Source organism: Kribbella antiqua (assembly GCF_004345665.1).
In the GTDB taxonomy this organism is placed as follows: Bacteria; Actinomycetota; Actinomycetes; order Propionibacteriales; family Kribbellaceae; genus Kribbella; species Kribbella antiqua.
This window is the reverse complement of sequence record NZ_SLWR01000016.1, coordinates 1-56,858: the sequence shown is the minus strand read 5'-3', so window position 1 is coordinate 56,858 and position 56,858 is coordinate 1. Positions and strand designations below refer to the sequence as shown.

Below are 56,858 nucleotides of genomic sequence, written 5' to 3'. Positions count from 1 at the left end.
GGAACTCACCAGCGCCGACCCCGTCTCTGCGGCGCAGGTAGACCAGGGCACGGGCACCGACTGTCTCTCCTGGGCCCGCGATGTCGTACCAGCGGGACGAATTCGGCGGGCCGGTGTAGAGCAGAGTACGGCGGAACACGTTGATCTCGTCCTTGTAGGCCAGCTGCGTCTGCTTTCGCCCTAGCAGGGGGGAGAGCGCCGAGTGGAAGGTGACTTCCGCGACCCCGTCGATCTTCCGGTCGACGGGGATCGACGTCTCCACCCCGTCGGTCACCGGCCACCGGCCCGGGTTGTCCTCGGCAAGGTGGATCTGCCGGTACTCCTCCAAGCCCGGAGTGGCGGAGATGATCTTCGAGTGCGGGCCCTTCCAGTAGTCCATGCCGGTCTGGCGGGGTTGATCGGTGCGCACCCAGAGCGGAATCGAGGAGGTGAGGTGCTTCTGCACGCCCAGCTGCGCGGCGGACGGTGACGTACTCATGGTGTTGCCTTTCGTCTCGTGATCGGGAACGGCGGTTGCGGTGCTCGGGTGGTCATCGGGCGAGGAACTCGACGGCGACCGGGGCGAACTTGTCGTGGAACTGGAAGATGCCGCCGTGGCCGGAGTCGGGGTAGATGATCAGTTCCGAGCCCTTGATGCGTCGGTGCAGGTCTTCGGAGAGCACCGAGGGCACCATCCGGTCGTTGTCGCCGTTGGCGATCAGGGTGGGCTGGGTGATCTTCGACAGGTCGGCGGGGGCCGAGCGTCCCCACTTCTTGATCGCCTTGAGCTGCGTCTGGAACGCCTTCACCGCGACCGGCGCGTCGCGGTCCAGGGTGCGCTCCTTGAGCCGCTCCACGAACGCGCGGGCGGCGGGCTTGCCCGTGGCGTTGCGGTTGAAGAACAGGAACTCCTTCGGGTCCGACCGGGTCAGGGCCGCCCGCAGGATGTCGTAGTAGGTGGTGCCGGCGACCTTGTCGATGTCCTTGCCGCCCGCAGGGCCGGTGCCGGTCAGGATGAGCTTGCGGACCAGTCCGGGGTGCTTCATCACGAGGGCCTGGGCGACCATGCCGCCGAGGGAGAAGGAGAAGATGTCGATCTTCTCGAAGCCGAGCGCCTTGATGAACGCGTAGGCGTCGTCGGCCATCGCTTCGACGCTGTCGGGAACGCTGCCGCTGGAAGCTCCGACGCCGCGGTTGTCGAAGGTGATGACGTGGTGCTCCGCGGCGATGGGGTCGACGATCCGGGGGTCCCAGTTGTCGAGGTTGGCGGCGAGGTGGACGAAGAAGACGACGGGGATCCCGCCCTTCGGCCCCAGCTCGCGGTAGGCGTAGGTGACGCCGCCGGCCTCGACGGTGCGGGCGGGCGCATCCTTGTAGGCGGTGATGACGTCGTTGTCTGCGTGATTGTTCGTGCTCATGGTGTTCTCCTGTTTGCTGGTTCGTGCCTGCTGAAATGGGTTTGTCAGGTCCTGCTGATGACGGCCTTGCCGCGGATGCCGCCCCCTTCCGTCGACGGCACTGCCAGCGACTGCACTGCCTGCACGGTCTGGTCGAAGTCGAAGATCCGTCCGACGACGGGGCGCAGCGCGCCGCTGTCGACGAGGGCAGTGATCTGGCGAAGCTGGTCACCGCTGGCGCGCATGAAGAGGAACTCGTACGTCACGCCGAGGCGCCGGGCCTGGCGGCGGATGCCGCTGCTGAGGGCGGTCATCACCAGCCGGAGCACCGGGTTCGCGCCGAGCTCTCGGGCGAACGCCGAGTCGGGCGGCCCGGCGATCCCGATCGCCTTCCCGCCGGGGCGCAGCACGCGCAGCGACTTCTCGAGGTTCTTCCCGCCGAGGCTGTCCAGCACCAGGTCGTACCCGTCGAGGAGCTCTTCGAAGTCCTGGCTGCGGTAGTCGATGACGACGTCCGCGCCGAGCTCGCGCACGAAGTCGACGTTGCCGGCGCTGACCGTGGTGGCGACCGTGGCGCCGAGATGCTTGGCAAGCTGGATCGCGATCGTCCCGACTCCCCCGGCGCCGGCATGGATGAGGACCCGCTGCCCCGGCTGCAGGTTGCCCCGCTCGACGAGTGCCTGCCACGCGGTCAAAGCCACCAGCGGCAGCGAGGCCGCCTCCTCGAGGCTGACCGATGCCGGCTTGAGCGCCAGGTCGGCCTCGGCGACCGCGATGCGCTCCGCGAACGTTCCGATGCGGTCCTTGTCAGGCCGGGCGTACACCTCGTCGCCGAGCGCGAATCCCCGCACCTTCGCGCCGACGCCGACCACCGTTCCGGCGACGTCGTTTCCCAGGATCTGCGGCAGCTTGTACGGGAGGATCAGCTTGAACTCGCCCGCCCGGATCTTCTCGTCGAGCTGGTTGAGCCCAGCAGCCTGGACCTGGACGAGCACGTCGCGCTCTCCGACCACGGGCTCAGGGACATCCACTTGCTGCAACGGCCCCTTGTACCGATTGACGACAAACGCTCGCATGGCAACTTTCCTTCTCTGCACCAGTTGATCTGAGTTAACTCAATAATGAGCGTACTCAGTTAACTTGTCAAGCGAGCCCTCAGGAGAGGCGGTTGATCCCGGTCGCTGCCCGGAGTACGCGTCCCCGCGGCCAGGTGTCGTGGCAGTACGGGCGCTCGACGACGGCTCGCAAGCGCCTGGGCGGACTTCGAGCTGACCGATCGGAGGAGACACCGCCCAGGCGAAGGTGCTGGGCCGGCAAGCGTCGTCGTCGAACGGTGGCCGCCCGCTCATCGAATGAGTTGAGGAGTGATTCAGCACGTTGCCGAATGGGCCCACGCCGGAGGCGTGTGCTGTCCCAGCGCCCGTGCACCAAGATGCCCTTGGGTTGGCTGAGTGTCCGGAAGCCCTCGATCCCGTTTCGACTCGCGCCGACGCCGCCGAGTGGTAGATCGTCCTGCCCAACATCCATGATCGCGCCGCCGATCGCGATGCTGCCGGACGTCGTACAGGTCGATCCCAGTCGCCGGACCGTGTCGTGGTCGCCGAAGTACTCACGCACGCGAGGGGCACGCCCGGCCGCAGAACCCGCCCGGCCCGGGCCAATGGTTCAACGGCGAGCAGCCCCAGGCAACGCGCTCAACTGGTGGGTGGGGTGAGGGGGCCCGTCCTGGCTGTGTGCCTCGGGCCGGTCCGGGGTGACGGCTCGGCGGGGAGCCGTTGACGCGGTTAGTTGGTGGGCGGGGTGAGGGTTTCTGGGGTGAAGAGGGCGTGGAGGGTCAGGCCGGCTGCGGTGAGAGGGGGCGGGGTGGTGGGGTTGCGGTTGATGACGCAGAGGGCGTTGGTGATGTGGGCGCCTTGGGTGCGGAGTTCTTCGGTGGAGAGGACGATCTGACCGCCGGTCGTGACGACGTCCTCGACGATGGTGACGCGGCGGCCGGCGGTGTCAGCACCTTCGGCGAGGCGGCGGGTTCCGTACGCCTTCGCCTCCTTGCGCACAAACGCACACGGCAGCCCGGTATGACGCCCCAAGGCGGTCACCACCGGAATCCCACCCATCTCCAACCCGGCAAGTACTTCGGTGTCCGCCGGCACCAGCGCGACCATCGCCTCCGCGATCGCATCCAGCAACACCGGATCCGCCTCGAACCGGTACTTGTCGAGGTACTCCCCCGCCGTCTGCCCCGACCGCAGTACGAACGAACCAGTCAGATGAGCGCTCGCATAAACCCGCCGCCCCAACTCCACAAGCTCCACCCGCGCACCCTATCCCGCCCACCCTCCACCAACCGCGCACCACCGATCCGCGAGGGCACGCCACGGCCTTCCGCCACCCGCGCATCACCGGGACTGGTCACTAACATCCGGCTCTATGAACGCCTCCCGCATCGAGCAGCCCGCCGACCTTGACGTGGTTCGGACCTCCTATGACCGTGTCGCCGACAACTACGTCGAGATGAACCTCGGCGACATCACGACCTATCCCTGGTTGCGTACGGCGATCGACGGCTTCGCAGCTGCGGTACACGATCTCGGCCCGGTGCTCGACGTCGGCTGCGGTCCTGGAGATATGACCGCCTACTTGGCCGAGCGCGGCCTCGACATCTCCGGAGTTGACCTCTCGGCCCGCATGATCGACCACGCCCGCCGGCTACACCCCAACCAGCGGTTCGCCGTTGCCTCGGCAACCGACCTCGATCTGGCGGACTCGTCGCTCGGAGGGATTCTCGGGTGGTTTTCCCTGTTCAACCTGCCCCGGCGCATCCTTCCCCAGGTCCTGATGTCCTTCGGCCAAGCCTTGGTTCCGGGCGGGCATCTCATCATCGGAACCCACATGGGTGATGGCGACCTCGAACGAACCGAGGCGTACGGCGCGGTCCCGGTTACATGGACCACGTACCTCTGGCAGCCTGACGATCTCTGGGTCCTCTTGGCCGCGGCAGGCCTCGACCCGGTGGCTGAACTCCGGCTTTCCCAGAGCGTCGCCGGCGTCCCCTCATTGGTCCTCGTCGCCCAACGCGCCAACCACTGAACACGCGGCGGCTGCGGTGGGAGGGCCGGCTCTAGCCTGTCCGACCTTCCCCCACCGACGCAGCATCGGGCGTGCGAGGTGGATCCGGTGGAAGGAGGCGGCGGAAGTCTTCGGTGGAGATTATGGGGATGTTGTAGTCGCGGGCAGCGCGGGCCTTGACTGAGAGGCTGTCGACGTCTGCGGCGACGACGAAGGTGGTGTCGGGGCGGACGGCTTCCTGGGGTGCGAAGCCGGCGGCGACGGCGCGGTCCCACCAGACTTCGCGCGGCTCGACCATATCGCCGGTGAACACCATCGTGCTCCCCGGTGGAAACCCGCGCGCCCCAGGACGAGCCGGTACGACGTACCGGCCGCCACTAGCTCGCAGTAACGCGTCGTCCACATCCGACGCACGGTGGCCGAGCATCACCGCGACCCGATCCAGGTCGCTGCGCTGGTCCGCCGTGATCGCACCATCGCTCCACGACGCCTCGGCCAGCGCCGAAACGTAGTATCGATGCAGCTCATGGACCTGTGGTCGGGTCAGCCCGAGGTCGGTCGCGGCCTGCACGAGCTGATCGGCATCGGCCGCAGTGATCTCTCGGTTGGAGACGATCATGTCGAGCAGAGCGAGGTACGAGTCGGCCTGAGGTGGTTCAGGAACGCGCGGCAACTGGTCAACCAGCCGACTCATCCACCCATGGCGGCCACCCGCATGCACCGGTCGAACGGTCGGCGTGAAATCACTCCCAGGCAACGCCGGCCACCGCAGCCGGCTGACTTCCTCATAGGCCCACTGCCACGGCGGTGGTGACGGAAACGCCTGTAAATACTGACCAAACAGCTGCGCCGTCGCACGCGTATCCGCCAACGCCGAATGCCAGCCCTCGATCGAAATCCCCGCGGCCGCACAACATGCACCCAGCGTCCGTTTCGCACCTGGATACAGATAACCGGCCAACGCCATCGTGCACATCGACCGCTCGGTGATCAGCGGTACGGCGAACCCCAGCCGCCCGAACTCCGCCCGCAGAAACCCGAGGTCGAACTCAACGTTGTGCCCGACAACCATCCGCCCCGCGAGCAACCCACCGAGATGGCGCGCGACGTCACCGAACTCCGGCGCCGCGAGCACGTCGGCGGTGAGAATCCCGTGAATATGCTGAGGTCCGAGGTCGCGTTGTGGGTTGAGCAGCGTCACCCACTCGTGCTCCACCCGGCCGCGCGCGTCCAGCAGCACGACCGCGATCTCGATCACCCGATGCCGATGACTTGGCAGCAGACCGGTCGTCTCGGTGTCGATGACGGCATACATCCGCAGGCCTCCTCCGGCTCGGTTACCGACCCGGAACAACCCAATCACACGCCGCCGACAGTTTCGGCGACAGCCGAGAAACCGACGCAGCCGGCGACAGCCGAGAAACCGACGCAGCTGGCGACAGCCGGGAAACCGACGCAGTCAGACCGCGGGAATATCGACCGCGATCTCCGCCCCGAGCTTCGCCCCATGGGCCAGCGCGAGATCGTCCCCACTCCAGAACCGCCCCGGGTCGTACCAGTTCGGCTGCCGCCCGCGCAGCAACCCCATCTCCTCGTACGTCACCGCCACCACCTCAGCGCAGTACGCCGACTCGAGCTCCAGCTCACGCGACCCGCGCCGGAACGCCGGGATCCGCCCCCGCACCCATCGCGACGCCAGCCGGGCCGTCGACGGGAACGGCGTACCGTCCAAGCGGGCAACAGTCCGCAGTACGGCGTCCTCCATCTCGCGCGTGACCGGATGGTCCAGCTGCCGCAGCCATGCGCGTTGACCGTACTTCCGCGCCCACACCAGCACCGATTCGCGCAGGTCGTGCAATTGCACACCGCGCTGATGGTTGCCGCTCCACATGTCCGGCAGCGAGCGACCCAGCTCGGCGTGCCACATCAACGGCGGCAGATCCTCGACCACGATCGCCATGCCGACGTGGTTGATCGGGCTGTTGGTGGTCAGCTGGATGGCCCGGTCCGCGGCTTTCGCACCGCGGAACAGCCAAATGTCACCTGTTCGTGTCAGTTCCGTAGCATCATCCAGCGAAATCCGGCTCTCCACGTCGCTAGGTTAGTCGCCATGAAGGTATGGAAGGTGGTAGGACTTGCGGGGCTCGTCGGCGTGGCCGCGACGGGCGTGGTGATCGCGCGGGGCGAACGAAAGCGCCGCGCCTACACGCCGGAAGAGGTGCGCGACCGGCTCAAGACCCGGGTCAAGGAAGCAGCCAACGCCTAGGCCTGGGAAATCAACGCTGCCTGGTACGACGATCGGCCGGGCGTGGGTGATACGCCGTAACTCGGTGGTACGGCGTATCCCACCACGCCCGGCCGTGGTCGTTCAGTTGCCGGCTTCAACTATTCAAAGGTTGTGCAAAGCAACTTCTTCGAGACGCCCAGCGGTGATCGTCGCGGTCTGGTAGGTGCAGTACGGCTGCCGCCGCCGATCCGTCGGGGATCCGGGATTCAGCAGCCGCAGCCCACCCCGGCTCGTGGTGTCCCAGGGAATGTGGCTGTGACCGAACACCAGCACATCGACCCCCGGATACGCCTTCTCGCACCGCTCCTCGCGCCCCTTGGCGGGGCCGGTCTCGTGCACGACCGCGACCGATACCCCGTCGAGCGTCACCCGGGCAACCTCCGGCAACCGCGCCCGTAGCTCCGGGCCGTCATTGTTGCCCCAGCACCCGATCAACCGCGCCGCACGCGTCTCCAACTCGTCCAGCAGCGCCACACTGACCCAGTCGCCGGCGTGGATCACCACATCGGCGCTATCGATCGCTTCCCACACCGGCGCCGGTAGCTTCTTCGCCCGCACCGGCAGATGAGTGTCCGAGATCAGCACCAACCGCATGCGATCACTCTCTACGCCTCCAAAGCCTCGATCAACTCCTTCTCCTTGGCCGGGCTCAGACCCGCGCGACGCTCACGGTCCAGACCGAGTTCCCGCTCCCACCCCAACGCGTCCTCCAAGAACTCCCGCCGCGACCGATGCTTCAACCCGGCCGCACGAGCCGCCGCCCCACTCCGGCTCGACCAGCCCTCGTAACCGGCCGCGGTCAGCCACATCGCGAGCGAATCCGGCCCCATGTACTGCTCGACCTTCTGCTCCTCCAGCCAGTCCCGCGGCGCGAGCACCACCGGCCCCATGTGACCGCCAACGGAGCGCGCGAGCTCGATCCACTCCCCGAACGGCACCACCGGCCCAAGCGTGTCGAACGTCCCGGTCCGACCCTCGGTGGCGCAGTCCAGCAGCCACGACGCGAGATCCCGTACATCGATCACCGCGGTCGTCAGCTCTGGCGTGTCCGGCACCAGCATCGGCTCCTCCGGCGCCCGCGCCGCCCGCGCAACCCACGCCCCCGAACGATCGCTCTTGTCGCCGGGCCCACCGATCAGCCCGGCGCGCGCGATCACCAGCCGATCCCCCACCGCCTCGACCGAAGCCAGCTCACACGCGACCTTCGCCTCGCCGTACTGCTCCCGCTCGGCGAGGTCCAGGTCGGTCGGATCCCGCAGTACGGCGGCCTCGTCGGCGCCCGGCGTGTCGAACTTCTCGTACACGTTGACCGACGACACATACGTCCAGTGCTTCGCCTTCGCCCCGAACGCGGCCAGCGCCCCACGCACAAAACCCGGCTGCCACGACACCTCGAATACCGCGTCCCACGCCTGATCGGGTACGGCGTCGTACGCGTCCGGGCTGCTTCGATCGGCGGTGATCAGCGTCGCTCCGTCCGCCACGGCACCGCTCTCGCCTCGGGCCACGCAGGTCACGGAATGCCCGCGCGCCAACGCCTGTGTCGCGATCTCCCGCCCGAGCCAGGCGGTCCCGCCAAGTATCAGAATCTCCACGCCCGCAAGCCAATCAGGCCGCACCGACAAAACCCACACCCGTCTGCCGAAGGCAGAAAGTGATCCTGTGCGGGCAGGCCGTCATCAAACGACGCGAACCCTTGCGGTGGTGGGGGATCGAGGCGCACTGTCGGCAGAGGAGGCACTCACACGGGATGGGTGCCCTGGGCAAGGGGGACACATGGGTGCTTTCGTTCAGATCATCGAGTACCGGACGTCGAAGCCGGATGAGGTTGCCGCGCTCAACGAGGACTTCCGCAAGCGCCGGATGGACGACGGCGACGGGCCCGCCCCGACGCGCGCGATGGCCTGCGCCGACCGGGACGAGCCGGGCCGCTACTTCGCCATCATCGAGTTCGCGTCGTACGAAGAGGCGATGGAGAACTCCAACCGCCCCGACACCAGCGAGTACGCGGCAAAGATGATGGAGCTGTGTGACGGCCCGGCCACCTACTACAACCTCGACGTGGCCGAGACCCAGGACTTCAGCTGACGAGAGACCCTCAGGCCCAGCCGTATCGCGAGTCCGGCTGGGTCTGAGTCAGCTCTGGTGCCGCCCGGGCTTCGGGCGGCCGGCGCCGTGCGGAGGGGCCGCGCCGACTGCCCGGACCGGGTCCGCGGCGCCGGACCCGCTCCTGCTCAGCAACACGACCACCTCAGCGGTACGGCGACCTCGGGCGTACGGGCGGCTCCGTCGTACGGGCGGCTCTGTCGTACGGGCGGCTCTTGGGGTTCGGGGACCTCAGCGGAAGACCCGGTACGACGACCAGCCGGCCGGCGGCGCACCGCCGTACGTACCGGGATCGCGGTCGCTGTGCAACGGGTCGGGATCTTGGGGTTCGGGAGCCGAGTGCAGGTCCGGCCAGGGTCTGGGCCGGAGCGCCTCGGGCGGTGGGAGCTTGAGCTCGGGATCGGGGCCTTGCTCCGGGTCGATCCACTCGACCTCGGTGGCGCCGCCGTGGCCGTGGATGGCGATGACCGACTCGATGCCGTCCCAGACCGTGGTGGTCGGATAGTCGCCGTACCAGCGGAGCGCGACCGCGCCGTCGGTGAACTGCACACCCTCGGCGACGGGTCCGGTACCGCTGACACCGGAGACGTCGTGATGGCGAATCAGCCGGAAGCGGCGGGACGTCATTTCGGGGCTACCTCCCAGAGCCGTTCGCCCGGCAGCGCGCGGCCCGGGCCTGGGTCGGTGTCGGGGATCGGTTCACTGGTCACGCGCAGACCGGCGAACCGGCGCGACATGGCAGCTGCGTAGCGTTCGGCCAGCTCGGCCTCCGCCCGATAGTCCGCGACGACGTGGTCCCCGAACCACACTCGTACGCGGCGACGTTGCGGTACCGGATCACCGGACATCTCAATGCACCCGCCTGCTCGGCCGGAGCGTTCCCATCAGCGACATCGAAGATCTGCGCTTCACATCAATCACTTCCACTTCCCTGTGGGGATGGGTCCACCGATGTGACGCACCCCCACCCCACTTCATGACGCGAATCTCACAAACTTTTCCGAGAGCGTCACCAGGCCCTCAGCCGAGGCCCCCGGCCGACGAGGTCGTCACCGGATGACCCAGGGGCGCCAGGTTTCGAGGGCGTCTGCGTCGAGGGACGTGCGGGGTGGGAAGTTGTGGACGCCAGCACCAGGGAGGTACGCCGCTACGATCCAGGACAACGCATGGCTCAGGACCAACGCCACGTCGGGCTGAGTCGCGGCCAGCTCGTCGAAAATCGCAAGGGCTTCCCGGGCCTGTGCTTCCTCGTCCTTGATCCCCGCAACGCGAATGTCGACCACGCCGATGTAATCGTCGATCGCCGAGACATCCTCAGGCTCCGGATCGACCTCGCCGTAAGTGTTCGGCTCGGCCAAGAGCAGGATTGTCCCCTCGACGGTCCGCGCACGCCCCCGGAAGAAGTGCTCGTTCTCCCTCAACTCCGGATCATCGAGCCGTTCCAAACCCAGCACATCCGCCAACCAGCCCGCCACGATGCCGAGCGGTTCGCTCGTACCCAGGAAGATCGTGTCGCTGGTGGACATCAGGTACCCCGGATCAGCCCACGACCCACGGGCCCCAGGTGTCGATGTCGGGAGCATCAGGGGTGATCGGTTGGTCGAAGGTGTGGGTGCCGACGCCTGGCAGGTGAGCGGCCACGAGGGTGCTTAGGTTGTGGACCAGGAGCATGGGCAGGTCGGGCCGGCCCGCGACGAGCTTGTCGAAGATCAGTCTCGCTTCCGTGTGCAGGAGGTCCTCGGTCTGTCCACCTCTCACCTGGATCTCGATCGCGTAGGGATCCAGCGCCTGGACGTCTTCAGGCTCGGGAGCTTCCTCAACATAACCGTTCGGCTGAACCACCACACCGAGCCATTCGTCAACCGACGCCGCCCGGGCCCGCATCCGAACAGCCTCACCCTCTACTGTCATGACCTCAGCGCCGGCTACCTCTCCCAGCCACTCACCCACCTGCCCCGGCGACTCGGCGGCCGCAACAAAGACACTGTCGACGACGGACATCACTGCTCCTTCCGGTAGGTGACGAGTCGTCCGTCACCGAGGATGACATGGACGACATCGGCGATAGTCTTGCCGGGCTGTCCGACCGCCCTACGGTAGGCACGCCAGGCGTCGGCCTCGGTCACGCCGAGCTTCCGGCAGTCGATGACGACCTCTTTCGCTTGCTCGCCCGCATCGCCGATATTGCGCTTGATCGTGTTGTTCGAACGGCTGGTCGGCGTCTTGAACTCGACGATCACGCCGCGCTCGGCCGCACTCTTACGCACCATCGCATCCGGGTTCTTGTCGCCGGACGTGTGGTCGGGCACGCGAGCGTCGATGCGCCAGCCCGCTTCGGCGAGGCGGTCGGCGATGGCGTGTTCCCTTGGGTCGAAGCTGCTGTGGGGGTCGTGGACGCCGGGGGTGAAGTCGGACCCGAGGGGACGGAGGTCGAAGGCTGGGTCGAAATCGGGCTGCCCGAGATCTGGGAGGTTGATGTCGACGATGATGGGTTGGGGGTCGTCGGGGTAGTCGAAGGTGGCTTCGACGTTGGTGGGGGTGATGGTGAGGTTGGCGCGTTCCCAGGTTTGTTCGGTGGATTCGGACATGGCGGCGAGGAGTTGCTTTGCGGCTTCGGTCAGGTCTACTTCTATCTCGTAGTCCTGGGTCAGTCGGTCCTCGCGGGCCTCGCGCTCTTTGCGTTCTTTGTCGTCTTCTTCCTGTACGACGATCTCGCCGGTCTCGGTGACCACGATCTCCACCTCGAGGGGTTCTTGGTCGCGGTCGTGCTCGTCGTCTTTTTCGTGGGCCTTGCGGAACTTTTCGAAGGCTTTGCGGGCGACCGTGATCAGAGGTGGTTCGTTGTCTTCGGCAACTTCGAGGTCTTCGAAGGTCGTGGTGAGGCGTTTGGTGCGGCCCTTGGAGTCTCGTTCGGCGAGGTCGCCGGTGCCGCCGGTGGCTTTGTTGCGGTCGGCGGAGTCGGCTGATGGGCGGTCGGTACGGCGGCTGTCGCCGACCAGGCGTTCGGCCCAGGCTCGGGCCTTCGGCGGCGCCATCGACAGGTAGTGGGCGGCGGCTTCGCAGGCGCGGGCGGCGGCGTCCAGTTGCTGGGCGGCGACGGTGGCGTGGCCGTGCGAGGCGGCGATGGCCAGGGCCGCGTTCTCGCGGCAGCGGTCGGCGGTGCGCTGCAGGTGGCTGATCACCTGCGGCACCTCGTCAAGGCACTCGACGAGTCCCCGCGCGACCCGCTGCAGATCCGAAACCATTTAGATCTGGTCGGCGTAGCTCTTGCATCCGGCCGAGGCGATCTCCAGCGCCTCGGCGGCCTGTTCGACGGCTTTGCCGGCCGCTTCCAGGATCTCGGTGATGTCCCGGTCGACGCCGGTCGCCGTACCGGCGATCAGGCTCTCCACCTGCTGACTGTGCTGGGTGAAGCGGAGCTTGAACCCGGCCAGGCCACCCGCTGCCTGCTTGGCCTCCATCGAGACCTGGTGCAGCTGTTCCTTGAGCCGCTGTACATCAGACACCCTGACCCACTCCCTAACGAGACCTCAACCACGCTTCTTCGGCAGCACGATCGCCGTACTGGCGACAATGACCGGCACCAGGATCGCAAACCACCAGGGCAGCCCGGACGCCATCACCACGACGACCGCGACCGCACCGCCCCAACCCCACCACCGAGCACCCGGCAGCCGTGGCAGCCCGAGCAGCCGCGACGCCGCCAGCATCGTGACCGCACCGATCACCGCAGCCTCGATGCCGGCCAGGAACGACCCCGTGACGACCCACACCACCACGAACCCGACCAGCATCAAAGCAGCGCTGATCGTACGACGCTTGCGCCGCTCCTGCTCAGCACGAGCATCCGCACGGACCTGCTCCAGCTGATCGACGGCCTCACCCAGCTGCTTGGTGATGCGGGCCGCCGCTGACTCCAGATCGCTCAGCGCACGGATCTCGGGGAAGGTGATGTTCACCCGCTTGCCCTCGGCCGGCAGGCCGGCGCGCTGCAGACTGGCGGCGGCCTGCTCAGCCAGCGCGTTCAGCCGGAGCTCTACCTGCTTGCCACGGTCCTCCATCGCTCTGGCCTCAGCCAGCGCCGTGGCCTCCGCCTTGGACTTGTTCGCCGTCAGCCGGTCCTGCGCCTGCTGTGCGTCCGCCCGCGCACCTGCGACCTGCCGCAGCGCCCGTGCGTACTCCGACCACTCCTGCTCTTCGGTCTTCATCGCCGTACCAATTCCACCGCGCGGTCCACCTCGTCGGACCGGAGTGCGGCGAACGGTACGACGACCTGCGCCTCCGGGTGCAGGCCGTCCCACAGCAGCGCGCGGTGCGGCTCGGAGGCCCAGCGCACCAGCGGTCCACAGACAGCCCGTACGCCGTCCTGCGGGTGCCGGAGGAAGACGTGGGTCGCCACGTTCGCCCGCCCGTACCCGAGCTGCTCGGTGCACACGTGCAGCCGGTTCCACCAACCGAAGGTGATGAGCCCCTGCGCCGGCCCGTCCCGGACGATGTCCTGCAACGCGTTCGCCGGACTCTCGAAGAAACCCTCCGCGTGGGTCTGCATCTTCGGTACGCCGTGGAAGCCGAAGCCGAGCAGATAGGTCTCGCCGAGGTGCCCGTTCCGGACCGAATCCCGCAGCGAAAACAGCCGCGGTGCGATGTCGTCGTGCTTGTCGACCGTCTCGACCTCACAGCCCAGCTGCCGCAGTGCCTGGATCAACGCACCCTTGCCCTCGGCAACAGCAGGCGACGAGTTGGTCCCGTCCATGAAGATGAACCGCGGCGGATCCACAGCAGCGGCCGCTGTCGACAGCGCCAGCCCACTCAGTACGCCGAGTGCGTCCACCGGACCATCACCCAGCACCAGTACACCGGCACCCGGCTCCGGCCGCACCTCCACCGGTACGGGCGCCTCCGTCACGGCGATCGGCAACCCCGTCCACGGCCGGCCAAACTCCGGCGTCACCGCGGCAGCCGTGTCCGCCAACCGCGCCGGCTCCGCAAGATGGAAGACCCGCGGCGGACGCGTCGTCCCCGATCGCTGCCACAACTCCCGGCGCAGCTCGTCCAGTACCGCCTTGTCCGCGAAGCTCACCAGCACATGCTGGTTGTCGTCCGGCGAGCCGAAGTTCGCGTTGAGCACCGCCTCGCCGCGGAACTGCAACTCGGCCGCGGCCGTGTTCCCGTTCCGCAGGATCGCCTGCGCATCCGCCGGCGTCGTCTTCAGCGCGATCCGATAAGGCACCTGCCCGAAGATCGAGTCCCGCCGCGTCGACAGCCGTTTGACCCCTTCGATCGTCTGCGTCGCGAGCACCACATGAACGCCGTACGCGCGTCCCAGCCGCACCAACCGCTCGAGCAGCTTGGCCGCCTCGTCGGCCAGGTCGTCGTCGTCCTCCAGCAACACCTGGAACTCATCGAGTACGACGAGAATCCGCGGCGGCCGATCGGGGCCGGGCGCAAGCTCCGCGATGTCGGCAACGTTGCCATGTGACTTGAAGATCTCACTGCGCTGGGCGAGTTCGTCCGACAGATGCCGCAGTACGGCGAGACCGAACGCGCGGTCGCTGTGGATGCCGAGCACCCGCACCTGCGGCAGCCAGTGCTCCCGCTCCGCCGCCGGGCCGAGCGCGGAGAACTCGACACCGTGTTTGAAGTCGAGCAGGTACATCTCCAGGTCGTCCGGCGAATAGCGCGCGGCGAGCCCGTGGATCATCACCAGCAGAAGGTTCGATTTGCCCTGGCCGACCGCGCCGCCGACGAGGACGTGCGGCAGCGCCGGGTTGCCGCTACGCAACCGGACCAGCGCCGGCGTGCGATCGTCGTACCCGATCACCGTGCTGAGCTCGTCCTTGACCGGCTGCCACCAGGTCGATCGATCCGGCAGCGTCCGGTCGAAGTCGATCGTCGGCAGTACGGCGATCTCGGCCATCTCGGCGATGACGTCACAGATGCCTGCGGCAACATTCGCGTCGAACGGCGGATCGAGTTTCGCCGGTACGCCGGGCAATTGTGCTATGTCGACTCGTTCGTTGGCGATGGCAACGGGTGTGAGCAGGTCAAGCAATTGCTTGCTGTCGACATCCATCTCCGCCGGCATCGACGGGTCGTGGTGGACCAGGAAGCAGATGCCGCGCTCACCACCGGTCGCGGCCAACCGGAGCAGATCGCGCTGCGCGAGCGTGTCGATCCCGGCCGGGTAGTCGAACAGGATGACCAGCCGATAGGGATCGGTGACGCGACCGGTCTCCCGGATCAGGTCCTCGAACCGCTTGTGTCCCAGCTGCGCCTGCCGGCTGGCTCGCAACGATGACACGTCAACGAGCCCAGATAGCACGGCATGCAACTGTTCCGCGGTGTGTGTTGCCCTAGGCACCAATTGTGGGTACTTCGTGGTCAGGTGACCCAGCAACCCCATCGTGCCGGTCAGCCGCGGGTCGAACGCGTCAATCCTGAGCCTGAAGGGTTCGGCCGCCGCAACCAGCCTCAACGCCACGCTCTGCAGCAGCCGGCGTGCCGACTCGTTGCGATCCGCTGTCACCTTCCAGCCGTTTGTGCGCAGCAGCGGCGCGGCGACCGGCGTACCGGCCTCCAACTCCCCCACTCGCACGTACGACGGGATGCCCGCGCCGATTAATTGCCGCGAACGCCAGCGCGCGTCGTTCGGCGGGATGGACGCGAGGCCGGGCGCGAGCCGATCCGCGAGCAGGCGGGCAGTCGGCTCGGCGGTCTTGAGCGCCTCCGCGGTGGCCGCCTCGACCAAGCCCCGCGACTCCCGCCGCGCGGCCGCCGTCTGCTCCTGCAGCTGACGATGCAACTGCACGGCCCGTTGATGTTCGCCGTACGTCAGTCGGCGAGCGTTCTCCAGCAACTGCCCGAGCGCATGTTGGAGGCCGCGAATCCGCGCCTCCAGGAGCTCCGGGGAAACCGATCCGGGCGTACTTCCCCCGTCAGGCTCCTCCGTCACGAGCACCGTCCTTCCACCTCTGCCCCGCGACACCACCACTTGCCTGGAGTAACCATGTCACACCACCAGTCCCTGACGTCACTCCAGCCATCACCAGTCTCACCAGTTAATCGGGGGCGACGATCTCGAGCTCGTAGCCGTCGTCGTTGTGCAGGAAGGCGGCGTAATGCTGCGGGCCGCCGGCGTACGGGTGGCGGTCGGCGAACATCATTGTCCAGCCGTGGTTCGCTGCCTCCGCAACGATCGCATCCACCTCGGGTCGCCCGGCCGCGTTGAGCGCCAGATGGTTCATCCCCGGCCGCATCCGGTCGTGCTCCTCGGCCGACATCGCCGGGCTCTGCTCCAGTACGACGTACGAGCCGTCGGGAGCGGTCCAGGTCATGCCACCCGGCCAGCCGTCACCGTCCTTCCAGCCCAGCCTGGTGAGGATCCAGCCCCAACTCGTCAGCGCCCGGGACAGGTCCGGGACCCAGATTTCGATGTGATGCACAGCAGCAACCATCGGAGCATTATCTGTGCTCGTCGAAACGATTGGTCACCGCCACCGAGACCAGCCCCGACACCACCAGCCAGGCCAGTGCGGCGAGCAGCCACGGCCACCAGTGATGGCCCTGCGATGCTTCGGCGACGGCCTTGCCGAACAACCCGCCGGCGGGCGCGAAGACGAGCACGAGCAGCACCCGCGCGATCGACGTCTCCCTGGTCATTCCTTCATTGTCCGAGCCAACTCGCCGCCTCGCAGAAGCTCTGGCGTTTCGCCCCCTGAAAACATGGGGCCGCCGGATGTTCCGGTTTCTGTCCGTGGCAGGGTTTAGCGTCTTCCCTGACAGACCCGCAGGATCGGGGGAATGTGGTGAGTACGACCCGGATCGAGAGCACCGCGTACGGCGCAGCCGCGCTGGAGCGGCTGCATGCCGTCGTGGCGCGGCTGAAGGCCGACGATCCGATGAAGCCTGTCACCTTGCTCCTGCCCAACAACCTTTCCGGCGTCATCGCGCGCCGCTATCTCGCGGGTCGAGGAGGCATCGCCGGCCTGTACCTGGCGACCTTGCCGCGATTGGCCGAGCAGCTTGCCGCCGGTCTGCTCGCTCCCCGCCGCCCCGCGACCCGCCCGATCGTCGCGGCGACATGGCGTACGGCGCTCTCCAAAGCGCCTGGCATCTTCCAGGACGTCGCCGAGCATCCGGCAACCATCCAAGCGCTTGCCTCAGCCCACCGTGAGCTCCGCGACCTCACCGATCCCGCCCTCGAGAGGGTCGCCGGTGCCTCCGCCCTCGGCCCCGACCTCGTCCGGCTGCATCGCTACGTCACAAGCGACCTCGCCCCGGACTGGTACGACGAAACCGACCTCCTCCGGGCCGCTGCGACCCGAGCGTCGGCCGACCCTTCGATCGTCGCCGAGCTCGGCGCTTTGGTGCTCTATCTTCCTCAAGAACTGACGCAGACCGAGGCAGCCTTCGTCGAAGCGCTCGGTTCCGCCGACCTCACGGTCATCGTCGGCCTCACCGACGTACGTCGTGCCGATCGCGCAGTACGGCGTTCGCTGGAACGCATCGGCATCGACCTGCCAACGTCGATCTCGAAGAACTACCCGGTCGCGACCGAGGTCCTGAACGCATCCGACGCCGACGACGAGGTGCGTTGTGTCGTCCGTGATGTCGTCGCCGCGCTCGAGCGCACCCCGGCCCATCGCATCGCCGTGCTGTACTCCGCCGCGACGCCGTACGCGCGACTCCTGCACGAGCACCTCGCCGCCGCCGGCATCGAGGTCAACGGCCCAGGGACCCGACCCGTCCACGAGCGAGCGATCGCGCGGACTCTGCTCGAAGTCCTCGCTCTCGTCGACCAGGATCTCCCTCGCGCCGACGTGTTCCGCGCGCTGGCGAACGCGCCAACCCGCGACTTCACTGGCGAGCGGATCCCGGTGCCGCAATGGGAGCGCATGTCGCGTGTCGCCGGTGTCGTCCGTGGCGACGACTGGGAGACACGTCTCGCCCGCTATGCCGAGTCCGAGCGTCGTACGGCGAATCAGGAGGAGGCGGCGGAGGATCCACGTCCGGCCGCGGTTCGGCGTGCGCAGTACAACGCGGAGAAGGCCGAGCGCTTGCATGCGTTTGCCTTGGAGCTGCGCCGGCGGCTGAAGGCCGCCGCCGTCATGGAGACATGGTCCGAGCTGGCCGGCGCTGTGTTGCAGCTCTTCCAGGACCTGCTCGGCGACTACTCGTCCCTGCCTGTGGAGGAGCAGTACGCCGCTGTCGCGGTCGAGAGTTCGCTGAAGGGCCTTTCGACGCTGGATGAGCTTGGTACGCCGGCGAGTCTGACGGTGCTGCGCGACGTACTGGACCTAGAGCTGCAACAGTCACTCCCCCGCGTCGGCACGTTCGGCACCGGCGTACTGGTGGCTCCGCTCTCGGCGAGTGTCGGGCTGTCGGCGGACATCGTGTACGTCGTGGGGCTGTCGGAGGACCTGTATCCGGGTCGCGTGCACGAGGATGCGCTGCTCCCGCACCGGGTCCGATCGGCGGCGGCGCCGGAGCTGGCATCGTTCCGGGATCGGCTCGACGAGAAGCAGCGGCATCTGCTGGTCGCTTTCTCGGCCGGATCCCGCGTCGTGGCGTCGTTCCCCCGCGGCGACCTGCGGCGATCGTCGCGGCGACTGCCGACGCGCTGGTTGCTCGGCACGTTGCGGTCGCTGACCGGCGATCACGCGCTTGCCGCGACGGAATGGGATCAGGCCGACTATGGGGATCGGTTGCTGACCTCGGCGTCGTACGCCGGATCGTTGACTACGGCAATCATGCCGGCGACGGAGCAGGAGTGGCAGACGCGTTCCGCGGCGGCAGGGTTGTGGCTGAACGATGCGGTGCTGGTTCGCGCGCGTGAGCTGCTGCGGGGGCGCGGGAGTAATGCGTTCACTCGCTTCGACGGGGACTTGTCCGGGGTGTCGGGGCTGCCGGAGTACGCCGTCGAGGATCGGATCGCGTCACCGACGTCGCTGGAGGCGTATGCGACCTGCCCGCATGCCTACTTCGTCGAGCGGTTGCTTCAGGTGGAGCCGCTCGAGGCGCCCGAGGACCTGCTGGTGATCTCGCCGATCCAGGTCGGGAACCTCATCCACAACAGTCTGGACGCCTTCGTGACCCGGCTGGCCGGTTCGCTCCCCAGGTACGGCGAGCCGTGGTCGGCCGAGCAACGGTCGTTGCTGTTGGCAATCGGTGCGGATCTCGCGGATCAGTTCGAAGCCGAGGGGCTGACCGGGCATCCACGGCTGTGGCAGCGGGAGCGGTTGCGGATCCTTGGCGATCTGATGGTGCTCCTGACCGACGACGATCGGTGGAGATCCTCGCGCGATGCGTCGGTGGTGGCCAGCGAGCTCCGGTTCGGCTTCGATGGTGAGCCGCCGGTGGAGATCCCGGTGCCATCGGGGCGCGTGCTGCTGCGCGGTAGCGCGGACAAGGTCGACCTCGGGCGCGACGGGACCATCTATGTCACCGACGTGAAGACCGGTGGTTTCTCGCGGTACGAGGGGATCGAGTCCGATCCAGTGGCCGGCGGGACGAAGCTTCAGCTGCCCGTCTACGCGTACGCCGCTCGTGCCCGGCTGGGCGAACCTTCCACACCGGTCGAGGCGTCGTACTGGTTCGTCCGGCGCGGCGGCAAGCGGATCCCGGTGCCGTTGACTCCCGAGGTCGAGGCCCGGTACGTCGAGACGCTCGACGTGATCGTGTCGTCGATCGCGGCCGGGTTCTTCCCACCCAAGGCGCCCGAGATCCCGGATTTCCTGTGGGTGCAGTGCCCGTACTGCAACCCGGACGGGATCGGCCACAGCGAGGTGCGGGCGCGGTGGGACCGGAAACGGCACGACCCGACGCTGGAGCGCTTGGTCCGGCTGATCGACCCGGTCGCGTATGCCGCTGATGAGGAGAACGGCGATGAGTGAGGTGTTGCTGGACTCGGAGGCGCGGGAGCGGATCCAGTCGGACACTTCGGCGACGCTGTTCGTCGAGGCGGGTGCCGGGTCGGGGAAGACGCATGCGCTGGTCGACCGGGTGACGACGCTGGTGCTGCGGGACGGCGTACCGCTGCGGACGATCGCGGCGGTGACGTTCACCGAGAAGGCCGGCGCTGAGCTCCGGGATCGGCTGCGGGTCGAGTTCGAGAAGGCTCGCAAGGGGCCGGCCAGTTCCATGGCGGATGCGGCGTTGGACGACCTCGACTCAGCGTCGATCGGGACGTTGCACGCCTTTGCGCAGCAGCTGTTGCTGGCGCATCCGATCGAGGCCGGGTTGCCGCCTCTGATCGACGTACTTGATGAGGTCGGGTCGTCGGTGGCGTTCGAGGAGCGCTGGGCGGAGTTGCAGCAGCAACTGCTCGACGACGACTCGATTGCCGAGGCGCTGCTGCTGGCGATGGCCGTCGGGGTCGAGTTGAAGCATCTGCGGTCGTTGGCCCGGCTGTTCGGGAACGACTGGGACCTGATCGCCGAGCGCGTGCTGGTCGACCCGCCCGAGTTGGTATCGATGCCGTCGCTCGACGGGCTCGTTGCGGCGGCTGCGCAGATCGGCGCGGTGGCTTCCTCGTGCCTGGATCCCGAGGACCGGTTGCTGCCGAAGGTGCAGCAGATCCGCGAGCTCGGGGTGATGCTGGACGCTGCTTCCGACCAGGAGACGCAACTGTCGATCCTGCAGACCTTCCGCGGGCTGAAGATCGGCCGGATCGGGCGCAAGGAGAACTGGCGGGACATCAACAAGGTGCGCGGCGACTGCACCGAGGTGGTCGAGGTCGCCAGTTCGCTGGTCGAACTGCTGCTGGATGCTTGCCTTCGGCACCTTTCGCACTGGATCGCGCGGCGGGTGCTGGAATCGGCGCGGCTGCGCCGGGAGGAGGGGCGGCTGGAGTTCCACGATCTGCTGGTGCTGGCGCGGGATCTGCTGCGGCGGGACGCGTCGGTGCGGTCGGCGCTGCAGGAGCGGTACGAGCGGCTGCTGCTGGACGAGTTCCAGGACACCGATCCGATCCAGATCGAGCTCGCGGTGCGGATCGCGGGTGGTGCTGAGGCTTCGGCCGAGGACTGGCGCGAGGTGGAGGTGCCAGAGGGCCGGCTGTTCGTCGTCGGCGACCCGAAGCAGTCGATTTACCGATTCCGGCGGGCGAACATCGCGACGTACTTGACGGCTCAGGACCTGCTCGGCGAGACCGTTGCCCTGACCACCAATTTCCGTACGGTGCCGCCGATTCTGGATTGGGTCAACACGGTCTTTGGCTCCTTGATTCAGCCGCAGGAGGCTGCGCAGCCATCGTATCAGTCGCTGTCTCCGCATCGCACCGGGCCGTCGTCGACGTCAGCTCGCCCATCACGGCCTGTGGCACCTCAACCGACCGACGTCAGCGGCGATCAGCTTTCCCTGCTGGGTGACCTCGACGACTTGTCAGACTCCGGTGACTTGTCAGACTCCGGTGATTTGGCGACGGTCCTCCCCTTCCGCCGTGCATCCGAGGAGACCCCGAGCGCCGACCTCGCCGACTCCTCAGCCGACTTCTTTGCAGATCCGGCGTTCGGGCCTGCCGTGACGGTGCTCGGCGCTGAGCCGCACAACGATCTGCCGCGAGCCCAGGCGTCCGTCCTGCGCGAACGTGAAGCGATCGACGTCGCCGCGGTGGTCGAGGAGGCGTTGCGGGACGGCTGGCAGGTGTACGACGAGCGCGCTCAAGGCTGGCGACCTGCGGAAGCCGGCGACATCGCCGTACTGGTACCTGCCCGTACGTCGTTGCCATTCCTCGAGGACGCCCTCGACCGCGCGGACATCCCGTATCGGGCCGAGGCCAGCTCGCTCGTCTACCAGACCGCCGAGGTCCGCGACCTGCTCGCCTGCGCGCGTGCCCTCGGCGATCCGAGCGACCAACTCGCTCTCGTCACTGCCTTGCGCTCGCCGTTGTTCGGTTGCGGTGACGACGACCTCTTCGTCTGGAAGCGATCCGGCGGATCGTTCACGCTGACCGCGCCTGTCCCGGACACGCTGCTCACCCACCCGGTCGGCGAGGCGATGGAGTGGCTTCGCCGGACGTACTACGCCTCACGGTGGCTGACGCCGAGCGAAGTACTGGCCAAGATCGTCGCCGACCGCCGCATGCTCGAAGTCGCGGCGATCGGTCCGCGGGCCCGGGATGCGTGGCGGCGGATCCGGTTCGTCGTCGACCAGGCGCGTGCTTGGTCGGAGGTCGAGCACGGCGGCCTGCGCTCGTACCTGGCCTGGGCCGCGCACCAAGGCGAAGAAGCCTCGCGCGTCGCCGAGGCTGTCTTGCCGGAGACCGACGCGGACGCCGTACGGGTGATGACGATCCATGCCGCGAAGGGCCTGGAGTTCCCGATCGTCATCCTGTCCGGCATGACCGCCGCGCCGAACCGGCAGCGCGGGGTTCAGGTGCTGTGGCCGCCGGACGGCGGTTATGCGGTCAAGCTCAAGTCGTCGGTGCAGACGGAGGATTTCGACCTCGTCCAGCCCGTCGACGAGCAGATGGACGACTACGAGCGCCGCCGTCTCCTTTACGTCGCCGCCACCCGCGCTCGCGACCACCTCGTCGTCTCGCTCCACCGGTCCGGCAACCGCCGGCACTCCAGCAACGCCGAGCTCCTCGCGTCCGCGGGCGGCGTCGAGGCTCCACATACAAGGCTCTTCACCAGCCCACCACCCGTCGTACGCGAGCCGCGATCCGCTGCCGCAGTTACGCCGCCGATCGCCCGTACTGAATGGGATTCCCGCGTCACCGCGGCCCGCTCGGCCAGCCGCCGCCGGTCTGCCCAGAGCGCGTCGGGCTTGGAAGGGACCGGCCCGGAGGTCGCCCTGACCGAGGTAGATCCCGGTACCGCCAAAGCAGCCCGCGACCTCGAGCTCCCACCGTGGTCCAAGGGCCGCTACGGCACCGCGATCGGCCGCGCGGTCCACGGCGTCATGCAGGTCGTCGACCTGAGCTCCGGCGCCGGCCTCGAAGCCGCGGTCTCGGCCCAGTGCCTCGCCGAGGGTGTCCTCGAGTACGCCGATGTCGTCGCCGCCCTGACCCGTTCCGCATTGGCGTCAGACGTCGTACGGCGAGCCGCTGCCCGCGAACACTGGCGCGAGTCGTACGTCGGCACCGTCCAACCCGACGGCACGATCCTCGAAGGCTTCGTCGACCTCATCTATCGCGAGGACGACGGCCGCCTCGTCATCGTCGACTACAAGACCGACGCGATCCCAGCCGCGGCGTTGGACAGCCGTGTCGCGTACTACTCGCCGCAGTTGACGGCGTACGCCGCCACGCTGCCCAACCCGGGCACGCCGATCCTGCTGTTCCTCAATCCCACCGGCGCTGTGGAGCGGCCGCTCTAGACCATCCGCACGGCGAGGATGAGGATCACCAAGCTCGAGCCGAGTGCTGTCACCAGCCGACCGACGTGACCGGTCAACGCTCGGCCCAGCAACGCCCCGCCGCTGGCGAGCAACAGTTGCCAACTCGCCGACGCCAGGAACGCGGCAATCACGAACACACCGCGCTCCACGAACCCCGGATCCATCGACTTGGACCCGCCCAGCACCAGCGCGGCGAAGTAGATCACCGTCATGGGGTTCAGCAATGTCATGCCCAGCAGGCTGAGATACGCCTTCACTGCCCCGACCGGCACCTCCTGCGTGATCCCCGTCAGCCGATGTGCCCGATACCGCCGTACCGCCGTCACCGCCCCACTCACCGCAAGCCCGAGCAGCACCGCAACAGAAACCCACCGCAGCGGCACCACGATCGGTTCGAGCACCGGCGCCAGCGCAGACCCGCCAACAGCCGCGACCAACGCATACAACCCATCCGCCGAAGCGATCCCGAGGGCAGCACAAGCGCCAACCCGCAACGACGTTCGAGCAGTCAACCCAACCAGATAGGTGCCGACGGCCCCGACAGGAATGGCGATCCCATACCCCGCGAGCAGCCCGGCAACCACCGCCGCCGTCACGACTGGACGACGATCGACCTCCAGCAACGACCGAGCTTCTGCTGACCCCACGCCGCCGAAACCTCGGCAACGGGCAACAGCAACACTCCAACGGTCGTAGTCATGCCCGAATCATCAGCCCCCACCAACCACCCGCAACCCAATTACACCCGTTGCCCACCACAACAACCCAGCAGGCCCACGCACCCATCCCCGCCCGACACCCCAGCCCGCCCCCCTCGCCACCATCCACGTCCACCTCCCCGCAGCCCCGCCGCGCCCTCTCCGGCAGCTGCCCGCGCGCGGCATCCCGTGGCGGTGGACCCCGCAGGTCGCCGTACTCACCCAGCAGGCATCGCCATCCAGCTGCTGTGCGAGTCATAAGATCGCGCACATGGAGCAGACGCCGTACCGGCAGATCCGGGCGCTGTACGACGACGAGACGATCGCGGTCTACCAGGCGTACGCACCCGAGATCGCCGAGCCCGCCCTTGCCGCCGGCACCTTCGTCCCGCCGTTCGGCTTCAACCGGATGACCTGGATCAAGCCGTCCTTCCTCTGGATGGCATACCGCTCAGGCTGGGCGACCAAGCCCGGCCAAACCCGCGTACTCCGCATCCACCTCAAACGCGCCGGCTTCGAATGGGCCCTGGCCCACAGCTGCCTGTCCCACTACGACCCAGCCCACCACGAGTCCGAACAAGCCTGGCGCGAAACCCTCGCCACCTCCCCCGTCCGCATCCAATGGGACCCCGAACAAACCCTCACCCTCCAACCCCAACCCAAGATCCGCTCAATCCAGATCGGCCTCTCCCCCGAAGCCGTCCACCACTACGTCCACGACTGGATCACCACCATCGAAGACGCCACCCCCGCCATGCACGAAATCCACCACCTATCCCAAACGAACCCCACCCAAGCCAACACCCTCCTCCCCCAAGAACGCCCCTACCCCTTACCCCCCACCCTCACCACCCACATAGCCCCAACCCCCACCACCTAACGCCAACGCACGCCCGTTCCCCACCGGGAGAAAACGCGCAACCGGCGACGGCTGGAGAGGCGAGGTTGAAGGCATCGACCTCACCCTTACGTTCCGCCGCAGCAAACGCATCCAGACCTGACGATTCGTCAGCGTCGGTGTCCCTACTTCAGCGGCTCGGAGTCTCGGTCAACCCACCCGAGGCAGTCGGCCGCCGATCTGCGCGCTGGCGGAATGACCATTGACCAGCAACTGGTGGGACTGCACCAGCCTTAGATTCGCAGACGGCCAAAGACCACGGGTTACCTCAGCCGCCCGCCGCGACAGCAGCAGTACCAGCCGGCCGCGCCGCGGCTGCAGCACGCGGTCGAAACTGGCCATCATCCGCCGGGCGAAGGCGGCAAAGTCGACGTCCAGCCTGTCGTACTCACCCCAGGGTGGATCGGTGACGATCGAGCTCACCGAACCGGACGAGATCGACGGAAGCTCCAGGGCGTCCTCGGCGAGCACGGTGACCCGGGCGCGACGTCGGATCGCCGACGGCACCTGCAGGTACGGCGCCCCGGCGGCGAGATCGGAGTAGGTTGCCCGACCGTACGGCAGCGCCATCCGGGCCCGGACGATAGAACCACTGCCTGCAAACGGGTCCAGGAAGACGTCGTCCGGCCTAGGATCGGAGGCCATTACCAGCAGCATCGCAAGGTCGGCCCCCAGGCTGCCGGCGGCGCCGGGCTTGATACCCGTCGTCAACCGCTGGCAGAACAACATTGATTCGACGTCACGGCGACCGATCAGCCAGTACTCCACGCCGCCACCACGGGGGCTCGGCCGCGCGCCGGTGGCCTTGGCGATCGCCGACTCGAGCCGAGTCTTGGCCGGGCGGGGCAACCCGAGCAGCCTCCCGTCCACACTCACCATCGTCCGGAAGCTCGTTCGCCCCTGCCGACGCAACATCGGGGTCGAGAGCACCTGCTCGGCAAACTGTTCAGCCGCACGCTGAGCCGAGCATCGTCGAATCATGCCGAGCACACTGAAGGCGTTCTTCAGGTAGCCCAGATTGCCAATCGTCGACGGATCGGTACCAGCGTCGAAGATCAGACTGCTCCCATCGGAGCTGACCACCTTCACGCTCCGAAGATCGCGCCGCAGAGCGTCGATCACCAGCTCGCCGAGCCCCGCCCGAAACTGAGCGAAGTAACGCATCCGCCAAACGCTATCGCCAGTCCATCACCCCGTCAGGCGAATTTCCGCGGTCACCAACACACCTGCTGACACCACCCCGCAATCCGCAGGCGGCGTCACCTAGAGCCAGCGCCAGTACGACGGCGGCGCGGCTTGCGGCTGAGGTCACTAGCGACGGTTCAGAGCCCAACGTCGTACGAACGCCACGTCGCGCTCGACCTCCTCGAGTTTGTCCACCTCGGCAACCACATGTGCGACGAACTCCGCCGGCAGCCGGACCGCGTGCTCCCCCACATAGTGCGCAAGCCCATCCGGCCAATACCAAGTCCCGTCGGTGAGCTCGAGCGCTCGGTTCGCACAACCGCAGAATCGGCACATCGACACTCCACCAAACGCGCGGAACAGGAAACCGGACGGCAGATAGTCCGTCACAAGCTCCCGCTCATCCCAATCCACTCCGGATCCACAAACCCCCGCACCTCAGGCCACCCAGCGCTATCGGCCCAGCCCAGTACCCAATCAACCGCCAACCGCACCAAGGCCCGCCCAGCCGACGACGTCAACAGTCACCCCACACGTGGACAGGACGGCCTGCCAATGACCAAATTTCGATTGTTGAAAATGCGGCACAGGTTAGGATTCCGCCAATGTCGTGGATAGCTCACGCTCGAAGAGGTTGACCGCCCTGGCGTCGTCGTCGAAGTACCGTTCCCAGAATCCGTCCTCGAGCCAGTTCTGAGGACCGATCGACAGGAATCCTTCACCAGAAACCTTGGCGCCCCAGTTCGACGGCATGGAGTGATCTACCGTTTCGAACATCGCCGAGGACCACAGGCTCGGAACCGCGGACGTAAGATGCAGTCGCAGTCGCACATCCCTCCCAGGAGATGCGACAATCTCGAGCACCACATATTCTTCGCCGACTTTGATCGACGGCCTTCGCTCCTCGTGCGCACCAGTGACCGGGTTGATAATTCTCAAGCATCGGACTCGCATGATCACCTAGCCTGGTTGAACTTTGTCTTGTAGTCAATGTCGTAATTGACCCTGCCAGTGGATTCATTGTAGTAGAAATGCACTTGGAACGGACCGGACGGGCTGCGGTAGCTCTGCGTCGAATACTTGCCCCAATCCTGAATTCTGCTGCCATCTGCCGTGAGGGCTCTGATCACGGCCGGATTCTTCAATTGATCCCCGGAAATGATCAGGTCTGCCGCGTCGATCACCTCGGGCTTCAGATAACCCGCGGTTGTCGAAGTTGCGTCAGCCTCCTTGTACGCAACCTGCAGCGACAGCCCATAACGGCGCCGGCCAGGGCGGCGGTGGAGGCGTAGGCGGAGATGTGGGAGACGTCGGTGAGGGTGCCGTCGATGTCTGAGAGGCCTTGGAGGTCCGTTGTCTTGAGGGGGTTGCCGGATGAGTAGGCGTAGGGGTTGGGTGAGCCGCCCTGGTCTGGGGTGAGGAAGGTGCCGGTGGTGGGGTTGTATTCGCGTTGGCCGAGGAGGTAGTTGCCCGTGGGGAGGCGGAGGGCTCCGATGTAGCCGGGGCTCGGCGTGCCGGATGGTTGGGCCGCGCTGTTCGTTCCCGCTGTGGCGCGTGGAGCTCCGTAGGGCTCGTAAGCCTGCTGGGTGGCAGAGGTGAGGACGGATCCGGAGGGGTCGGTCGTCAGGTTGGTGGTGGTGGCGCCTGTCAGTGTGGCTATCAGGCCAGCGCCGTAGGTGTAGCGGGTGGAGGTTTTGCCGACTGTGGTCGCGAGGACTTGGGGAGACAGCGGGTCCCAAAGGTAGGAGGTGGTCTGGGTGCCTGTGGTTGAGGTGGCGCGGCGGCCGTCGCCGGTATTGGTGTAGGTGGTCTTGGTGGAGTCGGTGGTTGAGGTGAGGGGTTTGCCGGCGGCGGACCAGGTGTAGGTGGTGGTGCCGTCGGAGGTGAGGTTGCCGTCGGGGTCGTAGGTGTAGACGCGCGACTTGGGTGGGTCGAGGGGGTACGTCGCCGGGGCTGTGATGGAGGCGAGGAGTTCGCTGCCGGCGCCGTACAGGGACCAGGTGCTGCCGGTGGGGCGTTTCTCCCAGGTGCGGTTGCCGGCGCCGTCGTAGTCGTAGCGGATGTAGTTCTGGATGTCGTCGGTGCATTGGTCGACGCTGTAGCAGACGGCGGTGAGGCGGTTGAGTTGGTCGTAGGTGTGCGCCGACTTGCCGGCGACCGAGTCGTCGGTACGGATCAGGTTGTCGGCGGTGTCGTACGACGAGGTGATCGATCGGAGCGGTTTGCCACCTTGGGTCACGGCGAGCGAGGTGGTGCGGTCGCGAACGTCCAGGGATCGCGTCTCCACCAAGCCGCCCGGCCTCGTGGTGGTGACTGTGCCGCGAGACAAGTCGTAGCGGTACGACGCCAACCGCTTGCCGTCGACAGCAGCGGAAGCCAGTCGGTCGACGGAGTCCCAGGTGTAGCTCTCGCTGTGGCCGGCCGCGGTTCGCCCGATCAAGTTGCCGACGGCATCCCATCGGTAGGCGACTGATCCGCCAGGGCCGACGCTGGAGGTCAACTGGTCGAAGGCGTCGTAGCCGAAGCGGGTCGTGCCCAGCCCGTCAGTCGTCGCCGTACGGCGACCGGCCGCGTCCCAGGTGAAGCTGACAGTCGGCGTCCCGTCGGAGTAGGCGAGCTTGGTCATCGCGCCGCGCGGATCGAGTGTGAACGACGCTGACTTGCCTGAGGGCAGGGTGGTGCGGATCAGCCGTCCGGCCTTGTCGAAGCCGAAGCGCCAGGTCCGGCCGCCGTACGTCGTCGCAGTCGTCCGTCCGGCGGCGTCGTACTCGAACGTCTGAGTCCGGCCGCTGGCATCGACGCGTTTGGACAACCGGCCGGACAGGTCATAGGTGGCTGTGGCCTCCGGCAACGATGGTCTCGTGACACCAACCAGCGCGCCGGCGTCGTCGTAGCGGAAGCGCGTCGTGTTGCCGCGACCGTCGACGACAGTCGCGAGACGGCCCTGGGCGTCGTAGGTCTGCCGGGTCGTGACGTCCAACGGCCCTTGCTGCTCGAGTGGCTGATCGTCGGCCGAGTAGGTGAAGCTGCTGACGGCACCCCGCGGTGAGGTGGATTTGACGACTCGGCCCCAACCATCCACTTCATAACGCGCCACCCGCCCGGCCGCATCGGCGACGCCAACCAGATCACCATCCGCCGAGTAGGCCAGCCGGGTCGTCCGGCCCAGTGGATCTCGCGATTGCGTCAGCAGTCCACGGCTGTCGTACGCCGCTGACGATGTACGACCGGCGTACGTCGAAGCCACCACGTTGCCGCGCGAGTCGTAGGTGTACGTCGTACGGCGGCCAAGTGGGTCGACGACGGCCACGACGTCGTTCGACGCGTTGTACGTACGGCGGGTGACGTTGCCACCGGCATCGGTCGACGCGACGACCCGGCCGAGCGAGTCGTACGCATGACGAGCGCCGTGCCCGAGGTTGTCGAAGACGCGGATCAGGTTGCCCGCGGAGTCGTAGTGGAACGTGACCGTCGCCCCGGTGGGATCGGTCTGCCGGACCAGCCAATTGCGCTCGTACTCGTTGATCCACTTCCCGCCGGTGGGGTCGGTCATGGTCGACTTGCCGCGGACCCCGGCCGGCTCCCACGACCAGGTCGACTTCCCGCCCTTGGCATCCGTCTGGGCGATGACCCTGCCGTCGCCGTCGTACTCCGTCACGAAGGCAGGCTTCGCCGCATCGGCCACGGCCGACGACTTCAACCGCCCATCGGCGTACTCGTACCTCGTATGCACTCCGCCAGGCGACGTCACCCCGGTCAACCGACCGTCGGCGTACTCGTACCGCACAGTCCGCGGCTCCACGCCCGGCCCGGACAACCGTACCGACGCGATCAGCCCAAGCTCGTTGTAGTCGTACGACAGGGATCGCCGGCCGTTCGTCACGGTCGCCACGCGCCCAGCGACGCGTTCGAGTACGACGCCCTGACCGTTCCGATCGAGGATCGACACCAGGTCGCCCGCAGCGGAGAACCGCATCCGCAACTGATCGAAGCTCGTCAGCACATACTCGGACCCCGACCGCGCGAGCGTGAAACGTGCAGCGCCTGGCTCCACCACGAAGCCAGTCCCCGAGCGGGTGAACCCGATCTCCCGGCCGTCCGACGCCAGATACCGCGCTCCCCCGGCATCCAGCGCCAGCCGATCCGAGTACGACGGACGCCAGCCCGGCCCGAGCGGTCCCGGCAACTGGTCATTGGAGTTGTAGGTCCGCGTCACCGTGAGCGGCACGCCGAGCGCGCTGACCACGGCATCGGTCTCCGCGGCGACCAACGCGCCGGTCAGCGAGTTCACCGGGTCGGACTGGAGCGCGAACGGACCGAACAGACCCCGCGCTTGTTTGTCCGGCAGCACGAAGCCCGGGGCGCCGGCGTAGATCATCACGTTGCCGGCGGCCGATCCCTTGTTGTTCGTCAGCGACGTGGTCAGCAACCCCGGTGAACTGCTCAGCGAACAATCGAGCGGTACCGACACCGACCAACTCAGCGACTGCGTGTGAGCCGGCTTCGGCTTCGGGTAGTTCTCACACGGCCAGACGCTCACCTGCCAGGTCCGGACATCGGCGACCTGGATGGCGCAGATGTTCTGCGACGGTGTAAATGTCCGCGCCTTGAAGGTGAACGTCAGCCCCGTCCCGGCATGGGCGAACCCACCGTCGTTCGCGATCAGCGGCCCCTTGCTCAGCACCTCGCCGTTCGCCGTGACGCTGACGTCGCCCTGGACGCAGGTGTGCGGAACCGGAGGGAGCGCACTGGCTGCCACACCGGTCGACAGAACGAGCAGGACGGACACAAGGAGGGCGAGCACGCGCCGTACAAGGGTCATGATCGCCTCCGCTCGGTTGATGGCCTGTCACTGAGAGTCTATGGAGATCGGAGGCCGTTGAGAGCGGATGATTACAGGTTGTGGATAACGGGAAGTGACCCTGCCGTTGGGGTGAGCGTCCGGTCGCCTACGATCTGCGGAAACGCAGTGTGGGAAAACGTTCGAATGATGGTCCGCCCGCTGGCGGGTCTGCCACCAAGAGTGTGAGGGTGTGGCTCATGAACATCGGTACTCGGAAGATCGTCGTTGACGAGGCGATAGCACAGTTGCGGCTGTACGCCGAGACGAACGGCGCTGTATTGCGCTACTACGACGGTCTGCCGGGGATGACGTGCGTGGGAGGCTCCGACCCGAACCGGATCACGCTCGAGGACCTGGCCCGGACGATGGTGATCGGCTCCGACCTGCGCGCGATGGACATTCCATGGCTGCTCGAGGTCGACGCGGACAAGGAGCTCGCGGCCATCCCGGTCGACGCGCGGCTGGAGGACGCGACCGCGGGCAGCGAGCTGTTCGACGCGGCGATGGCGCTGGACGAGAAGTTCACCGGCCACCGCGGCTTCGGTCACGCCAAGAAGTCGAAGCTGCTGCACCTGAAGCGGCCGTACCTCTACCCGGTCACCGACAGCTTCATCCGGATGACCTACGGCTCGGCGTCGGCCGGTGCCGAGTTCCTCACCGCGGTGCACAACGACCTGGTCAACCCGGCCAACGTCCGCGACTTCAAGCTGCTGCAGGTCCGCCTGATCGCCGAGCCGCCCACGTCGGCCGCGCGGCTGCTCGGCGAGGTCCCCACTCTCCGCCTGCTCGACATCCTGGCCTCACTCCTGGGCGAAGCCAAATAACCGCAGGCTAAATAACTCCCAGCCGCGCCAGCGGCTCCACCAGCTCGCGCTCCTCGTAGGAGAGGTGTGAGAGCAGCGTGTCGTCCAGCAGGTCGACCGCTGCCCGCAGTCCGTCGATGTCGCCGGAGCCGTCCACCAGGGCGACCAGTGCCTTGTCCACACCCTCCAGTACGTCGTGGATGACGCGGTGCTCCTCCTGCAGCCGATCCACTACCGGCACCAGCGCCGGGTCGGCTCGCCGCAGCTGTGGGAAGAGCGACGCGTCCTCCAGCGAGTGGTGTGTGGTCACCAGCCGGCAGTACGACTCGCAGTACGTGCCAAGCGTCCAGTTGTTCTGCCGCATGGTCATGGTGTTGATGTGCGACCGCGCCTGCCCTACACCAAGCGAGCCGGCTGCGACCTGCTCGACCAGGTCGCGGATCTGCTCGAGCTCAGCCCGCAGATGGTCGTGTACGTCGATCAGGTGCTGACCGGACGACAGCTGATACGGCGTGTACGTGCGCTCCGGGTCCAACGCCGGACCGGTCGGGCGGTCTGACTCATCCAGCAGCTGTACGGCGCTACGTCGTACAGCTGGAGGTGGAGTCGGCACCACGGTGAAGCGCCCCTCCACAACCGGGGCAGCAACCGCGGGAGAGCCACCGCGCCGGCCAGCATCCACAGCCTCACGGACACCAGCTGCCACCTCAGCGAACCGGCGGATGTCGTCCGGGTTGTCAGAGCCGAGGATGTAGGTGCTCATCCCCTCGCTAAGCGTCAGCTCGGCGAGCTGCTCGATCCACAGTTCCTCCGGCCCCTGCAGGAACCCACCGCGCCCGGTGAACTGCCCAGACACGTTGTAGAGCCGCCGTACCGACGCTGGATCGCGCCCTGCCTCCACGGCCGCGTCATCGATGATCTTGTTCATCGGAGCGAGCTCGTCCGGCCCGGCGTGCCCAGCGCTCGGCAGCCACCCATCGGCCAGCCGCCCGGTGACAGCCAGCATCCGCGGCTTGTAAGCGCCCAGCCAGATCTCCACGTCGTGGGCAGGCTGCGGACCGCGCTTGGCGCCGGAGACCGTGTAGTGCTTGCCCTCCACCCGGATCCCACCGCCGGAAGGGGTCCACACCTCGCGCATGATCGCGATGGCTTCCTCAAGCGCGGTGATGCTCTGCCCTGCGGTCAGCCGAGGACCAGCGTTGGCAGCCACGGCCTCCAGGAACCCGCCGGCGCCCAGCCCCAGCTCCACGCGGCCACCACTGATCAGGTCGAGGGCGGCAACGCTGCGGGCGAGCACAACCGGGTGTCGCAGCGGCAGGTTGGCGACATTCGTCGCGACCTTCACTCGCTGGGTCTGCGCGACGACGACGGAGAGCAGCGTCCAGGCGTCCAGCAGACGCGGTTGATACGGGTGGTCCTGGAAGGTAACCAGGTCCAGACCGACCTGCTCGGTCAGCTGGGCCAGGGCGATCACCCGGCCGGGATTGTCGACCGCCGGGGTCAGAAACGTGCCGAAGACCAGCTCGTGGCCGTAGTCCATGGTTCACCTTTCGCGGTTGGCTCAACCACGAAACTACTTCGTGGAACAAATAATCTCAAGCCAAGAACATCAGCTGGACAGATCAATCAACCGGAAGGCATGGTCGAGCGGCAGTAGCGCACCGGCCGCGAAGGCATCCTCGAAGGCGTCGGAGCCGATCGCAGCTCGGGCAGCCGCTGTGGCCCGGTCCAGGTCGACAGCCTCGGCAGGGGTGAACAGGTACCCGTCGGCCGCGCGGCCGGCCGCAGCCGCACCCAGCAGCCGCGCGGCGACGGTCTTGTCCGGCACACACGCAGCAAGGCCTTCCAGCGCCCAGCACATGCCGCGGCGCGAGTCGTACTCCTCGGAGATGCGGAATGCCTCGGCGTGGAGCTCGAGAGCGGCCGCCGGGTCACCCTGGAGTTCCAGCGCGGCGCCAAGCTCCGATAGCACGATGGACAGATAAAGCACGGGCTCGTCGTGACGGCGAGCGGCGTCCACCAGGGCTCGTAGCCGCGACACCGCCTCGTCCAGTGCGCCCGTACGACGAGCTGCGAACGCCAGCACGAGCTCAGCCAGGGCCTGGGTCGAGCGATGCCCCTGCTCCGTCGCCAGACGCAGTGCGCGCTCACCGTGGGCACGGGCGGTCTCGTAGTGGCCCTGCCTGAGTTCAGTCCACCCGAGCATGCCGAGCGCCCCGGCAACCTCTGGCCAGAGCCCTAGCTCCTCAGCCAACTGCGCACCCTCGGTGTGGAGCCGCGCAGACTCGTCAAAGTCACCGACGAGCTCCGCATGCGAACCAAGCCACGAGGTCGCCTGCAGCATCCCCCACCGGTCACCAACCGAGCGGAAGATCCGAGCGCTCTCCAACGCGTCCGAATGCAACGCAGCAAGATCAGTCCGCACATGTGCATGCTTCGCACGAGCGGCCAGCACAGCTGCGACTCCCCACTGGTCACCGTCCGCCTCGAAGGACTTCAGCGACCGCTCCAGCAGCGCCTGACACGTCACCAGGTCCCCTGCATCGCTGCCAGTGAAGGCGATCCACCACTGTGCCCGAGCATCAGCCGACTCCAGCCACCGGTCCCGCTCGCGGGCTGCGTCTGGAGAGCCCTGTACGTACAAGAACCCAGCCCGCCAAGCACCAGCAACGGCCGAACCCGGCAAGACCTTCAGTGACCGCACAGCCTCAGCAATCCGCCCACGCAGGAACCAGTACCAAGCCAGCGCATCCACCAACCGCTCTGCCAGCTGCAACTCCCCAAGAGCCACAGCCCGGTCCAGCGCCGAACGCAAATTGGCCGAGTCCTCATCAAGCAGCTGCAGCCACCTGCTCTGCTCGCCGCCATAGAGATGCGGCCGAGCCGACTCCGCGAAGGACGTGTAGTACTCCAGATGCCGCTGCTGCATCGACTCCAGCTCGCCAGCGTCCCGAAGCTTCTCCATGCAGTACGCCGCCACAGACTCCAGCAGCCGGTACCGCGGCCCGTCCACCCCCTGCACCGGTACGACGAGCGACCGGTCCACCAGCCGCACCAGAACATCCAGCACGTCGACACCAGATACGGCAGACGCTGCGTCCGCAATACAACCATCAGCATGTACGGCGAGACGTCGCAGCACGGTCTGCTCGTCCGGACTGAGCAGCTCCCAACTCCAGTCGATCATCGCAAGCAGAGTCTGCTGACGCGGAGCAGCACCACGATGCCCGGTCGCCAGCAACCGGAACCGGTCGTCCAGCCGCGCAACCAGTCCACGCACCCCTAGCGCCCGTACTCGCGTCGCAGCCAGCTCCAGTGCGAGCGGGATCCCGTCCAGCCTCCGGCAGAGCACGGCCACATCCGCAGCCGTCTCCTCAGTCAGGGTGAACCCGCGCGAAGCCGCAGCCGCCCGGGCAACGAACAGCTGCACAGCACTGAACGAACCGACTGCACCATCCGACGGTGAAGGCACCTCCAGCGTCGGCACACTCCAGACAACCTCACCGGCCAGACCCAGCGGCTCGCGACTCGTGGCAAGCACCCGCAGGCCAGGTGCGGCAGCCAACAGCCGATCGGTCAGCGAAGCGACCTCCGCAACCACCTGCTCGCAGTTGTCCAACACCAACAGCCGGGACCCCAGCACAGCCGCAAGCCGCTCCACCGCAGCGTCAGCAGACCCAGCAACCTCCCGAAGATCCAGCGCCGCCTGTACGGCGTCCGTCAGCGACGACGCGACATCCAAGGCCGCAGGTGTCACCGCAGCCAGCTCAACCAGCACCACACCATCAGAGAACCGGTCTGCCACCTCTGCAGCCGCAGCCAGAGCCAGTCGGGTCTTGCCCACTCCCCCGGGACCTGTCAGCGTCACCAACCGCGCAGACGCCAGGCACGCACTGACGTCCGCCAAAGCGTCAGCACGCCCGATGAGCTCAGTGAGCTGAGCCGGAAGGTTCGTACGCCGACTGGGCAGCTCCTGCGTGAGGATCGACTGGTGCAGCGCCACCAACTCAGGACTCGGGTCCAGCCCGAGCTCTTCCGCCAGCAGCTGCCGCAGTTCCTCGTAGCTCGAAAGCGCCTCGCTCTGCCGACCACTCCGGTACAGCGCCTTCATTAGCGCCGCACGCAGAAGCTCACGCAACGGGTGCTCAGCCACGAGCGCCGCCAGCTCGCTCACTGGATAGTCACCAGCAGCGACCCGCTTCTCCAAGACACTCAGCCGCTGCTCGCTCAGCCGAGCCACAGCCGTTTCGACAAACGCGAAGTCGGCGAAGTCGGCATACGCCGGACCACGCCACAAGGCCAGTGCCTCATCCAGCTGGCCAGCCGAGACCCGGGCGGCAAAGGCCAGAGCGTCATACGAAGATTCGTCGACGGCGAGTGAGTACCCAGCTGGACCGGACGACACCAAGAGACGGCTGCCTGGTTCTGCGTCCTCCAAGGCGCGGCGTAGCTGGGACACCTTGGCGGAGAGCGTGCCGGACGGGTTGCCGGGCAGGTCGTCGCCCCAGAGGTCGTCGATCAGGCGGTCCGCCGGCACTGGGCGACCCTCGTGGACCAGTAGGTCGGCCAGCAGGGCACGCACCTTCAGTCCCTGGATCGTGACGGGTTCCCCCGCGTCCGTCCAGGCCGTCACCGGTCCCAGCACCCCGAAACGCATGGCCGCACCCTATCCCCGGCGAGCCTTACGGCCGACCGGAAAGAAACCGTAAAGGGGTTCCGGCAGAGTCTGAGGCAGACGGATGGAGGGCAGGCAGATGCGACTCGCAGTGATCATCGGCAGCACCCGCAACGGGCGCTTCGGGCCGACGGTGGCCCACTGGCTGGCAAAGCAGGCAGCCAAGCAGTTCGACGTCGACCTGGTCGACCTCGCCGCTGCGGACCTGCCGAGCACACTGCCCGACACCGACGACCCGACGCCGGCGGAGGTCGCCGTACTGGCTCCGAGGCTTGCGACGGCGGATGCGTTCGCTGTGGTGACGCCGGAGTACAACAGCAGCTTTCCGGCGCCACTGAAGACCGCACTGGATTGGTACTACGAGGAGTGGCACGCCAAGCCGGTAGCGATCGTCAGCTACGGCCGGGAGACCGGTGGACGGTATGCCGCTGCACAGCTGCGACAGGTGTTCACCGAACTCCAGGCCGTCAGCATCCGCAATACCATCGCGCTCCCCTGCTACTGGGAGCAGTTCACCGGCGACGGCGACTGGCCACGCGCCAGCGCCGGCTACGAGGCGGAAGCCAAGACCATGCTCGACCAGCTCGTCTGGTGGGCCCAAGCGCTCCGGGACGCGCGCACCAAGCGTCCTTACCAACAGTGAGAAACCAGCAGTAAGAAAGGGAACGACCATGAGGAAGCTGATCGAGACCACCTTCGTGACCCTGAACGGCGTCATCGACAACCCGCAGCGCTGGAGCCCGCCGTACTGGGACGACGAGCACGCCGCCTACTCCCAGGGGCTGATGGAGGGCGTCGAGGCGCAACTGCTCGGCCGGGCCACCTACGAGGGTTTCGCGAAGGCGTGGTCGCAGCGCAGCGGCGACCCGTTCACGGACCACTTCAACGCAATGCCCAAGTACGTCGCCTCTCGCACGCTGACCGAGACGACCTGGAACGCCACCCTGCTCGAAGGCGACGCCGCCGAGGCGGTCAAGCGGCTGAAGGAGGAGGACGGCGGCGACCTGATCAAGTACGGAACCGGCGAGTTCTCCAAGACGCTGCTGGAGCACAAGCTGGTCGACGAGTACCACTTCTGGATCTTTCCGGTGCTGGCCGACGGCGAGACGATGTTCCAGAACTCCGGCCTCGACATCACCCACCTCGAGCTGCTCGGCTCGACCACCTTCAAGTCCGGCATCATCGTCCACAAGCTGGCCCCGAAGGCCTGACACACCAGCACGATCCGCACCCAGCCGGTCACCGCATCCCGTCGGTGACCGGCTGGACGCTTGTCTGGCGCTTGTCTGGGCGTCGCCGCGGGTACCGGAGCGGCCTCGGGGCTGAACCGGACTGGAGGTCTGATGGGTACCGTCCTGACAGTCGTCATCATCGTCGTTGCCGTTCTCGCCGCGGCCGCGCTGCTCTACATGTACCAGCGCAGGCGGTCGGGGCAGTTGCAGGAGCGCTTCGGCCCGGAGTACGAGCGCACGCTCGAGGAGTCGGGCGATCGGCGCGCCACCGAACGCGACCTCCGCGCCAGGGAGCGCCGGGTGCAGAAGCTCGACATCACTCCGTTGAGCCGCGAGTCGGCCGAGCACTACCGCGCCGAGTGGAACCGGGTGCAGCAGAGCTTCGTCGACGAGCCGCCGGCCGCGGTGGCCGACGCCGACCAGCTCGTCGTACAGATGATGCGTGAAGCGGGTTATCCGGTCGACGAGTTCGACCAGCGCGTCAACGACATCTCGGTAGACCACCCGGAGGTCGCGGAGCACTACCGAGACGCACACCGGGTCGCGGTCGCCCAGACGCGCGGCGAGACCAACACCGAACAGCTTCGGCACGCCGTCACCGACTATCGCCTGCTGGTTGACGCACTACTGGCGGACAGCGCCGGCAACGGTCACCGCGGACAACCGACCGACGCCAGGGAGGAAGCATGACCACGCCGACCGACCGCCCCTTCACCGCAACGGACGACGACCGCCGGATGACCGACGCCGAACGCGCCGAAGCCGCCGACGACCGCAGCGGCTCCGACTGGAAGGCCGACGACCGTACGGACGCAGACGACAGCACCGGCTCCGACTGGTCCACCGGCGACGCCACCAGCGACACCGCAGACCGTGCCGACGCCACCAGCGACACCGCAGACCGTGCCGACGCCACCAACGATCGTGCTGACGCCGTCGACGACCGTACGGACGCCGCCGACGAGCTGCAGGACCGTGGCACCCCGGCGGATGCGATGGCAGCCGAGGACGCCCAGACCACGGCCGACGAACCGCTTGTCCCGCAAGACGCGGCCGTCGACTTCAAGACCCGCTGGGAGGTCATCCAGGGCAGCTTCGTCGACGATCCGCGCAACGCGGTGACGGAGGCGGACAAGCTGGTCGACGACGTACTCAAGCGCCTCTCGGAGAGCTTCGAACACCAGCACCAAGACCTGGAGAAGCAATGGTCCGACGGTGAGCCCGAGACCGAAGACCTGCGCACCGCCCTGCAGAAGTACCGCGCCTTCTTCCAGCGCCTACTCGCTCTGTAAGCGCCAAAACCTCAGCCCGTACAGCGCACACCGCCGTACGGGCTGAGCGTCCAATCGCCGGGGCGACGTCACAACCCTTACGGCGCTAGGTGTTGCGGGCGGCGGTGCGGAGGGCGGAGGCCACCGCGGCTACTGCTGGGGTGCGGCTCCGGCGGGTGAGGAGGAAGACCTCTCGGCCGACTGCGCCCTCGGCCGGTCGGCGGAACGCTACGCCGGGGGCGCCGTAGCCGAGCACCAGATCGGGCAGCAGAGCGCCGGCGCCGGTGGTGCGGACCAACTCGAGGAGGATCAGGAAGTCGTCGGAGCTGTAGCGCAGGTCCGGCTCGAAGCCTCCGAGCTCCCGGCAAACTCGCACATGCATCTCCCAATGCCCGGTGCCAGGTTGGCAGGCAGCCCACTGGACGTCGGCCAACTGCGCAAGCGGCACCTGGTCGACGCCGGCCGCGGGATGGTCCGTGGGCAGCACAACGTGGATGCGTTCGCGCAGCAACCGCTCTCGACGCAGATCCGCATGCACAGCCCGCGGCTGACCGTCGTACTCGTCCCCGACCACCACATCCAGCTGCTGCAACCTCACAGCCGGCGCGGCCTGCTCCACCTCGGCCTCGGTCGCCTCGACGCGGATGTCCGGGTGGCTGGCGGACAGCGTTCGTACTGCGGGAGCGACGATGCGCAGGAACGCGGACTGGAAGGCTGCGACCCGGACCACTCCAGCCGCCCGCCCGGCCGCGATTGTCGCCAGCTCTGCCTCGGCTGCCTCCATCCCCTCCAGCAGCGTCTCGGCATGCCGCACGAGGACTTGTCCCGCCGCAGTGAGCCGGACGTTGCGCCCGACCCGCTCCAGCAGCGGCGTGCCGGCTTCGCGTTCCAGCACCGAGAGCTGCTGCGAGATGGCGCTCGGCGTGTACCCGAGCGCCCGCGCGGCGCCATGCACGGTGCCGCGGCCGTGCACCTCACGCAGCAGACGGAGCCGATGCAGATCCAGCATCCGTTCAGCTTAGCTACACGATGCTGTACAAGAACAGGTGATAGACGTGAACAGTCACTCGCCCTGACCATCGATGTCGTGGGTTCTCTCTACTGCTTGCTCTCCGCCATCGGGTTCGGCGCCATGGCTGTCTTCGGCAAACTGGCGTACGACGCAGGCGTGTCCGTGGACGCGCTGTTATTGGTTCGCTTCGGCCTGGCCGGCGTACTGCTGCTGGCCATCGCGCTGGCCCGCGGAGCGCTGCGGCGTGTCCCGCTCCGGGCAGTCCTGATCGCCCTGGGCATGGGGGTGTTCGGCTACGCGGCACAGGCCAGCCTCTACTTCTCCGCGCTCACTCGGATCGATGCATCGCTGGTCGCGCTGATCCTCTACCTCTACCCGGTGCTGGTCATGGTCGGCGCGGTGGCGCTGCGCCGGGAACGCGCGTCCTGGCGACGGGTGTGGGCATTGGGTACGGCGCTGGCGGGGATCGGACTGGTGCTCGGCGGCGCTGCAACCGGGCGGTTCGACTGGCTAGGCGCGTTGCTGGCGCTAGGGGCAGCAGTCACGTACACCGGCTACATCCTGGTCGGCGACCGCGCGACCGCGGACGTGCCGCCGCTCGCACTGTCCGCGCTGGTCTGCACCGGCGCCTTCGGCACCTTCCTGCTCATGGAGGCACTCCGAGGCGGCACCGCGCTGGACTTCGCCCCGATCGGATGGCTTTGGCTAGCAGCGTTGGCACTGGTCAGCACGGTCGGCGCGATCCTGCTGTTCTTCGCCGGGATGAGCCGGGTCGGCCCGTCGACGGCCTCCATCCTCTCCATCCTGGAGCCGGTCGTGACAGTGCTCGGTGCGGCGGCTGTGTTCGGGGAGACGCTCACTGGGGTGCAGTGGCTAGGCGGGTCGCTGGTCCTGGCCGCCGTACTGATTGTCCAGTGGCCCACTCGGCCGATGGTTGCTCATGATGGCCGGCAGGCTGGCGCTGCAGCGAGCGCGGCGTCGGCCTGAGCGGCCGCGTTGAGGTTCTTCGGAGCGGCTGTCCAGGCAGCGACCCACATCTGCTGTGCGTGGTCCGCGTCGAACGCGCCCGCAGCGTGAGCCGCCATCGCCGCCAGGTGGTTCTCCCAGTCACGGGCGGCCGCCTCGTTCGCGCTCGCTGCCCGATCGAGTGCGGTCCGTCGCTGGCTGCAAGCACCTGGCAGCTTGGCGCATCCACCCTGGGCTTTCGCCTGGGCAGTAATCGCAGCTTTCAAGGTCGCGATATCGGTGGGACCGGCCAGGCGAGTCCGCTTCCAGATGGCTTTCGTCGTCTCCTCGGAATTCTTTCCGGACAGCAAATCCGTGCGGGCCTGCACGTGTTCCCGCCAGTGGCCGGCCGCGGTGTGTGCCGCGGTCACGACCGCTTCCGTCGTACGGATCTCCGCGGCGCAGGCATCCGCGCTGCTTTGGACCGTGGGAGTCGCGGATGGTGAAGGACTGCTTGCGACGTGTGAAGGCTGGCTCGACGGCTCGTCGTCCGACCCGAGCTGGGCGATCGCCGTACCCGCCGCGACGAGCGCGACCGCGCCGACGAGGCCGGCCACAGCCCACCGCGACCTCAGGTGCCGATGAATAGCGTGTCTGGCTCGCGACATTTTCGAGGTCCTGACGTGCATAATTCCGTCGAGCCAAAATGCTGCCACGTTCCGCACAAAAGCGCGAACAATTCACCATACGCGGCAGTAGTCATGCAATACGTTAGACGCGAATCGTTGTCTGGACTTTCGCTGGATCCGGGGCGCCGGGCGGCAGACTTGACGCTATGGACCGGCGGATGGCGTGGGTGGGCGTCGCTGCGCTCGTGCTGACGGCCGCTGTCGCCTGTACCTCCTCCGACGATGCGGCACCCCCTGCGTCGGCTCCGAGCGCGACGACCGCAACCCCCACCCCGCCACCCGCTGCTCCGACGCCAACCCCAACGCCATCGCCCGAGGCCAAACCACACCCGGTCTCACTCCAGGCGCTGATGGCCAAGAAGTACGACGGCCGCAACCTCCGCCTGGTCCGGGTCCTGGCCCGCAACTCCGCCTACACCCGGTACCACGTCACCTACTCCAGCGGCGCGCTGACCATCTCCGGGATCATGAACGTCCCCACCACCCCGGGCCGGCATCCGGCGCTCGTCCTGAACCACGGCTACATCGACCCAGCCATCTACACCAACGGCCGCGGGCTGATGCGTGAGCAGGACTACCTCGCCCGCCGCGGGTACGTCGTACTGCACACGGACTATCGCAATCACGCGCAGTCGACCGACGACCCGCGGGCCGAGCTCAACCTGCGACTCGGCTACACCGAGGACGTGATCAACGCGGTGCTCGCACTGCGGACGTCGCCGTACGTCGATCCCGAGCGGATCGGACTGCTCGGCCGGTCGATGGGCGGCGGCATCACCTACAACGTGCTCGTCGCGCAGCCCGGGCTGGTCAAGGCTGCGGTGGTGTTCGCGCCGGTCAGCTCCAACACCGTCGACAACTTCAACCGCTGGATCCGCAACGAACGCCCGATCGCCCAGACCGTCCTACGCACGTACGGCGAACCGTCGCGCAACCCGCAGTTCTGGCACAACGTGTCACCGGTGAACTTCTTCGACCGCGTCACCGAACCGGTCCTCATCCACCACGGCGCATCCGACTCCACCTGCCCGATCGCCTGGTCACGCACAACCCTCGCCGCCCTCAAATCGGCCGGCAAGACCGCCTCGATGTACACCTACCCCGGCGAAGAACACGCCTTCGGTCCAGCCTGGCCAACCTCCATGTCCCGCACGGTCGCGTTCCTCAAACAGCAGGGCCTTTGACCGCGCTGACGGCGTACATCGTCAGTGACATGTGGAACGCGCCCTGGTCGGCGGCGTCGTGGAGTCCGCGGGCGAATGCCTCGGCCTCGGCAGGCGTGATGACGCCGCCTTGCAAGGCGTTCAGGTGCATCATCGCGACGTAGCCCTGGCGTGCGCCTTCCTGCGACTCGATCCAGGTGGCGGCGGTCTCGCCGGAGATCTCGAGGCCGGCTCCGGCGAGCATGCCGCGTAGCCGGCGACCGGAGTACGGGTTCGCCGACTGGCCGAGGAAGTAGTCGACCATCCGATGCAGTACGCCGGGATCCGCCGGATGGATGATCGCCGTCGCCCAGTCCGTGTCGATCAGCGCGATCCGCCCGCCCGGACGCAGTACGCGCGCCATCTCCTTCACCACAGCGGCGGGATCCGCAACGTGCTGCAGCACGCGCTCGCATCGCAGTACGTCGACTGACTCGTCCTCGAATGGCAGCGCCGCCGCGTCCCCGTCGACGAACTCGGCTCCGCTCGCCCCGGCACGTCGTACCGCCTCAGCTCGCAGGCCGGGACTCGGCTCGACCCCAACAGCACGACCGGCCAGCTTCGCGAGGGCGACGACATCCTCGCCGGTCCCGGAGCCGACGTCCACTGCGGTGTCGGCGGGCCCAGGCGCCAGCTGCTCGAGAGCCCAGGTCTTCAGCGTCTGTACGGCGGGACGCGCCGCCATCTGGTCCAGGATGAACGCCAGCCTCCCGGCGTCCTGCGCGTCGGCGTCCGCCAGCTTGAAACTCCCCTGCTGACCGTCGTACAGCAGATCGGGCTCGTCCGACATCTCAGTCCCCCCTCGAGTTGAGACCGAGCGTAGCTCCGGACGAGCCCTTGTTTGATCCGCTTTGCCCTTTAAGGCAAGGGCTGCCACTCGTCGTCGCGCATCCGGAGGATCGCCCACCCCACCGCGGCGAATCCGGCTGCCTGCAATCCCCAGCCGATCAGGTCGAGCGTGTGGCTCACCAGCACGATCGCGGCGATGGCATGGATCGGCTGCGAGATCGCCGTCGCGACCGCGGCCCACCGGGGCACGATCCGGGACCGCCACATCGCGAGCCCGAGCAGGATCGTGCCGAGGACGTGACCGGCGACGAAGAAGGCGCCGGCCAGGTCGATCGTCCCGTGCGTCACCTCGGAAACCCGGGTGATCGCGGCCGGGTCCAGGCCGGCCGTCCCCGCGGACCAGGTGAAGATGTCGCTCCAGGCCATCCACGGCAGCGCCAGATACCCCGGTACGACGAGCAGCAGCGCGATCGCGGTCAGCCACGGCGCCCGCCGGCGGGTGAGCCGTCCGACGAAGTACGCGCCGGGTACCAGGGTCAGGATCCCGACGAACCCGAGCCAGAGCACCAGCGAACCCCGATCGAGGTTGCCGACGACCTTGCTCGTGATGGTCGCCGGGTCGTCCGTCGTGTTGTAGGGCAGGAAGTACCGCAGCAACGCGATCGCGGCCGGCCCGATCGGCAGGATCAGCGCGGCGAACCACCGCGACACCGGTCGTACGTCGGCTCCCGTCGTACGGGTCATCGTCTGGCTCATCGCACACCCGCCAACTCACGGGAGGGCAGCAGCACTGCCACCACACCGAACACGGTCGCTGCCACACCGACGCCCGCACCTACGACCGCAGGCGCCGGTACGTCGGACACGAAGAACGCCGGCACCGCCAGCAGCGCCGACACGATCCGCAAGGTGATCAGCGGAGCGAGCGGCCACCGCAGGCCGCGCCACGCGTACCCGGTGAGGACCAGGCTGATCAGCCCGACCACCGTGGCACCGATCGCGATCTCCATCGGCGGGTGCTCCCCGTCCGTCATCAGCGGCGTGAACAGATCCACCACCGACAACAGCCCCAGCACTGCCAAGCCGGCCTTGTTCATCCGAGACATCTCGTAGACCCCCTGTTTGAGGTTTCTTTCTGACCGCTCCACCGTCGCGCTCGACCCCGGTACGGCGCCTGGGCGCAGACTCCCCGCGAGTCAGGCGGTTCCCCGACTCCCCCGGGAACCGATTCCCGGGACGCCGGGACACTTCGGGGAGCACACTTCCTGTATGACGACACCCACCGAGCCCGTCGCGGCGGCCAGGACAGCCGGCCGGTCAGGCGGCTGGCCCGGCTCTCCAGGCGGCCGGCACGGGCTGCCAGGCGGCCAGCGTGGGCTGCCAGGTGGCCGGCGCGGGCTGGCCGGTGCGCTCGGTGGGTTCGCCGCGGCCGAGGTGATCGCCGCGCTGGTGCTGTCCGCCGTAGCCGGGTGGGGCTGGCAGGACATGCTGGACGCCTTCGTCGTCACCAACGGGCTGATGGGGCTGACTTTCGGACTCTGCGGCGCGGTGATCGCCTGGCACCGGCCGGGCAACCCGATCGGCTGGTTGTTCATCGCCGACGGCATCGGCCACGCCACCACCGCGGTGACCATGCCCATGAGCCAGCTGCTGGCGGATGCCGATGCCCCGATGGTCGCCCAGCGCCTGGTCGTCACGTTGGCGATGGCGGCCTGGCCGTGGTCGATCGGTCTGTTCCTCCCGCTCTCGCTCTTGCTGTTCCCCAACGGCCGGCTGTTGTCACCCCGCTGGCGCTGGGCCGCGGCGGGCATCATTGCCACGTCGCCCTTGTTCACCCTGGAGATGACCCTCGGCGACGGCGGCGGAACCGCCGAGGGGATACCGCCCGGCTATGGGTCCGTTTCGTGGTACGACGACCTCTCATGGTTGTGGACCTTGACCGAGGTCCGCGGGCTGATCGCGTTGCTGCTGGCAATCACCTCGTTGCTGATCCGATACCGCCGTGCGGACGAAATGGGCCGCCGGCAACTCCTGTGGTTGCTACTGGCATCCGTCATCGTGTTCCTCTTCATCACTCCGTGGGCGTTCGTGGCCGGTACGCCGATCCTTGTCCTGCTGGCGATTCCGCTGGTTCCGGTGGCCGTCGCGGTGGCGATCGTGCGCTACCAGCTGCTCGACATCCGGCTGGTCGTTTCCCGCGCACTCACCTGGGCGCTGCTGTCATTGGTTGCCATTGGCGCCTACGCGGCGCTCGCAGCCGTCCTCGGCTCGCTGATCTCGTCGCGTGGCGGCCGGTCCGCCGCGGTGACCGTACTCGTTGCCTTGATCATCGCGCCGATGCTCCCCTGGCTTCAGCGACTCGTCGACCGCGCCTTGTACGGCGACCGTCGCGACCCCGCCCGGGTCGCCTCCCGTGTCGGCGAGCAACTGTCCGCCGGACTCCCCGGTGTCGTCGCCGCCGTCCGGTCCGCTCTGCGCTTCCCGTATATCGCCTTGGCCGTCGACGAGTCGGTGGTCGCATCAGACGGTGTCGCGCCGGACGTCGTCGTACCTGTGGAGCTCTCGTACGGCGGGACCGCCGTCGGTGCGCTGCTGGTTGGTCTTCGATCCGGCGAGTATGCACTGTCCTCTGCCGACCGCAACGTGCTCGCGTTGGTCGCCGTACCGCTGGCTGTGGCTGTGCATGCGACGCGGCTGTCGGCTGAGCTCCAGACTTCGCGCGAGAAGCTGGTCTCCACTCGTGAGGAGGAGCGCCGCCGCCTGCGCCGCGACCTCCACGACGGTCTTGGCCCCACACTGACCGGCGTTGCCTTCACCGCCGACGCTGCCGCCAATCTGATGTCGACGGACGCTTTGAAAGCGCGCGAACTGCTCGCCACCTTGCGCGCCGACACTCGCACCGCCATCGCCGACGTACGACGGCTGGTCGACGATCTGCGGCCACCCGCGCTGGACGAGCTCGGTCTGGTTGGAGCGCTGCGACAGCGTGCGGATCAGTTGTCATTCCGCGCGGACGGCGCGTCGATCCAGGTCGACGTGGCAGCCGACGGGTTGCCGGCGCTACCGGCGGCGCTGGAGGTCGCGGCGTACCGGATCGCGACCGAAGCGCTCACCAATGTCGTCAAGCACTCGCGCGCGACGTCCGCCGTACTAGCGTTGCGCTGTGGAAGCCACCTGGAGGTCGAAGTGACGGACGACGGCCCGCCGAACGGCGCCTGGACTGCCGGCGTAGGCCTCCACGCGATGCAAGAGCGAGCCGCCGAACTGGGCGGTCGATTCGAGGCCGGTCCGTCACCGTCCGGCGGCGTTGTCCGAGCTCGTTTTCCCTTGGAGCACAGATGATTCGAGTCGTGTTGGCGGATGATCATCCGGTGGTGCGTGCGGGGTTGGCGGCCCTGCTTACATCGCTGGATGGCATCGAGGTCGTTGGTGTCGCAGCCACCGGTCGGGAAGCTGTCCGCGAGGTCGTCACCTCTCGCCCGGATGTCGCCGTACTCGACTTGCAGATGCCTGACCTCGACGGCTTCGCCGCGACTCGTGAGCTGGCCCGCTCCGCGCCGGAGGTCGCCGTACTGGTGCTGACGATGTTCGAGGACGACGACTCGGTGTTCGCGGCGATGCGGGCCGGCGCGCGCGGCTATCTGGTCAAGGGCGCCGAACAGGACGAGATCGCCCGCGCCATCCGCGCGGTCGCCGCCGGGGAAGCGATCTTCGGCCCTGGGGTAGCTCGCCGCGTGCTCGGCTTCTTCTCCGCGCCACCACCGGCAGCCGAGCCGTTCCCCGAACTCACCACCCGCGAACGCCAGATCCTCGACCTCCTGGCCGCCGGCCTCTCCAACACCGCCATCGCCGACCGCCTCAGCCTGGCCTCGAAAACCGTCGCCAACAACGTCTCCGCCATCTTCACCAAACTAGGCACCGCCGACCGCTCCACCGCCATAATCCAAGCCCGCAACGCCGGCCTCGGCAACCCCACCAACACCCCTTGACCCCGCCACCCCTGCCGTCCACTGAACCCACCGCGCCCCGCCCTCCCCGCCACTGAAGCCACCGCGCCCCGCCCTTCCTGCGATTGAAGCCACCGTGCACCGCACAGTGGCTTCGATTGCCGAGTGTGGGAAGTGTGCGAGCGAGTGAAGCGACCAGGTCGCCAGCAAGCGTTTGCCGGCGGCAAACTGCCGCACTCGGTGAGCCCTGTCCGCCGTACGGGCAACTCCGTCGGGCCGGCGAGGCCGAGGATTCCGATCGACACGGCAACGACCCCGAGACGGCCGGCGCGGGTCGGCATCGCTTGGGGCGCAGGGTTTCGCGGAACCGGCATCGCTTGGGCGCAGGGTTTGCGGAAAGAAGTTTGCGCCTGGTGGCAGTAAACATCCGGAAAGCGTCAGTTGATGGCGCGGAGGTAGCGGTTGCCTATGATTCGCAGGTGTTGGACGAGCTCGGGTGGGCCGTCGACGTGGAAGTCGAGGCCTAGCATGCCGATGTAGACGGCAACGACCTCGAGGGAGTCGGCGCCGGTGACGAGGACCGAGGTGTTGTCGTCGACAGACTCGACGATGCCCACGGCGGCGTGGATGCGGGACAGGACTTCCTCGGCCGGGGCGAAGACGGTGATCCGGGCGTGGACCTTCCAGCCGGTGGTGGCGACGTCACGCAGTACGAAATCGGTGTAGTCGTCACCCGGCATCGGGCGCGCCTTGTACCGCCGACCAGTTGCCATCCGCAACGACATCCAGTCGACCCGATAGGTGCGCCAGGCATCTTTCTCGTCGCGGGCGACCAGGTACCAGTACCGCTGCCAACTCACCAACCGGTACGGCTCCACCAGAACGGGCAGATCGGACGCACTCCCAGAGCCCGGCCCCCGGATCGGAACACCCGTAGGAATCTCGTAGTCGAACCGGAGATAGTGCTCGTCCCGGATGCACGCGGCGATCGTGGTCAGCACCGCAGGGTCGATCTCCGGATCCTCGACGTTGGACCCCGTGTTGTCGGGGCCTTTCTCCATCGTGCTGTGGATCGCGTTGACCTGCCGCCGGAGCCTGTGCGGCAGTACTTGCTCGAGCTTCGTCAATGCTCGCGCGCTGCTTTCAGCCATGCCCGCCACGCCCGCGCCGGTCCGCAGACCAACAGCGACGGCAACTGCTTCCTCGTCGTCGAGCAACAACGGCGGCAACTTGGCACCGACGCCGAGCTTGTAATGCCCGGCCGGCCCCCGCGCCGCGTCGACCGGGTAGCCGAGCTCGCGCAGCCGGTCGATGTCGTTCCGAACCGTCCGCGTCGTCACTTCCAGCCGCTCAGCCAGCTCCGCCCCAGTCCAAGCCGGCCTGGTCTGCAGCAACGCAAGCAACGACAGCAGCCGCGACGAGGTCTCGAGCATGCTGAAAACTCCTCCGGTTAATAGGAACCTAATGTTCCTATACGGATTCTACGGTGAAGCCATGAGCACAAACGAGAGCATCCGGCCCTTCACCGTCGACATCGCCCAGGCTGACCTGGACGATCTGCTCGCCCGCCTCGCGCGGACGCGGCTGCCCGAGCCCGCTCCCGGCGACGACTGGGACTACGGCACCCCGAACCACTACCTCCGCGAGATGGTCGACCACTGGCAGAACGGCTTCGACTGGCGCGCCGAGGAAGCGCGGATGAACGAGGTCCCGCACTACCTGACCGAGATCGACGGCCAGACCGTGCACTTCATCCACGTCCCGTCGCCGGTCGAAGGCGCCACCCCGCTGCTGCTGACCCACACCTACCCGGGTTCGTTCGTCGACTTCCTCGACATGATCGGCCCGCTGACGGACCCGGTCGCGTACGGCGGTTCGGCCGAGGACGCGTTCTCCGTCGTCGTCCCGTCGATCCCCGGCTTCGGATTCAGTACGCCGCTCGTCGACCGCGGCTGGACCATGGCCCGCGTCGCCCGTACCTTCGACAAGCTGATGCGCCGGCTCGGCTATTCGTCGTACGGCGCTCACGGGTCCGACGGCGGCGCGATGGTCGCCCGCGAGCTCGGCCTGCTGAACCCGGACGGCTTCCTCGGGTTGCACGTACTGCAGCTGTTCTCGTTCCCGTCGGGTGATCCGGCGGAGTTCGAGAAGTTCACGCCGGAGGACTACGCGGCGCTGGAACACCTGAAGTGGTTCCAGTCGGTCGGCGGCTACAACGCGATCAACTCGACCCGTCCGCAGACCGTTGCCGTCGGCATCTCCGATTCGCCGGTCGGCCAGCTCGCCTGGAACGAACTGTTCAACAGCTTCGGCAACGGCACCAGCCTGGTCACCCGCGACCAGATCCTCACCGAGGTCAGCCTGTACTGGTTCACCAACACCTCCGCCGCGGCCGGCCGCTACCACTACGAAGAGGCCCACGCCGGCGCCGAACCAGCCCTCAACCACGCCCCCACCGGCGTCGCCGTCTTCGCCGACGACTTCAAGACGATCCGCCCGCTCGCCGAACGCGACAACACCAACATCGTCCACTGGTCCACCTTCAAGGAGGGCGGCCACTACGCCTCCCTAGAACGCCCCGCCGACCTCACCGAAGACCTCCGCAAGTTCTTCCGCTCGCTCTAACCAATTGAAACCACGCCTCGGCCGGCCCACTCTCGGTGGACCGGCCGCGGCGCGTGTGCTGTGCTGCCCCGAGCCGCGGACCCGGTCCACCGGACGCCGGCCGCAGGTTTCCGGAAAGAAGTTTGCACCTGCTGGCAGCAGCTTTCCGCAAAGCGCAGCAACCAGCCCCCGGCCAACCCGCGGGGCACGAGCCCGCTCCCTGGCGGGATCGAGCCCGTACCCCTGGCGGGATCGAGCCCTTACCCCTGGCGGGATCGAGCCGGCACGCCCACATCCGGGCCAGGGTTGGGCCCGCGGCCCCCTGCCAGGGCTCGGGTTCACTGGCGCCCGGGGCCCCGCGCCCGGGCCCACCGCGCGGGGCCCACCGCGCGGGGCCCACCGCGCACCCTCTCCACCGAACGCCACACAGCAGGTTTGCGGAAAGAAGTTTGCACCTGCTGGCAGCAGGATTCCGCAAAGCGGCGCAACCAGCCACAGGCCGACCCCGCGCGGGACCGAGCCAGCACGCCCTGACGGGATCGAGCCGGCACGCCCACATCCGGGCCGGTGTTGGGCCCGCGGCCCCCGTGCCGGGGCTCGGTCTCCTGGCGCCCGGCGTCCGGCCCGCCGCGCCCGGGCCCGCCACGCCCGGGGTCCTGAAGAGCAGCTCCGCGAGACGCCGCGCCGAGTGCCGGCCCGAGTGCTGCACAGCGGGCGGTGGGCCGCCAGGCGTTTGGTGGGTTACCCCACCAGCTTGTGGGTTCCCCGCCTGTATTCGAGCGGGGAACCCATCATTTGACTGGTCAGCCCATCAAATGATGCTGGTGTCGTCCCTGCGGACGAGGCGGCGGACCAGGCAGGCGGTGGTGGCGTGTACGTCGTAGGGGCGGCCGGTGCCGGGGGTGAGCTGGTCGAGCACCAGGCCGTCGATGGCGAAGTGCAGGAGGCGGATCTCCTCGGCGCCGCCGGGCAGGCCGGCGTTCGCGTTGAATGCGACGTCGGCCCACACCGCGCGCGGGAGCGCCGCGCACCCGTCCACCGAACGCCACAGCAGGTTTGCGGAAAGAAGGTTGCGCCTGGTGGCAGCAGGATTCCGCAAAGCGGCGCAACCAGCCGCGGCCGACACTCCCCGAGGTGGGGGGCGGGCCGGCGCCCTCGCGGCGGGGTCGGGCCGGCGTCGGCGCCCACCCGCCGCTCACCTCCTCCATCGACGTCAGCGGCAGATGTCTGAAGCGGCGGACCTGAGCCACTCACCATGCCTTCGCGTGGATTGCTCCGGTCGGGTGGCTGAGCGTGGGTGGCTCGGGTTATTCGGGGTTGGTGAGTGCTACAGGTCCGCCGATGAGGTGGTCGGGGTGGACGGGGATGTGGGTCAGGGGCTGGCGGGTGGCTTGGCGGAGGGCGGAGAGGATGGCGGGGCCGGAGGAGATGGTTGGGGGTTCGCCGACGCCGCGGAGGCCGTACGGCGCGTGCGGGTCGGCGTACTCGAGGAGTTCCACGCGCATCGGCGGTACGTCGAGGATCGTGGGGATCAGGTAGTCGGTGAAGGAGGCGTTGCGGACCAATCCGTCGGTGACGACGATCTCCTCCATCACCGCGAGCCCGAGGCCCTGGACGCTGCCGCCGTAGATCTGGCCGCGCACCGCCTGCGGGTTGATCGCGCGACCGACATCCTGCACGCAGTCAAGCGCAACCACCTTCACCAGCCCCAGTTCGGTGTCGACATCAACGACCGCCCGGTGCGCGGCGAAGGCGTACTGAACGTGCGCGTCGGCTTGACCAGTCTCCGGATCAAGCGGGTACGTCGGTCGATGCCGCCACTCCACAGTCCGTTCCACCACGGTGTCCGCGAGCAGATCGGCCAAGCTCCCGATGCCGCCTTCCGTGTCCGACACAACCTTCCCGTCAACCAGCCGCAAGCCGCGAACCATCCGCCCGTAGCAGCGCTGAGCGACATCGAAAACCTCCGCTCGCACCGCCTCGCAAGCAGCCTTCAACGCCCCACCAGTCACGTAGGTCTGCCGAGACGCCGAAGTCGACCCGCCGTTGCCGACCCGCGTATCCGCCGGAGCCAACACCACCTTCTCGACCCCGAGTTCAGTACGCACGATCTGCTGCTCGACCGTGACCAGCCCCTGCCCGACCTCCGCAGCAGCCGTGTAGACAGTCACCACCGGCTCGCCCCCGACGATCTCCAGCCGTACGCGCGCCGTCGAGTAATCGTCGAACCCCTCCGAGAACCCCACATTCTTAAAGGCGACCGCGTAGCCGACACCACGCCGTACGCCTTCTCCATGCGTCGTGTTCGAGACACCGCCCGGCTGCTCGCGCAGATCCAGTCGACTGGGATCGACCGGCGGCGGCAGCGGCAGCGCCTCTACTCGATGCAGCAGTTCGACGACCGGTGCCGCGCTGTCGACCAGCTGACCAGTCGGCACGCGCGACCCTTCGTGCAGGGCGTTGCGGCAGCGCACTCCCACCGGATCAAGTCCTAGCTCGGCCGCGATCCGGTCCAGCTGGGCTTCATACGCGTACGCCGCCTGGACGGTGCCGAAGCCGCGCATCGCTCCACACGGCGGGTTGTTGGTGTAGGCGCCGTAGCAGTCCATCCGGACGTTCGGTACGTCGTACGGGCCGATGCCCATCGTGGCAGCGTTCGCGACGACCGCTGGTGTGCTCGAGGCGTATGCGCCGCCGTCGAGATAAATGGTGGCGTGGACGTACACGATGGTGCCGTCCCGCCGTACGCCGTGCTCGTACCGCATCCGCGCCGGGTGGCGATGGACATGCCCGAGGAACGACTCCGCCCGGTTGTAGACAATCTTCACCGGCTTGCCAGTGTGGATCGCGAGTAGACAAGCATGGACATGCATTGACAAGTCTTCACGACCGCCGAACGCTCCACCCACGCCGGCGAGCGTGAGCCGCACCTTGTCCGGTCCGAGGCCGAGGGCAGCGCAGATCTGCTTCTGGTCCACATGCAGCCATTGCGTGGCGACGTACAGGTCGATCCCACCGTCCTCGGCAGGTACGGCGAGCCCGGATTCGGGGCCGAGGAACGCCTGATCCTGCATGCCGACGTCGTACTCGCCGATGATCACGACATCGGCCTTCGGGTCGGGATCGCCGGTGCGGATCTTCACGTGGCGAACCAGGTTTCCGTCGGGATGCAGACTTGGTACGCCGGTTCGGCCGGGTGTGTTCCAGTCGACGTGACCGACGGCCGTCATCGCGTCGGTGATCGGCGTGAGCTGCTCGTAGTCCACGACGATGCGTTCCGCCGCCAGCCGGGCGACCTCGGGGTGATCGGCCGCGACCAGCGCTACCGGTTCGCCCTGATAGCGCACGACGTCTTCCGCTAGTACCGGCTGATCCGGGTGATCGAGCCCGTACGCATTGATTCCCGGTACGTCGTCAGCCGTCAGAACAGCCTGTACGCCCGCCATCGCCAGCGCCGGTGCGATGTCGATCGACCGGATCCGCGCGTACGGGTGCGGACTGCGCAAAGTCGAGCCCCACAGCATCCCCTCCATCCACAGGTCCGAGGAGTAGGCGAACTGGCCGGTGACCTTCAGCGTCGCGTCGGGGCGTTGCGGGCTGTCGCCGATCCGGCCCGTGCTTGTCGAGGACTCCGTCCGTAGCGTCATCGCCAGCTCCTCAGCCTTGCCTGCTCCTGAGCTTGTTGCGTGCAGCAACGACTTGGCGGGTCACCGCAGCTTGCTCGACAGTGACGAGCCGGTCGTGCTCCACCACGGTCCGGCCGTTGACCAGCAGCAGCTCGAGCGGCGGCGGCGAGCCGAGCACCAAAGCCGCCACTGGATCTGCAATTCCGGCATGCGGAAGGTCGTCGATCCGCCACAGCGCCACGTCCGCGAGCTTTCCGGGCTCGACCGAACCCAGTTCGTCCGCGCGTCCGAGCACCTCGGCACCACCGATCGTCGCCAACTCGAGCGCGTCGCGGACCGACATCGCCTGTGGACCTCCGGTCGAGCGAGCGAATAGCACCGCCTGCCGGACCTCCTCGAGCAACGAGCCAGCCTCGTTCGATGCGGAACCATCCACGCCGAGTCCGACCCGCGCACCGGCGTCTCTGAGATCTCGCACTCGCGCGATCCCTGCTCCGAGCCGTGCGTTGGACGACGGGCAATGCGCAACGCCTGTCCGCGTGCTGCCGAGCTTCTTCAGGTCCTCGTCGTCGAGATGGATTGTGTGTGCGAGCCAGACATCGTCGCCGAGCCAGCCGAGTCGCTCGAGGTATTCGACGGGTGAGCAGTTGAAGTGCTCCCGGCAGTACTCGTCCTCGTCGAGCGTTTCCGCGAGATGCGTGTGCAGCAGTACGCCGTACTTTCGGGCGAGGCGGGCGGCCTCGATGAGCAGCTCGGGGCTGACCGAGAACGGGGAGCAGGGCGCGACGCCCATCCGCACCATCGCTCCGGGCGTCGGGTCGTGGTGGGTGGCGATCGCGTCTTCGGTGCGGCTCAGAATCGTGTCTAGGTCCTCGACGATGTCGTCGGGCGGGAGGCCGCCGTCGCGCTGGCCGAGGTCCATCGAGCCGCGGGTCGGGTGGAAGCGGAGGCCGACCTCGCGGGCCGCCTCGATGGTGGCGCCGAGCGGGTCGCCGCCGGTCTTGGGGAAGACGTAGTGGTGGTCGGTTGTCGTCGTACAGCCGGTACGGGCGAGCCAGGAGAGTGCGCCGAGTGATGCGGAGTGGACGAGCTCGTCGTCCAGCTTCGCCCAGGTCGGGTACAGCTGCTGGAGCCAGTCGAAGAGACCGGCGTCGGTGGCTTGGCCGCGGGTCAACCATTGATACAGATGTTGATGAGTGTTGATCAACCCTGGAGTCAATACACATCCAGATGCGTCAATGTTGTGCACGGTACGGAGGGAGAACGGCGCCGGCCCGCTCCCGACCGCAACGACGCGCGCGCCGTCGACCACCAGATGCCCGGAGCGGTATTCCGTGCGGCCCGCATCCATCGTCACGACCGCACACCCCGACAACACGGTGATCATGCGGTGCCTCCGACCCGGCCCACGGTGCTGGCCTCGATCCGGTCCACGGTGGTCATGCGGTGCTCCGGATTCGGCCGGCTGCGAGGCGGACGGCCTCGAGGATCTGCTCGTAGCCGGTGCAGCGGCAGAGGTTGCCGGCCAGCGCTTCGCGGATCTCCAGGTCGGTCGGGTCCGGCGTACGTCGGAGAAGGTCCTCGATCTGCACCAGGAGTCCCGGCGTACAGAATCCGCACTGCACGGCTCCGGTCTCAACGAACGCCTGCTGGATCGGATGCAAACGCTCGCCATCCGACAGCCCCTCCACCGTGCGGATCTCCCGCCCGTCGGCCTGCCCCGCGGCGACCAGGCACGAGCAGACCGTCTCGCCATCGAGGTACACCGTGCACGAGCCGCATTCGCCTTGCTCACAAGCGTTTTTCGAACCAGGCAGCCCCATCCGCTCGCGCAGGACGTACAGCAGGCTCTCGCCCTCCCAAACGTCGTCGAGTTCGCGAGCCTGCCCGTTGACTGTGCACGTGATCCGCATCCGGCGCCGCCCTCATGCCGCGGACTGACCGGTCGCCCAGTACTCGTCCCAGGCCCAGGTCAGAGTACGACGAGCCAGCACGGACAGCGCGTGCCGTCGATAAACCGCAGTCCCCCGTACGTCGTCAATCGGTGCCGCCGCCTCCGCGACGAGCTCGGCAAAGCGCCGTACGACGGACTCGGGCAGCGGACTGCGCCGACGCCACAGTCGCAGGCCTTGTAGTACTTCGGTCAGGTAGCGCTCGGCCTCGTCCGCACGGATCGGGGTCGGGGCGGCGGAGCCGATGCCGGTGCCGACGACTTCGGTGTGGGCGTCCAGGGCGAGGGCGAAAGAGCAGACCGCGATCACCATCGCATTGCGGGTGCCGATCTTGCTGAACTGCTGCGGACCACGTGCGGTCGGTATCACTGCAGCGGCGATCAGTTCGTCCGGTGCGAGGGCGTTGCGTTTGACGCCGGTGAAGAACTCGTCGATCGGGATCAGCCTGCTGCCGCGGGTCTTTGAGCTGACCTCGATCTGGGCGCCGACGGCGAGTAGAGGCGGATGGCTATCGCCGGCTGGAGAGGCGGCGCCGAGGTTGCCGCCGACGGTCCCGCGGTTGCGGATCTGCGGAGAGCCAACGGTCCGCGCTGCCATCGCCAAACCCGGGAGTTGATCAGCGAGTTCGTCGATCACCTGGCGGTAGGTCACGCCGGCGCCGAGGCGGATGTGTTCGTTGGCGGTGGTCGACCAGGTGCGGAGCTCGGGGATCCGGGTCAGGTCAAGCAGAGCCGCTGGTCTGTGCGCGGTCAGGTTGAGCTCGACCATCACGTCGGTCCCACCGGCGAGCGGCAGCGCATCCGGACGATCCGCCTTCATCGCCAGCGCCTCGTCCCAGCCCATCGGCGTCAAAAACTCCATCCGGCCCTCCCCCGGCCCACCACCTCCAGTGAAAGACTTCCTCGCCCAGACGCCAATACCTCATCCCCAGCGTCACCCTCCGTGACACCCTAATCACACCTCGACACTGCCCCCGCTCCCCGCCCCGCAGCCCGCCGCCGGCAGTCGGCAGCCAGCCGCACCGTGCCAGCGGCTCAGGCCGGTGCCGGCTGACCGCATTTTGGTGAGTTCACCCAATGCCCCTCAGTTCGTGGCCGGGTCGGACGGTCAAGCCAGCCTCGGCGACCGCCGCGTTGTGCCCTCGGGGTGGGGCGCACGGTGGCTTCACCGTGCCGTGGCCAGGCCCACCGCAGACGGTGGAGGGCTTCTTTCGCCATGAGCCTGTTGCGATTTGGGTTCGGGGTGATCGGTTCGTGTTGGCTGGCGGTCTGGCCGTCGGGGTGGTCTTCCCCGTGGGTCAGGTTGCTGGTTG

53 protein-coding genes (1 of these 53 running past the window's edge) are annotated in these 56,858 nt (G+C 67.7%); 16 read left to right on the top strand and 37 right to left on the bottom strand.

Annotated elements, in window-relative coordinates; translation table 11 throughout:
- The 4 genes from EV646_RS34875 to EV646_RS34860 all read right to left on the bottom strand — a co-directional run.
- On the bottom strand, positions 1-478 hold the 5' portion of the coding sequence (locus tag EV646_RS34875) for a strictosidine synthase (protein WP_132156383.1). Its footprint begins 329 nt before the window's first position; 478 of the gene's 807 nt are visible here — the first part of the coding sequence; its start codon is at positions 476-478; its stop codon lies off the left edge, out of view.
- A gap of 52 nt (positions 479-530) precedes the next feature.
- Entirely contained in the window at positions 531-1,397 is an 867-nt protein-coding gene (locus EV646_RS34870; RefSeq protein WP_132156381.1) for an alpha/beta fold hydrolase, read from the bottom strand.
- A gap of 44 nt (positions 1,398-1,441) precedes the next feature.
- The gene (locus EV646_RS34865) at positions 1,442-2,452 is read right to left on the bottom strand and encodes an NADP-dependent oxidoreductase (protein WP_132156379.1); all 1,011 of its coding nucleotides are present in this window, start codon (positions 2,450-2,452) and stop codon (positions 1,442-1,444) included.
- Between the two features lie 708 nt (positions 2,453-3,160).
- Positions 3,161-3,688, bottom strand: a complete 528-nt coding sequence (locus EV646_RS34860; RefSeq protein ID WP_132156377.1) for an orotate phosphoribosyltransferase — start codon at positions 3,686-3,688, stop codon at positions 3,161-3,163.
- Between the two features lie 115 nt (positions 3,689-3,803).
- Between EV646_RS34860 and EV646_RS34855 the strand changes: the two genes are divergently transcribed.
- The gene (locus tag EV646_RS34855) at positions 3,804-4,463 is read left to right on the top strand and encodes a class I SAM-dependent methyltransferase (protein ID WP_132156375.1); all 660 of its coding nucleotides are present in this window, start codon (positions 3,804-3,806) and stop codon (positions 4,461-4,463) included.
- 31 nt (positions 4,464-4,494) lie between these two features.
- Here the strand turns inward: EV646_RS34855 and EV646_RS34850 are convergent, their stop codons facing one another.
- Positions 4,495-5,757 (bottom strand): exonuclease domain-containing protein, encoded by a 1,263-nt coding sequence (locus EV646_RS34850; protein WP_132156373.1) that lies wholly within the window; start codon positions 5,755-5,757, stop codon positions 4,495-4,497.
- Positions 5,758-5,901: 144 nt separating this feature from the next.
- Positions 5,902-6,534: a hypothetical protein gene (locus EV646_RS34845; RefSeq protein ID WP_132156371.1), complete on the bottom strand. Its 633-nt coding sequence runs from the start codon at positions 6,532-6,534 to the stop codon at positions 5,902-5,904.
- 18 nt (positions 6,535-6,552) lie between these two features.
- On the opposite strand from EV646_RS34845, the gene EV646_RS39635 reads away from it, so the two are divergent.
- Positions 6,553-6,708: a hypothetical protein gene (locus EV646_RS39635; protein WP_165546543.1), complete on the top strand. Its 156-nt coding sequence runs from the start codon at positions 6,553-6,555 to the stop codon at positions 6,706-6,708.
- A gap of 123 nt (positions 6,709-6,831) precedes the next feature.
- Here the strand turns inward: EV646_RS39635 and EV646_RS34840 are convergent, their stop codons facing one another.
- Positions 6,832-7,323, bottom strand: a complete 492-nt coding sequence (locus EV646_RS34840; RefSeq protein ID WP_132156369.1) for a metallophosphoesterase family protein — start codon at positions 7,321-7,323, stop codon at positions 6,832-6,834.
- 11 nt (positions 7,324-7,334) lie between these two features.
- Positions 7,335-8,324 carry an NAD-dependent epimerase/dehydratase family protein gene (locus EV646_RS34835; RefSeq protein WP_132156367.1) on the bottom strand — a complete coding sequence of 330 codons (990 nt, stop codon included), beginning with the start codon at positions 8,322-8,324 and terminating at the stop codon, positions 7,335-7,337.
- A gap of 181 nt (positions 8,325-8,505) precedes the next feature.
- On the opposite strand from EV646_RS34835, the gene EV646_RS34830 reads away from it, so the two are divergent.
- Positions 8,506-8,817 carry a hypothetical protein gene (locus EV646_RS34830; protein ID WP_132156365.1) on the top strand — a complete coding sequence of 104 codons (312 nt, stop codon included), beginning with the start codon at positions 8,506-8,508 and terminating at the stop codon, positions 8,815-8,817.
- Positions 8,818-9,066: 249 nt separating this feature from the next.
- Here the strand turns inward: EV646_RS34830 and EV646_RS34825 are convergent, their stop codons facing one another.
- The 10 genes from EV646_RS34825 to EV646_RS34780 form a co-directional block, all read right to left on the bottom strand.
- Complete coding sequence (locus EV646_RS34825; RefSeq protein WP_241996527.1) at positions 9,067-9,462, bottom strand: hypothetical protein; 396 nt, start codon at positions 9,460-9,462, stop codon at positions 9,067-9,069.
- The gene (locus EV646_RS34820) at positions 9,459-9,683 is read right to left on the bottom strand and encodes a hypothetical protein (protein WP_132156363.1); all 225 of its coding nucleotides are present in this window, start codon (positions 9,681-9,683) and stop codon (positions 9,459-9,461) included. Before EV646_RS34820 ends, EV646_RS34825 begins: the two co-directional genes overlap by 4 nt.
- A gap of 201 nt (positions 9,684-9,884) precedes the next feature.
- Positions 9,885-10,361 (bottom strand): hypothetical protein, encoded by a 477-nt coding sequence (locus EV646_RS34815; protein ID WP_132156361.1) that lies wholly within the window; start codon positions 10,359-10,361, stop codon positions 9,885-9,887.
- 13 nt (positions 10,362-10,374) lie between these two features.
- Complete coding sequence (locus tag EV646_RS34810; protein ID WP_132156359.1) at positions 10,375-10,836, bottom strand: hypothetical protein; 462 nt, start codon at positions 10,834-10,836, stop codon at positions 10,375-10,377.
- Positions 10,836-12,080 carry a CdiA C-terminal domain-containing protein gene (locus tag EV646_RS34805; RefSeq protein ID WP_132156357.1) on the bottom strand — a complete coding sequence of 415 codons (1,245 nt, stop codon included), beginning with the start codon at positions 12,078-12,080 and terminating at the stop codon, positions 10,836-10,838. The genes EV646_RS34810 and EV646_RS34805 overlap by 1 nt, the downstream gene beginning before the upstream one ends.
- Positions 12,081-12,341, bottom strand: a complete 261-nt coding sequence (locus EV646_RS34800; RefSeq protein ID WP_131364376.1) for a hypothetical protein — start codon at positions 12,339-12,341, stop codon at positions 12,081-12,083.
- A 24-nt stretch (positions 12,342-12,365) separates the two neighbouring features.
- Positions 12,366-13,043 (bottom strand): hypothetical protein, encoded by a 678-nt coding sequence (locus tag EV646_RS34795; protein ID WP_132156355.1) that lies wholly within the window; start codon positions 13,041-13,043, stop codon positions 12,366-12,368.
- Positions 13,040-15,787, bottom strand: coding sequence for an FtsK/SpoIIIE domain-containing protein (locus EV646_RS34790; protein WP_132156353.1), 2,748 nt, complete (start codon positions 15,785-15,787; stop codon positions 13,040-13,042). Before EV646_RS34790 ends, EV646_RS34795 begins: the two co-directional genes overlap by 4 nt.
- Positions 15,788-15,893: 106 nt before the next feature.
- Positions 15,894-16,289: a VOC family protein gene (locus EV646_RS34785; RefSeq protein ID WP_132156350.1), complete on the bottom strand. Its 396-nt coding sequence runs from the start codon at positions 16,287-16,289 to the stop codon at positions 15,894-15,896.
- A gap of 7 nt (positions 16,290-16,296) precedes the next feature.
- Positions 16,297-16,494, bottom strand: coding sequence for a hypothetical protein (locus EV646_RS34780; RefSeq protein WP_132156348.1), 198 nt, complete (start codon positions 16,492-16,494; stop codon positions 16,297-16,299).
- 146 nt (positions 16,495-16,640) lie between these two features.
- Between EV646_RS34780 and EV646_RS34775 the strand changes: the two genes are divergently transcribed.
- Together EV646_RS34775 and EV646_RS34770 are read left to right on the top strand one after the other, a co-directional pair.
- Positions 16,641-19,727: a PD-(D/E)XK nuclease family protein gene (locus EV646_RS34775; RefSeq protein WP_132156346.1), complete on the top strand. Its 3,087-nt coding sequence runs from the start codon at positions 16,641-16,643 to the stop codon at positions 19,725-19,727.
- Entirely contained in the window at positions 19,720-23,154 is a 3,435-nt protein-coding gene (locus tag EV646_RS34770) for a UvrD-helicase domain-containing protein (protein ID WP_132156344.1), read from the top strand. Before EV646_RS34775 ends, EV646_RS34770 begins: the two co-directional genes overlap by 8 nt.
- Here the strand turns inward: EV646_RS34770 and EV646_RS34765 are convergent.
- Positions 23,151-23,771 carry a LysE family transporter gene (locus EV646_RS34765; RefSeq protein WP_132156342.1) on the bottom strand — a complete coding sequence of 207 codons (621 nt, stop codon included), beginning with the start codon at positions 23,769-23,771 and terminating at the stop codon, positions 23,151-23,153. The genes EV646_RS34770 and EV646_RS34765 overlap by 4 nt on opposite strands.
- A gap of 373 nt (positions 23,772-24,144) precedes the next feature.
- On the opposite strand from EV646_RS34765, the gene EV646_RS34760 reads away from it, so the two are divergent.
- Complete coding sequence (locus tag EV646_RS34760; RefSeq protein WP_132156340.1) at positions 24,145-24,753, top strand: DUF4291 domain-containing protein; 609 nt, start codon at positions 24,145-24,147, stop codon at positions 24,751-24,753.
- Between the two features lie 168 nt (positions 24,754-24,921).
- Here EV646_RS34760 and EV646_RS34750 read toward each other — a convergent pair whose 3' ends face one another.
- The 5 genes from EV646_RS34750 to EV646_RS34730 form a co-directional block, all read right to left on the bottom strand.
- The gene (locus EV646_RS34750; protein WP_132156338.1) at positions 24,922-25,935 is read right to left on the bottom strand and encodes a TRM11 family methyltransferase; all 1,014 of its coding nucleotides are present in this window, start codon (positions 25,933-25,935) and stop codon (positions 24,922-24,924) included.
- A 147-nt stretch (positions 25,936-26,082) separates the two neighbouring features.
- Positions 26,083-26,370: a hypothetical protein gene (locus EV646_RS34745; RefSeq protein ID WP_206752058.1), complete on the bottom strand. Its 288-nt coding sequence runs from the start codon at positions 26,368-26,370 to the stop codon at positions 26,083-26,085.
- 177 nt (positions 26,371-26,547) lie between these two features.
- Positions 26,548-26,733 (bottom strand): hypothetical protein, encoded by a 186-nt coding sequence (locus tag EV646_RS34740; protein WP_132156336.1) that lies wholly within the window; start codon positions 26,731-26,733, stop codon positions 26,548-26,550.
- Between the two features lie 179 nt (positions 26,734-26,912).
- Positions 26,913-27,140, bottom strand: a complete 228-nt coding sequence (locus EV646_RS34735) for a hypothetical protein (RefSeq protein ID WP_132156334.1) — start codon at positions 27,138-27,140, stop codon at positions 26,913-26,915.
- Between the two features lie 8 nt (positions 27,141-27,148).
- Positions 27,149-30,778, bottom strand: coding sequence for a DUF6531 domain-containing protein (locus EV646_RS34730; protein ID WP_132156332.1), 3,630 nt, complete (start codon positions 30,776-30,778; stop codon positions 27,149-27,151).
- 218 nt (positions 30,779-30,996) lie between these two features.
- Here EV646_RS34730 and EV646_RS34725 point away from each other — a divergent pair, with 218 nt between their 5' ends.
- Positions 30,997-31,623 (top strand): DUF6308 family protein, encoded by a 627-nt coding sequence (locus EV646_RS34725; RefSeq protein ID WP_132156330.1) that lies wholly within the window; start codon positions 30,997-30,999, stop codon positions 31,621-31,623.
- 7 nt (positions 31,624-31,630) lie between these two features.
- Here EV646_RS34725 and EV646_RS34720 read toward each other — a convergent pair whose 3' ends face one another.
- Entirely contained in the window at positions 31,631-33,142 is a 1,512-nt protein-coding gene (locus EV646_RS34720; protein ID WP_132156328.1) for an LLM class flavin-dependent oxidoreductase, read from the bottom strand.
- A gap of 69 nt (positions 33,143-33,211) precedes the next feature.
- Positions 33,212-36,259 (bottom strand): AfsR/SARP family transcriptional regulator, encoded by a 3,048-nt coding sequence (locus tag EV646_RS34715; RefSeq protein WP_132156326.1) that lies wholly within the window; start codon positions 36,257-36,259, stop codon positions 33,212-33,214.
- 97 nt (positions 36,260-36,356) lie between these two features.
- Here EV646_RS34715 and EV646_RS34710 point away from each other — a divergent pair, with 97 nt between their 5' ends.
- The 4 genes from EV646_RS34710 to EV646_RS34695 all read left to right on the top strand — a co-directional run bounded on the left by EV646_RS34710 (position 36,357) and on the right by EV646_RS34695 (position 38,801).
- Positions 36,357-36,920: an NADPH-dependent FMN reductase gene (locus EV646_RS34710; protein ID WP_241996526.1), complete on the top strand. Its 564-nt coding sequence runs from the start codon at positions 36,357-36,359 to the stop codon at positions 36,918-36,920.
- 28 nt (positions 36,921-36,948) lie between these two features.
- Entirely contained in the window at positions 36,949-37,488 is a 540-nt protein-coding gene (locus EV646_RS34705) for a dihydrofolate reductase family protein (protein ID WP_132156322.1), read from the top strand.
- A gap of 132 nt (positions 37,489-37,620) precedes the next feature.
- Positions 37,621-38,199 (top strand): hypothetical protein, encoded by a 579-nt coding sequence (locus EV646_RS34700; protein ID WP_132156321.1) that lies wholly within the window; start codon positions 37,621-37,623, stop codon positions 38,197-38,199.
- Positions 38,196-38,801 (top strand): hypothetical protein, encoded by a 606-nt coding sequence (locus EV646_RS34695; protein WP_132156319.1) that lies wholly within the window; start codon positions 38,196-38,198, stop codon positions 38,799-38,801. The genes EV646_RS34700 and EV646_RS34695 overlap by 4 nt, the downstream gene beginning before the upstream one ends.
- A gap of 85 nt (positions 38,802-38,886) precedes the next feature.
- On the opposite strand, the gene EV646_RS34690 is transcribed toward EV646_RS34695, so the two are convergent.
- The gene (locus EV646_RS34690; RefSeq protein WP_132156316.1) at positions 38,887-39,789 is read right to left on the bottom strand and encodes a LysR family transcriptional regulator; all 903 of its coding nucleotides are present in this window, start codon (positions 39,787-39,789) and stop codon (positions 38,887-38,889) included.
- A gap of 78 nt (positions 39,790-39,867) precedes the next feature.
- On the opposite strand from EV646_RS34690, the gene EV646_RS34685 reads away from it, so the two are divergent.
- Positions 39,868-40,779 carry a DMT family transporter gene (locus EV646_RS34685; protein WP_132156314.1) on the top strand — a complete coding sequence of 304 codons (912 nt, stop codon included), beginning with the start codon at positions 39,868-39,870 and terminating at the stop codon, positions 40,777-40,779.
- Here the strand turns inward: EV646_RS34685 and EV646_RS34680 are convergent.
- On the bottom strand, positions 40,731-41,354 hold the full coding sequence (locus tag EV646_RS34680) for a hypothetical protein (RefSeq protein WP_132156312.1): 624 nt from the start codon (positions 41,352-41,354) through the stop codon (positions 40,731-40,733). The two genes, EV646_RS34685 and EV646_RS34680, sit on opposite strands and share 49 nt — an antisense overlap.
- A gap of 218 nt (positions 41,355-41,572) precedes the next feature.
- Between EV646_RS34680 and EV646_RS34675 the strand changes: the two genes are divergently transcribed.
- Positions 41,573-42,610, top strand: coding sequence for an alpha/beta hydrolase family protein (locus EV646_RS34675; protein WP_241996525.1), 1,038 nt, complete (start codon positions 41,573-41,575; stop codon positions 42,608-42,610).
- Here the strand turns inward: EV646_RS34675 and EV646_RS34670 are convergent.
- The 3 genes from EV646_RS34670 to EV646_RS34660 form a co-directional block, all read right to left on the bottom strand.
- Positions 42,591-43,418 (bottom strand): methyltransferase domain-containing protein, encoded by an 828-nt coding sequence (locus tag EV646_RS34670; RefSeq protein ID WP_132156310.1) that lies wholly within the window; start codon positions 43,416-43,418, stop codon positions 42,591-42,593. The genes EV646_RS34675 and EV646_RS34670 overlap by 20 nt on opposite strands.
- 68 nt (positions 43,419-43,486) lie before the next feature.
- Positions 43,487-44,173, bottom strand: coding sequence for a DUF4386 family protein (locus EV646_RS34665; protein ID WP_132156308.1), 687 nt, complete (start codon positions 44,171-44,173; stop codon positions 43,487-43,489).
- Positions 44,170-44,523 (bottom strand): hypothetical protein, encoded by a 354-nt coding sequence (locus EV646_RS34660; RefSeq protein ID WP_132156306.1) that lies wholly within the window; start codon positions 44,521-44,523, stop codon positions 44,170-44,172. The genes EV646_RS34665 and EV646_RS34660 overlap by 4 nt, the downstream gene beginning before the upstream one ends.
- Before the next feature lie 163 nt (positions 44,524-44,686).
- Here EV646_RS34660 and EV646_RS34655 point away from each other — a divergent pair, with 163 nt between their 5' ends.
- Together EV646_RS34655 and EV646_RS34650 are read left to right on the top strand one after the other, a co-directional pair.
- Positions 44,687-46,759, top strand: a complete 2,073-nt coding sequence (locus tag EV646_RS34655) for a sensor histidine kinase (protein ID WP_132156304.1) — start codon at positions 44,687-44,689, stop codon at positions 46,757-46,759.
- On the top strand, positions 46,756-47,406 hold the full coding sequence (locus EV646_RS34650; protein ID WP_199237368.1) for a response regulator transcription factor: 651 nt from the start codon (positions 46,756-46,758) through the stop codon (positions 47,404-47,406). The genes EV646_RS34655 and EV646_RS34650 overlap by 4 nt, the downstream gene beginning before the upstream one ends.
- A 395-nt stretch (positions 47,407-47,801) precedes the next feature.
- Here EV646_RS34650 and EV646_RS34645 read toward each other — a convergent pair whose 3' ends face one another.
- Complete coding sequence (locus tag EV646_RS34645; RefSeq protein WP_132156302.1) at positions 47,802-48,797, bottom strand: helix-turn-helix transcriptional regulator; 996 nt, start codon at positions 48,795-48,797, stop codon at positions 47,802-47,804.
- A gap of 61 nt (positions 48,798-48,858) precedes the next feature.
- Here EV646_RS34645 and EV646_RS34640 point away from each other — a divergent pair, with 61 nt between their 5' ends.
- Positions 48,859-49,989 carry an epoxide hydrolase family protein gene (locus EV646_RS34640; RefSeq protein ID WP_132156300.1) on the top strand — a complete coding sequence of 377 codons (1,131 nt, stop codon included), beginning with the start codon at positions 48,859-48,861 and terminating at the stop codon, positions 49,987-49,989.
- A gap of 790 nt (positions 49,990-50,779) precedes the next feature.
- Here EV646_RS34640 and EV646_RS34635 read toward each other — a convergent pair.
- The 5 genes from EV646_RS34635 to EV646_RS34615 form a co-directional block, all read right to left on the bottom strand.
- A complete protein-coding gene (locus tag EV646_RS34635; RefSeq protein ID WP_241996524.1) occupies positions 50,780-51,007 on the bottom strand; it encodes a hypothetical protein in 228 nt (75 codons plus the stop codon).
- 268 nt (positions 51,008-51,275) lie between these two features.
- Positions 51,276-53,615 carry a xanthine dehydrogenase subunit D gene (pucD, locus tag EV646_RS34630; RefSeq protein WP_132156298.1) on the bottom strand — a complete coding sequence of 780 codons (2,340 nt, stop codon included), beginning with the start codon at positions 53,613-53,615 and terminating at the stop codon, positions 51,276-51,278.
- 10 nt (positions 53,616-53,625) lie between these two features.
- The gene (locus tag EV646_RS34625) at positions 53,626-54,981 is read right to left on the bottom strand and encodes an 8-oxoguanine deaminase (protein ID WP_132156296.1); all 1,356 of its coding nucleotides are present in this window, start codon (positions 54,979-54,981) and stop codon (positions 53,626-53,628) included.
- A 52-nt stretch (positions 54,982-55,033) separates the two neighbouring features.
- The gene (locus EV646_RS34620; RefSeq protein ID WP_132156294.1) at positions 55,034-55,507 is read right to left on the bottom strand and encodes a (2Fe-2S)-binding protein; all 474 of its coding nucleotides are present in this window, start codon (positions 55,505-55,507) and stop codon (positions 55,034-55,036) included.
- A gap of 12 nt (positions 55,508-55,519) precedes the next feature.
- Complete coding sequence (locus EV646_RS34615; RefSeq protein ID WP_132156292.1) at positions 55,520-56,407, bottom strand: FAD binding domain-containing protein; 888 nt, start codon at positions 56,405-56,407, stop codon at positions 55,520-55,522.
- Positions 56,408-56,858: the final 451 nt, after the last annotated feature.

Coding starts and splice junctions, on each gene's coding strand:
- EV646_RS34700 (WP_132156321.1), top strand. CDS start 37,621: ATGGGTACCGTCCTGACAGTCGTCATCATCGTCGTTGCCGTTCTCGCC.
- EV646_RS39635 (WP_165546543.1), top strand. CDS start 6,553: ATGAAGGTATGGAAGGTGGTAGGACTTGCGGGGCTCGTCGGCGTGGCC.
- EV646_RS34615 (WP_132156292.1), bottom strand. CDS start 56,407: ATGGAGTTTTTGACGCCGATGGGCTGGGACGAGGCGCTGGCGATGAAG.
- EV646_RS34640 (WP_132156300.1), top strand. CDS start 48,859: ATGAGCACAAACGAGAGCATCCGGCCCTTCACCGTCGACATCGCCCAG.
- EV646_RS34705 (WP_132156322.1), top strand. CDS start 36,949: ATGAGGAAGCTGATCGAGACCACCTTCGTGACCCTGAACGGCGTCATC.
- EV646_RS34670 (WP_132156310.1), bottom strand. CDS start 43,418: ATGTCGGACGAGCCCGATCTGCTGTACGACGGTCAGCAGGGGAGTTTC.
- EV646_RS34865 (WP_132156379.1), bottom strand. CDS start 2,452: ATGCGAGCGTTTGTCGTCAATCGGTACAAGGGGCCGTTGCAGCAAGTG.
- EV646_RS34830 (WP_132156365.1), top strand. CDS start 8,506: ATGGGTGCTTTCGTTCAGATCATCGAGTACCGGACGTCGAAGCCGGAT.
- EV646_RS34725 (WP_132156330.1), top strand. CDS start 30,997: ATGAACATCGGTACTCGGAAGATCGTCGTTGACGAGGCGATAGCACAG.
- EV646_RS34780 (WP_132156348.1), bottom strand. CDS start 16,494: ATGACCAGGGAGACGTCGATCGCGCGGGTGCTGCTCGTGCTCGTCTTC.
- pucD (WP_132156298.1), bottom strand. CDS start 53,615: ATGACGCTACGGACGGAGTCCTCGACAAGCACGGGCCGGATCGGCGAC.
- EV646_RS34695 (WP_132156319.1), top strand. CDS start 38,196: ATGACCACGCCGACCGACCGCCCCTTCACCGCAACGGACGACGACCGC.
- EV646_RS34805 (WP_132156357.1), bottom strand. CDS start 12,080: ATGGTTTCGGATCTGCAGCGGGTCGCGCGGGGACTCGTCGAGTGCCTT.
- EV646_RS34770 (WP_132156344.1), top strand. CDS start 19,720: ATGAGTGAGGTGTTGCTGGACTCGGAGGCGCGGGAGCGGATCCAGTCG.
- EV646_RS34730 (WP_132156332.1), bottom strand. CDS start 30,778: ATGACCCTTGTACGGCGCGTGCTCGCCCTCCTTGTGTCCGTCCTGCTC.
- EV646_RS34855 (WP_132156375.1), top strand. CDS start 3,804: ATGAACGCCTCCCGCATCGAGCAGCCCGCCGACCTTGACGTGGTTCGG.
- EV646_RS34645 (WP_132156302.1), bottom strand. CDS start 48,797: ATGCTCGAGACCTCGTCGCGGCTGCTGTCGTTGCTTGCGTTGCTGCAG.
- EV646_RS34870 (WP_132156381.1), bottom strand. CDS start 1,397: ATGAGCACGAACAATCACGCAGACAACGACGTCATCACCGCCTACAAG.
- EV646_RS34650 (WP_199237368.1), top strand. CDS start 46,756: ATGATTCGAGTCGTGTTGGCGGATGATCATCCGGTGGTGCGTGCGGGG.
- EV646_RS34760 (WP_132156340.1), top strand. CDS start 24,145: ATGGAGCAGACGCCGTACCGGCAGATCCGGGCGCTGTACGACGACGAG.
- EV646_RS34715 (WP_132156326.1), bottom strand. CDS start 36,259: ATGCGTTTCGGGGTGCTGGGACCGGTGACGGCCTGGACGGACGCGGGG.
- EV646_RS34710 (WP_241996526.1), top strand. CDS start 36,357: ATGCGACTCGCAGTGATCATCGGCAGCACCCGCAACGGGCGCTTCGGG.
- EV646_RS34850 (WP_132156373.1), bottom strand. CDS start 5,757: ATGTATGCCGTCATCGACACCGAGACGACCGGTCTGCTGCCAAGTCAT.
- EV646_RS34620 (WP_132156294.1), bottom strand. CDS start 55,507: ATGCGGATCACGTGCACAGTCAACGGGCAGGCTCGCGAACTCGACGAC.
- EV646_RS34655 (WP_132156304.1), top strand. CDS start 44,687: ATGACGACACCCACCGAGCCCGTCGCGGCGGCCAGGACAGCCGGCCGG.
- EV646_RS34675 (WP_241996525.1), top strand. CDS start 41,573: ATGGACCGGCGGATGGCGTGGGTGGGCGTCGCTGCGCTCGTGCTGACG.
- EV646_RS34625 (WP_132156296.1), bottom strand. CDS start 54,981: ATGATCACCGTGTTGTCGGGGTGTGCGGTCGTGACGATGGATGCGGGC.
- EV646_RS34660 (WP_132156306.1), bottom strand. CDS start 44,523: ATGTCTCGGATGAACAAGGCCGGCTTGGCAGTGCTGGGGCTGTTGTCG.
- EV646_RS34810 (WP_132156359.1), bottom strand. CDS start 10,836: ATGTCCGTCGTCGACAGTGTCTTTGTTGCGGCCGCCGAGTCGCCGGGG.
- EV646_RS34815 (WP_132156361.1), bottom strand. CDS start 10,361: ATGTCCACCAGCGACACGATCTTCCTGGGTACGAGCGAACCGCTCGGC.
- EV646_RS34785 (WP_132156350.1), bottom strand. CDS start 16,289: ATGGTTGCTGCTGTGCATCACATCGAAATCTGGGTCCCGGACCTGTCC.
- EV646_RS34840 (WP_132156369.1), bottom strand. CDS start 7,323: ATGCGGTTGGTGCTGATCTCGGACACTCATCTGCCGGTGCGGGCGAAG.
- EV646_RS34665 (WP_132156308.1), bottom strand. CDS start 44,173: ATGAGCCAGACGATGACCCGTACGACGGGAGCCGACGTACGACCGGTG.
- EV646_RS34795 (WP_132156355.1), bottom strand. CDS start 13,043: ATGAAGACCGAAGAGCAGGAGTGGTCGGAGTACGCACGGGCGCTGCGG.
- EV646_RS34740 (WP_132156336.1), bottom strand. CDS start 26,733: ATGTTCGAAACGGTAGATCACTCCATGCCGTCGAACTGGGGCGCCAAG.
- EV646_RS34820 (WP_132156363.1), bottom strand. CDS start 9,683: ATGTCCGGTGATCCGGTACCGCAACGTCGCCGCGTACGAGTGTGGTTC.
- EV646_RS34825 (WP_241996527.1), bottom strand. CDS start 9,462: ATGACGTCCCGCCGCTTCCGGCTGATTCGCCATCACGACGTCTCCGGT.
- EV646_RS34750 (WP_132156338.1), bottom strand. CDS start 25,935: ATGCGTTACTTCGCTCAGTTTCGGGCGGGGCTCGGCGAGCTGGTGATC.
- EV646_RS34720 (WP_132156328.1), bottom strand. CDS start 33,142: ATGGACTACGGCCACGAGCTGGTCTTCGGCACGTTTCTGACCCCGGCG.
- EV646_RS34690 (WP_132156316.1), bottom strand. CDS start 39,789: ATGCTGGATCTGCATCGGCTCCGTCTGCTGCGTGAGGTGCACGGCCGC.